Origin of the sequence: Agrobacterium salinitolerans, assembly GCF_002008225.1 — a bacterium.
Taxonomy (GTDB): Bacteria; Pseudomonadota; Alphaproteobacteria; order Rhizobiales; family Rhizobiaceae; genus Agrobacterium; species Agrobacterium salinitolerans.
This window is the reverse complement of sequence record NZ_MRDH01000025.1, coordinates 1-55,903: the sequence shown is the minus strand read 5'-3', so window position 1 is coordinate 55,903 and position 55,903 is coordinate 1. Positions and strand designations below refer to the sequence as shown.

Below are 55,903 nucleotides of genomic sequence, written 5' to 3'. Positions count from 1 at the left end.
TTTTCGGTGTAAGGCTGGTCCCATTGGACCTTTATGTCAATCTCATTACGGGACCGGGACAGCCAAAAAAAAGAAATTTGACCGTTGCCGACACAATAAGGCCAGGAGGTTATTTCATCCGTCAAAGACTTGCTTTAGAGCGGTGGCAGGCTTTCAACGGCCGCAACCACAGACCGAGGTTTTTAGATGACGTCTTCCGAAAGCGAAACTCAGGCGCGGCTGCTCGCACAGGCTCTGCCTTTCATGCAGAAATACGAGAACAAGACCATCGTGGTGAAATATGGCGGTCACGCCATGGGGGATTCCACGCTCGGCAAGGCTTTCGCGGAAGACATCGCCCTTTTGAAGCAATCGGGCATTAACCCCATCGTTGTGCATGGCGGCGGCCCGCAGATCGGCGCGATGCTGACCAAGATGGGCATCGAATCGAAATTCGAGGGCGGTCTGCGCGTCACCGACGCTAAGACGGTCGAGATCGTCGAAATGGTCCTGGCCGGCTCGATCAACAAGGAAATCGTCGCCCTCATCAACCAGACGGGCGAATGGGCGATCGGCCTGTGCGGCAAGGACGGCAACATGGTCTTTGCCGAAAAGGCGAAAAAGACCGTCATCGATCCTGACAGCAATATCGAACGTGTGCTCGATCTCGGGTTCGTCGGCGAAGTCACCGAAGTCGACCGCACCCTGCTCGACCTGCTCGCCAAGTCGGAAATGATCCCGGTGATCGCCCCGGTCGCGCCCGGCCGCGATGGCGCCACCTACAATATCAATGCCGATACCTTTGCCGGCGCGATTGCGGGTGCGCTTCACGCCTCGCGTCTGCTGTTTCTCACCGACGTTCCCGGCGTTCTCGACAAGAACAAGGAACTCATCAAGGAACTCACCGTCTCGCAGGCGCGTGCGCTCATCAAGGACGGCACGATTTCCGGCGGTATGATCCCGAAGGTCGAGACCTGCATCGACGCCATCAAAGCCGGTGTTCAAGGCGTTGTGATCCTCAACGGCAAGACGCCCCACTCCGTCCTTCTGGAAATCTTCACGGAAGGCGCCGGCACGCTCATCGTGCCCTGATGTGCTTCAGGTGGCGGACGGCAAGCCTGTCCGCCACGACTGACATTCAGCCGAATGCCAAAAGCGACAGCACGCCCACGACAATCAGCAGGCAGCCGGACAGTTCGAGCCGGTTGATCTTCTCCTTGAAGAAAAGCACGGTCGAGGCGAAGGCGAAGAGCATCTCTACCTGCGCCAATGCCTTCACCACGGCGGCCTGCTGCAGGGTCATCGCCGTGAACCAGCCGAACGAGGCCGTTGCGCCCACGAAACCGACCGCAAGCGACGGTTTCCACACCTTGGCGATGCGCCGCAACTCTTCCCGCTCGCGCCAGACGATCCACAGGAACATCGACACCGTCTGCATTACGATGACGACAACCAGAGTAAAGCCCGCCTGCATCATCGCATCCGGAGTGGGAAGGCTCGGCGCAAGCGCGAGCGACGCCGACCGGTAAGCGACTGATGACAGGCCGAAGAAAGCGCCCGAGGCAAGACCGATACCCGCTGTCCGGCTGAAGATCGAGGTGAAGAAGGAAGCGGGCGTGACTTCCGTGCGCGCCACCGAAATCAGCATGACGCCGGCGACCGAGATGGCGATGGCCGCCAATGTGCCGCCATTGACGCTTTCCCCGATGAAAATAACCGCGAACAGTGCCGCCTGCGCCGGTTCTGTGCGGGAATAGGCCGTTCCAACCGCGAAATTACGGAAGGAGAACAGGTGCACGAGCAGGAAGGTGGCGGCAATCTGCGCCATGGCGCCGACCGTCGCCCACACGGCAAAGGACATGTTCGGCACCGGCAGAGGGCGACCGAGCCCGAAATGCAGGAAAGCAAGATAAGCGAGAGCGAAAGGCATGCCGAACACGAAGCGCACGAAGGTCGCGCCCGTGGTGCCCATCATGCCTTTGAGGTGCTTTTGCAGGGTCGAGCGCAGGTTCTGCAGGAACGCGCTTGCGAAAGTGATACCAATCCAGAGTTCCATGGCTTTGGCGGTATCATGCGCGGGAGCCCGCAGCCAAGCCCGATTTTCTGATCAATCGTCGTCTTTTCGATTTTCTTCGGCCTTCGAAACAGGCATAAAGCAGCCCATGGACACAAAGCCGAAAAACCTGCCCGAAGCCGCCGATTTCGCCCATGTGAGCGAATGGGTCTTCGATCTCGACAACACGCTCTATCCGCATCACATCAATCTGTTTTCGCAGATCGACCGTAACATGACGGCCTATGTGGCGGAGCTTCTGAAGCTCGATCCCGACGAGGCGCGGGCGCTGCAGAAGCGCTATTATCACGACCACGGCACGACGCTTCAGGGCCTGATGATCCATTACGGCATCAGCCCGGACGAGTTTCTGGAACGTGCCCATGCCATCGACTATTCGGCGCTGAAACCGCATCCGGAACTTGGCGAGGCGATCAAAGCTCTGCCGGGCCGCAAATTCATCCTTACCAACGGCAGCGTCAAACATGCGCAGGCCGCCGCCGGTGCGCTTGGCATTCTCGATCATTTCGAGGATATTTTCGATATCGTCGCCGCCGGCTATCTGCCGAAACCGGCCAGCGCGACCTATGAGAAGTTCGCGGCGCTTGCGAAGCTCGACACGCAAAAAGCCGCCATGTTCGAGGATTTACCCCGCAATCTCGCGGCGCCCAAGGCGCTTGGCATGAAGACCGTGCTGCTCGTCCCCGCCAATCTCGAGGGTGTCGTCATGGAACGCTGGGAAATCCCGGCCGTCACGGATGCGCATATCGACTACATCACCGACGATCTGACCGGCTTCCTGACGAAAACCATCGCAGGCTGAGCAGCAAACATTACCGAAGCTTCATACACCTTACCGATGTTTAAGTGGTGGGGCTTGCTGGACGTCACTATCTTCTCTTCAGGGACACCAAAGAAAGGTAATGACGATGACCACACGAAAAATCGCCCTGTCTGCTCTTGGCGCAGCCCTTGTGCTCAGCACGGCCGCAACGGCAAGTTTCGCCGCACCCGGCAAAGGCCATAAGGATCGCATGCCAATCCGCCAGGAAGCCGCCTTCGTTCACCTCTTAAAGGTTGCGGATGCCAACAAGGACGGCAAGATTTCCAAGGAAGAATTCGCCTCCCGTCAGGACGCGCTCTTCACCGAGATCGACAAGGACAAGGACGGCTCGATCACGCCGAAGGAAATGCGTGAGTATCGCCAGGCGAAAATGGAAGCTTTCCGCGCCGCCAATCCCCGTCCCGAGCGTGAGGAGGCCAAAGCCGAAGACGGCAAGGGCCCCGAGGGCAAGCGCGCCGAAAGACATGCCGAGCGCGAACATGGCGGCCGTTTTGGCCATCAGGGATGGGGCAAGCATGGCGGCAAGGGCGCAGGTTTCGCGCTGATCCGCTGGGCCGATACCGACGAGAACGGTCAGGTCAGCAAGGCCGAATTCACCGCCGCCGGCGAAAAGATGTTTGAACGGCTGGACAAGAACAAGGACGGCGTCATCTCCATCGACGACATGCCGGACCGCCCGTTCCTTTAACCCGCGAAAGAAAAGCCCGCTCAAAAGCGGGCTTTTTTCTTCAATGCAGGCTGACGGTCTGGAGATCGTCTTCGGCAGCCTTGAAAAACGTACTGGACCGGTTGTCCGTCAGGAGGATCGGCGTACCATCTGCACCGAACAGCGCCCAAAGGTCCAACTGCGGATCGAGATCGGGCGCTTCCGGGAAACAGCGGCTGACGTCTTCCGCGCGAATCTTGCGGATATATCCCACTTCTCCTTCGCCGATATGGGCGAGCTGGGATTGGGTGAGACGCGCATGCGCTTCTTTCAACAGCATATTTCAGCCTCCTTCTTCACGCCGAGCGATTCGTGTCGGATTCCGGCGTTCATGGTCTACTCTGAGACAGAAATATTAATTTTCTTCACCACGTTTGAAATTTCCGGCCGGACCAGATCGATGGAAAGAAGGCCGTTGCGCAGGCGCGCCTCCCTGACCTGCATGCCGTCGGCGAGCACGAAGACCCGCTGGAACTGGCGCACCGCGATTCCGCGATAGAGAAAATCGCGCTTCTCCTGTTCCTGCTGGCGGCCGCGGATGACAAGCTGGTTATCGGCCGTCGTGACATCCAGATCGTCCTGCGAAAAACCGGCAACCGCGATGGTAATCCTCAGGCGCTCGGGCACGTCATCGTTGCCGGGCAGACGCTCTATGTTATAGGGAGGATAGCCGTCATTGGCCTTCGCCATGCGCTCCAGCGTTTTTTCCATGGCATCAAAACCCAGCAAAAGCGGGTGGGTGAATGGCGTCATGCGGCTCATGTCTCTTTTGTCCTTGCAACCAAGCGACGTTTCGCGGCCCCGCTTCCGGCAGCCTTGCCGGTCAATCGCACCGGCCCCTGCAATATGGGAAGCACAACCGCAATACGCAAGACGCGGCGACGAGCAAAGGGGATACCGGGGAATGAGGCTTGACAAGTGAGCACCCGCCGCTCGAAAAAAGCGCTCATCTCAACGGCGGGCAAGACATGGCAGAACGCAGAAAAATCATCATCGACACCGATCCGGGCCAGGACGACGCGGCGGCAATCATGCTCGCTTTTGGGAGCCCTGACGAAATCGACATTCTCGGGCTGTGCGCCGTTGCCGGCAACGTTCCGCTGAAACTGACCAGCCGCAACATCCGCATCATCTGCGAATTGTGCGGCCGCACCGATATTCCCGTCTATGAGGGCGCGGAGAAGCCGCTGGTGCGCAAGCCCATCACCGCCGAGCATGTTCACGGCAGCACCGGCCTCAACGGCCCGGTTCTCGATGAGCCGACCATGGAAGCGCAAAAGCAGCATGCGGTCGATTTCATCATTGAAACGCTGATGCGGGAACCCGCCGGCACCGTAACGCTCTGCACGCTCGGCGCGCTGACCAACGTGGCGCTGGCGCTCCTGAAGGCCCCGGAAATCGCCGATCGCGTCAAGGAGCTGGTGATGATGGGCGGTGGCTTCTTCGAGGGCGGCAACATCACACCGGCGGCGGAATTCAACATCTATGTCGACCCGCAGGCCGCCGATATCGTCTTCCGCTCCGGCATGCCGATCGTCATGATGCCGCTCGACGTCACCCATCAGTTGCTGACGACCAAGGCTCGGGTCAGCCGCATTCGCGACATTGGCACGCGGCCGGCCATCGCCATGGCTGAAATGCTGGAATTCTTCGAACGTTTCGATATTGAGAAGTACGGTTCGGATGGCGGTCCGCTGCATGACCCGAGCGTCATTGCCTATCTCATCAAGCCCGAGTTGTTCGAAGGTCGCGAATGCAATGTCGAAATCGAGGTCCATTCCGAGCTGACCATGGGCATGACAGTGGTGGACTGGTGGAATGTTACCGAACGGCCCGCCAATGCCCGTGTGATGCGCAAGGTGGACGCCGACGGCTTCTTCGAATTACTGACGGAACGTTTCGCCCGTCTGTGACGGAATACGAACACCAAAAAGGGCCGCTGGTATCCCCAGCGGCCCTTTTTATTTGAAGTCAGGAAGGCCTGTCAGAACTCCGTCCAGTCATCCTGCGCCAGCGCGTTTGCACCGCTGGTTCTCGGACGGGCGCGAGGAGCCGCAGCCTGCGCCCTTGCCGGAGCGGCGGGGGCGCGCATTGCCGCCGCCGTGGCGCGCAGTTGCTGGCTGGAGTGGCCGCCGGAAACGGAGAAACCGGCCACGAGCGACTTCAGCGTTTCGGCTTCGCTGTTCAGCGTCACGCTGGCCGCCGTGGTTTCTTCCACCATCGCCGCATTCTGCTGGGTAACCTGATCCATCTGCGTGACAGCGGAATTGATCTCTTTAAGGCCTACCGCCTGCTCGCTGGCGGAGGCGGAAATCTGCCGTATCAACTGGTTGATCTGCAGAACCTGATCGGCGATCTTTTTCATCGTCGCACCGGCCTTGCCGACCAGTTGGACGCCCTCGTCCACCTGGGTGGCCGAGGTGTTGATGAGGCCCTTGATCTCCTTGGCCGCGGTGGCAGACCGCTGCGCCAGTTCGCGCACCTCCTGTGCTACGACGGCAAAGCCCTTGCCGGCATCACCGGCGCGCGCGGCTTCCACACCCGCATTCAGCGCCAGAAGGTTGGTCTGGAAGGCGATCTCGTCGATAACGCCGATGATGCGGGAGATTTCGGCAGAGGATTGCGCGATGCCTTCCATGGAGTTCACGGCCTGCTGCACGACTTCACCCGATTTGCCCGCATCGTCGCAGGCATGGCTGACGGCTCCGGCCGCCTCTGCGGCGTTTTCCGCGCTGGAATTCACCTGCGCGGTCAGCTCATTGAGGGCGGCGGCGGTTTCTTCCAGGCTTGCGGCCTGCTGTTCCGTGCGGTGCGAAAGATCGCTGGCTGCGCGGGTGATCTCGCCGGTGCCGTTGCCGATGCTGACGACGGTTGCGTTGACCGTGGAAACGGTTTCCTCGAGGCTGGCGAGCGCCGAGTTGAAGTCCTCGCGCAGCTTCGCATATTCGCCGGGGAACTCGTCTTCGATACGGTAGGTGAGATTGCCCTGCGAAAGCGCATTGAGGCCAGCACCCAGCACGCCGACAATGTGCTGCTGCATGCGGCTGTTTTCAGTACGCTCGGATTCCGAGCGCTGGCGCGCCGTTTCCGCGTGACCACGCTGGGCCTCGGCTTCGGCCTCCATCTCGCGGATACCGGCAAGCTTCGCGCGGAAACCTTCAAGTGCAGTAGCTACCGCACCCGTCTCATCCCGGCGCTCCTGTCCGGAAACCGGTACATCGTAGCGACCGTCGCTCAGCGTCCTGACGTCGGAAACCAGCGAGGCAAGCGGATTGCGGACGAAATGGCGCACGGCGAAATAAAGCGCAGTGATGACGGCAGCGAGAATGACGATCGCACCGATGATCATCATGTAGGTCTGTTCCTGAACCGGTGCGTTCAGGGCCTGATGGGGAATATCCACCAGCACCACCCAGGTCGCGTTGAGGCCCGGAACGGCGAAGGGATAGACGAGACGGTTATAGGGCGCGTCCGTATCGAGGCCGAGATTTTCAATGAGGCCCTGTTTGCCGGAGGTAATCGCCGCCTGCACGGTGCTCGCACCGTCTCCGTCGTAAGCCTTCATGTTCTGCTCGGGCGTCGGCGGCACCAGCCACTGGCCGCCCTGCGAAACGAGCGTTACGCGGCCGGTTTCGAAAGGATGCAGCGCCTGCAGCTTCTGCGACAGCGAGGCCAGCGAGATATCGACACCCGCCACACCAATCATCTTGCCGTCCGACATGACCGGATAGGCAAGCGAGGTCATGGTTGTGGGTACTTCCGTGCCTTCGGCGAGATAAGGCTGGGTAATGGCGCCCTTGCCGGATTTGGCGGCGAGCGCATACCATTCCGCCGCATAATCGTTCTTGAAGGTCGAAAACTGGATGTCGCCCTTCTGGGTCTTCGACCAATAGGGGGCAAACGCGCCGTTTTCATTGGTGCCAAGATCGAGCCTGCCCGCAATCTCCGTGCTCTGTCCATCAAAAAGGCCGAGCTGCTCGCAAAACCAGCTTCCGAAAGCAAAAGTATTCTGCTCGACATTGGCCTTGAGGATGTTGACGATGCCGGGCCGGTCCATCGATTTCGCCTGATGCGCGCGGCCGATGACGCCGGCCATGGAGCGTGCGGCGCTGCCGAGTTCGCCCACATCGGCGGCGATCACATTGGCGATGGCGCGCGCTTCGGTATTGGCCTGATCCATGGTCAGCGCGTGCACGCGCTCACTCGTCTGGGAAATGAGAAAGGAATTCGATGCAACGAGAACCGTGGTGATGGCGCAGCCGGTTACGAGGATCAGCTTCGTCGCAAGCGACTTCACTTGGAAATTGAACATTTTGGCCTCGATCAAATCGCCCGCCCGAAGAAGGCTGACGTCAACGGATGATAAATCTCCGTCATGGAGGCCCGTCCGCAGGGGACAGTGCGCTGCAGCGCGACGAGGTGAAATTAGAAGAAGATTGCTAATTAAACCCTAAAATTACTTCGCCGCGCCAAGCATAATCAGTGTTCGTAGTGGGCCGAGATGACTTTCCATGCATCTTCAGCCGTTTCGGCGAAATGCAGCAAATTCATATCATCCGGTGCAATGGTGCCGAAATCCGCCAGGAACTTGAAATTGATTACCGATCGCCAGAACTTCTCACCGAACAGGACGAGCGGAATGGGCTCCATGCGCTTCGTCTGGATAAGCGTCAACGTTTCGAAGAGCTCATCAAGCGTGCCGAAACCGCCGGGAAAGATCACCACCGCTTTCGCCCGCATCAGGAAATGCATCTTGCGAATGGCGAAATAGTGGAAGTTGAAGCTCAGCTCCGGTGTTACATAGGGGTTCGGCGCCTGCTCGTGTGGCAGGACGATGTTGAGGCCGATAGACGGGCCGCCGGCATCGGCAGCGCCGCGATTGCCCGCTTCCATGACACCGGGACCGCCGCCGGTGACCACGACATATTCGAGGTGATCTGATTTCGCGGCATAATCGGTGCAGAGACGGGCAAATTTGCGCGCCTCGTCGTAATAAACTGAGGATTGCTCCAGATTGCGCTTCTGCGTCTCGTTGCGCGCCGCCCAGGCCTCGCCGCCGGGTTCAGGAATACGGGCGCCGCCGAACATGACGACGGTGGATTTGATGCCCCGCTCGGCCAGCACCATTTCTGTCTTCAGAAGTTCCAGCTGAAGCCTGACGGGACGCAGTTCCTCGCGGCAGAGAAAATCCATGTCCGCATAGGCAAGCCGGTAGGACGGGGAATCCGACTGTGGCGTCCTGGGAATGACCTCGGCCTGCTGCTTGTCCGCAGAGCTGCGCTTCAACGGGTCCCATACCCCGTCCTTGCGCCGCAATTTGCCGTTTTTCAGTCGTGTCATTTCCATGCCTTTCGTCTGACGCGCCAAATCATCCAAATCACATTGACGCCTTTCCAACACTCCCTTAGATCAAATGACCAAAGCCTTCCAGCGGCGCGGGACCATCCGTGACCATGAACACCACGCGACATTCAAGGAATTTTCCATGAGCCTTACGGATCTAACCTCCCTCGAAACCATCATCGAAACCGCATTCGACAACCGCGATGGTGTGAACGTATCGACGAAGGGCGAGGTTCGCGACGCCGTGGACACATCTCTTCAACTTCTCGACAGCGGCAAGGCGCGTGTGGCCGAAAAGCAGGCTGACGGAAACTGGAAGGTGAACCAGTGGCTGAAAAAGGCCGTGCTTCTGTCCTTCCGCCTGAACGACATGGAAATCGTGACCGGCGGACCGGGCGAATCCACCTGGTGGGACAAGGTGCCGTCGAAGTTCGAAAACTGGGGTGAAAACCAGTTCCGCGCCGCCGGTTTCCGCGCCGTGCCGAACGCCGTCGTGCGCCGCTCTGCCTATGTCGCCAAAAACGTCGTTCTGATGCCGTCCTTCGTCAATCTCGGCGCCTATGTCGATGAAGGTACGATGGTCGATACCTGGGCGACGGTCGGCTCCTGCGCGCAGATTGGCAAGAATGTGCATCTTTCGGGCGGCGTCGGCATCGGCGGCGTTCTGGAACCCTTGCAGGCGGGCCCGACGATCATCGAGGACAATTGCTTCATCGGCGCCCGTTCGGAAGTCGTCGAAGGCTGCATCGTGCGTGAAGGCGCGGTTCTCGGTATGGGCGTCTTCATCGGCAAATCCACCAAGATCGTGGACCGCGCTACCGGCGAGATCACCTATGGCGAAGTGCCACCCTATTCCGTCGTCGTTGCCGGCACCATGCCGGGCAAGCCTTTCCCGAACGGCGAACCGGGCCCAAGCCTCTATTGCGCCGTGATCGTCAAGCGCGTCGATGAAAAGACCCGTTCCAAGACCGGCATCAACGAGCTTCTGCGCGACTGATAAAAGCTGATACCATGACCACGACCGATCCCGTTGCCAATCTCGCCGCCCTCATCCGTTGCCCTTCGGTAACGCCTGCGGAAGGCGGCGCGCTTTCCCTGCTCGACACCCTGCTTTCGCCGCTCGGCTTTGCGGTGGAGCGTGTGATGGCGACGGAGGCCGGCACTCCTGACGTGGAAAACCTCTATGCACGGCTCGGCACCGAAGGTCCGCATCTGATGTTTGCGGGCCATACGGATGTCGTTCCCGTGGGTGATGAGTGCGCATGGAGCCATCCGCCCTTTTCGGCAGACATCGCCGGTGGGGAAATGTACGGTCGCGGTGCGGTGGACATGAAAGGCGGCATCGCCTGTTTCGTGGCGGCCATTGCCCGCCATATCGAAAAACACGGCAAGCCGCAGGGGTCCGTTTCTTTCCTGATTACAGGCGATGAGGAAGGCCCGTCGATCAACGGCACTTCCAAGCTGCTGGAATGGGCAGCCGCCAGAGGCGAGACATGGGACGCCTGTGTCGTGGGCGAGCCGACCAACCCCGACCAGCTGGGCGACATGATCAAGATCGGCCGCCGGGGTTCGCTCTCGGGCCGGATCACGGTCCATGGCGTTCAGGGCCACGCCGCCTATCCGCATCTCGCCGACAACCCCATTCGCGGTCTTTTGCAGCTTACCCATGCGTTGATGCATCCGGCCTTCGATCATGGCACGGATGATTTCCAACCTTCCAATCTGGAAGTGACGACCGTCGACACCGGTAATGCCGCCACCAATGTCATCCCGGCGCGGGCGACGGCGGCCTTCAACATTCGTTTCAACGATAGCTGGACAGCAGAGAGCCTGCGGGCGGAAATCATCCGCCGCCTCGATGCCGCCGCAGCCAAAGGCGAGCTTCGCCCCGACCGCGCACCGGTGAACTATGAGATCGTCTGGGCGGACCGTCCGAGCCACGTCTTCCTGACGCGCAACAATGCGCTCATCTCATCGCTGTCAGGTGCGGTGGAAGCCGTGACAGGCAAAGAACCGAAGCTTTCGACCACGGGCGGCACCTCGGATGCGCGCTTCATCAAGGATTATTGCCCTGTCGTGGAATTTGGCCTTGTCGGGCAGACCATGCATATGGTCGACGAGCGCGTGGCCGTTGCCGATCTCGAGATGCTGACACGCATTTACGAGACCTTTATCGAACGCTGGTTCGCCCATGCCGACGGCAAGTGAAGTAAGGCTCTATCTGACAGGCCTGTGGCTTCTGCTGCTCGGCGATCATAATGGCGCGCGGTATCTCGATCTCTCCGAGCGCGGCATGTGGCGATCCTTCTATTCGGCGCTGTGGTGCCTGCCGGCCATGCTGGTTTCCTGGCTGTGGCTGCGCGCCGCCTATCTCGCCAGCTATCCGCCCGGAACGGGAACGGGCTTCATCTTCTTTTTCCGTCTGGCGATGGTCGAGGCCATCTGCTGGATCGTGCCGCTGTTGCTGATCGGCATGTTGCTCTATGCCTTTGGCGCCCGGGAAAAATTCGCGCCGCTCGTCACCACCGTGAACTGGCTGTCGCTGCCGTTTTCTTATGCCTATGCGGTTCTCATCCTGATCGCATTCTTCCTGCCGCCGCTGCAGGGGTTGATCGCCATTCTCTGGCTGGCACTGCTTCTGTCGCTGGTCTTCGCTTTTTCGCGGATCGTCAGATTTTTCATCCGCGACCAGTCGCTGCTCGTCTCGGCCGTCGTCATGACGCTGCTGGTGCCCGCCATGTTGCTGTCGGAAGCATTGCAGCGTTTTCTCGGCGTCTATCCGGCCTGAGAGGCAGTGAGGCTTCAGGTCAGTCCGCGTCTTCCGTCACTTCGACTTCGGGGCGGCGGCGCGGCGGAATGACATCGGGATAATCGACCTGCATGAAATAAAGACCGTCCGGCGGCGCAACGGGACCGCAGGCCTTGCGATCTCGTGCCTCCAGCGCTGCACGCACATCATCAGGCGTCATAGTGCCTTCACCTGCCATCTTCAGCGTGCCGGCGAAGGAGCGTATCTGATTATGCAGGAAGCTTTGCGCGGTCGCGCGGATTTCGATGAGGTCGCCGTTGCGGGTCACGTCCAGCCGGTCGAGCGTGCGCACGGGGCTGTTCGCCTGACAATGCACGGAGCGGAAGGTCGTGAAATCATGCCGGCCGACCAGCATCTGTGCGGCTTCATGCATGCGCTCGTGGTCCATATCCTTCGATACCCACCATGCCCGCTTGTGCTCCAGCGCCAGCCGGGATTTGCGACAGATGATGCGATAGAGATAATGGCGGCGTAGCGCTGAAAAACGGGCGTCGAAATCCTCCGTCACGGCTGCAGCATCGAGCACGGCCACGGCCTCACCGGCCATGGCGAGATGCGCGTTCAAGGCATTGCGGAGCTTGTAGGGTTCCCAATCGCGGGAAAGATCGATGTGGGCGACCTGTCCAACGGCATGCACGCCGGAATCGGTGCGGCCGGCACCGCGAATGGAGACGCTCTCTCCCGTCAACGAGCGAACCGCAGCCTCCAGCGCGCCCTGAACCGAGGGGCCGTTATCCTGTCTCTGCCAGCCGTAATAAGGCGTGCCGTCATATTCGACGGTCATGCGGAAACGTGGCATCAGCCGAGCCTCGTTGCGGTCGGAACCGGTGTGCCACGCACGAAATCGGCCGCCGACATCGGCTTGCCACCCGCCTTCTGCAAACGGGTGAGCCGCACGGCGCCGCTACCGCAGGCAATGGTCAGAGCATCGTCGAGCGCTGCGCCCGCTTCTCCCATTCCGCTTGCCAGTTCGGAGGCCAGAACCTTCACGCGTTCGGGTTTGCCGCCGATATTCATCTCCAGCCATGCGCCGGGGAACGGCGACAGGCCGCGAATGTGGTTATGGACATCCTGTGCGGGCCTTGAAAAATCGATACGGGTCTCGCCCTTGTCGATCTTCGCGGCGTATAGAACACCCTCTTCCGCCTGCGTGACGAGGGGCAGGTCGCCTGCCTCCAGCTTGTCCATCGCCTGCCGCATCAGCCGCGCACCCGCCAGCATCAGGCTGTCATGCAGTTCGCCCGCCGTCATATTCTCGTCGATCGCGACCTTTGCGGTGAGCGCGACGGGGCCGGTATCAAGCCCCTTTTCCATTTTCATCACCATCATACCGGTTTCGGCATCGCCGGCCATGATCGCCCTCTGGATGGGGGCAGCCCCGCGCCAGCGCGGCAGCAGGGAGGCGTGACCATTATAACAGCCGAGACGCGTGCCGGAGAGGATCGCTTCAGGCAAAAGCAGACCGTAAGCGACGACGACGGCTACATCGGCGTTGAAATCCCGGAACTGCTTGCGGTCTTCCTCGGCCTTGAAATTTACGGGCGTCAGCACCGGCAGCCCCAGCAATTCGGCTGCCTGATGGACCGGCGACTTCTGCAAATCGAGACCACGGCGGCCGCCGGGACGCGGCGGCTGGGTGTAGACGGCAACGATCTCGTGGCCCGCATCCACCAGTGCACGCAACGTGGGAACGGAAAAATCCGGCGTGCCCATAAAAATGATGCGAAGAGCCATCGTCGCCCCCTTCCCTGTCATCCACTCCAGCCCAAAGAGGCCGGATCAGATCTTTGCGCGGGCCGCTTTCGTGAATTTCTTGATGACCATGTCGCGTTTGAGCCGCGAAATATGGTCGATGAAGAGAACGCCGTTCAGGTGGTCGATCTCATGCTGCAGGCAGGTCGCGAGCAGACCGTCCGCCTCGACCGTCTGCTGCTTGCCGTCACGGCCGACATATTGCACCGTGAGCGACGCTGGGCGCTCCACCTCGGCATAATAGTCGGGAATGGAGAGGCAGCCTTCCTCATAGGTCGAGACATCGTCCGACACTTTGAGGATTTCCGGATTGATGAAAACGACCGGAGCCTTTTCTTCACCTTCGCGTGCCACGTCGATCACCAGCATGCGGCGCGGCACGCCGATCTGAATGGCGGCGAGGCCGATACCCGGCGCATCATACATAGTTTCGAGCATATCGTCGGCAAGGCGCAGCACCTCAGCATCCACCTGTTCGATGGGCTTGGATTGCTGACGCAGCACGGGATCGGGCAAAATGATAAGCGGTTTGATGGTCATGGCTTCCCATAACGTATCTCTTGCGCGGAGGAAATAAAAAACACGAGGTTCAAACCGCCTCCGGCATGTGCCCCGCCTGACTCATTTCTGCCGCAGGAATGTTCTTGTTTTGATCTTACGAATCATTGGAAATCTGTTAGATTTGGCCATGAGCATAGACTTTTCAGTTCTCCTTCAACCCGCGCTGCGGGCCGGCTCCGTCGATATCAGCTTCGGCGCGCTTCTCGCTGCCGCGGTTTTCGGCCTCGCCGTGGCGTGGCTTGTGACGGCAAACCGGTCGAAAAAGGCTGGAGCTGACGGTGAAATCTCCGATCTCCTGAAAACACAGTCCGAATTGCACGGGCGGATCGCGGCCATGGCGGAAACGCTTGGCACGCGCCAGACCGAGATGAGCCAGACGCTGAACCAGCGCCTCGACGGCATGTCGCAACGCCTTGGCGAAACGCTCACCGAGCAGACCCGCTCGACCCATGAAAATCTGAGCCGCCTTCAGGAGCGCCTGGCTGTCATCGATGCCGCGCAGGGCAATATTCAGGATCTGGCAAAAGACGTTGTCGGGCTTCAAGCCATTCTTTCCAACAAGCAGACACGCGGGGCTTTCGGGCAGGCGCGCATGGAAACGCTGATCGCCGATGCGCTTCCCGCCGGGGCGTTCCAGCTCCAGCCGACGCTTTCCAACGGTTATCGGCCCGACTGCATCATCAAGATGCCGAACAATGCGCCAGCACTGGTCATCGACGCCAAGTTTCCGCTGGAGGCATGGAATGCAATCAAGGCGGACGAGACGCCCGAAACCAAACGCGCCGCCGTCCAACAGTTCCGCCGCGATATGGAAGTGCATATTCGCGATGTGGCCGAGAAATACCTCATCCGCGGCGAGACACAGGATACGGCCTTCATCTTCGTGCCCTCCGAATCGATCTTCGCCGATATTCACCAGCATTTCGAATATCTGGTGCAGCGCGCCCATCGCGCCCGGGTCGTCATCGTTTCGCCGTCGCTGCTGATGCTCTCGGTACAGGTCATTCAGTCCGTTCTGAAAGACCAGCGCATGCGCGAGCAGGCGCATCTCATTCAGGGTGAAGTCGCCCTTCTGATGGACGATGTGCGGCGGCTGGACGACAGGACGCGCAAGCTGCAAGCCCATTTCGGGCTGGCCCAGAAAGACGTCGACATGATGCTGATCTCCTCCGACAAGGTGCTGGCGCGGGGCCAGAAGATCGAAGGCCTCGATTTTTCGCCGACGGAAAAAGAGGCTTCGCATGGAGAAATCGAGCAGGCCCGGCGCTTTGCGGAAAACCGGGCCGGTGCGGCGAAATTGCGGGTAGTTGACGACGAGTGATCGTCTCGGGCAAAGTCGCCGCCTTGCTCAAATTTCATACGGACCCAGCGCCCCATGATTACTGTTTTCGGTTCCATCAACATGGACCTCGTCGCCACCGCCAAACGCCTGCCCAAGCCCGGTGAAACCGTGACGGGCGAGGCCTTTTCCACTGCCGCCGGTGGCAAGGGCGCCAATCAGGCGCTGGCCGCGCGACGTGCGGGCGCCACGGTGAAGATGGCGGGGGCTGCGGGCGATGACACCTTTGCCGCACCGGCGCTGACCTTGCTGCGCGACGCCGGCACTGATCTCTCACTGGTGAAGACCACGCCCGGCCCTACGGGGACGGCAGTGATCCTTATCGGCGAAGGCGGGGAAAACATGATCTCGGTCATTCCCGCCGCCAATGGTGAAGTCTCCGCATCCGACGCCGCGAAAGCCCTGGCTGAAATGTCGGCGGGTGATATCTTGATGTTGCAGTTTGAGATACCCGCGTCCGCTATCGAAGCGGCGCTGACGGCTGCGAAGGCAAAGCGCGTCACCACCGTCATCAATACTGCGCCACTGACCGCGGATGGACCGCGCCTTGCGGGCCTTGCCGATATTGTCATCGCCAACGAAACCGAGTTCGAATTGCTGGTCGGAAAGAACGGCCTTTCCGCTTCTGAGCGGGAAAATGAACTGAAAACCCTGCACGACAGGACCGGCCAGACATTGATCGTAACGCTTGGCGCAGACGGCGTGATCGCCATGCGCAACGGCAAGGTTTTCCGGGCTTCCGGCCTCAAGATCGAGCCGGTCGATACGGTCGGTGCGGGCGATACTTTCTGCGGTTATCTTGCCGCCAGCCTCGATCAGGGGATGGATTTCGAAAAGGCGCTGAAGCGCGCCGCTGTCGCAGGCTCGCTCGCCTGCACGCGCGCCGGCGCGCAGCCTTCCATTCCGCTTGCAGCGGAAGTGGATGCGGCTCTCTGAGGGATATTTTCGTTAGCGCATTTTCCGGACGTAAAACCGCTGCGCAATTTTACTGGAAATGCTTTAGCGACGGATGAAAGTGAGATAGGCCGAGCTGCGGCCTTCTCTTTTCGCCTTGTTCTCGTAGCGCGTGCCCGGCCAGTTGGCATAGGGCGTGCGCCAGTCGTCAGCACTTGTTGCCGTCCATTCGAAGCCGCCGTGGCGGGCGCAATGCTGCAGCGTCCAGTTGACGTAGGTATCGATATCGGAAGCAAAGCAGAACTTGCCGCCGGGCTTCAACACACGATGGAAACGGGCAAGATTGACGTCGGAGACAAAACGGCGCTTCCAGTGCTTCTTCTTCGGCCACGGATCGGGATAAAGCAGGTCGATGTGATCGATCGATCCCTCGGGCAACCAGTCGAGCAACTGCGTCGCATCATCGTCGTAAAGGCGGATATTCATCAGCTCGCGTTCGCGGACCGTGGCGAGCAGCTTGGCCATGGAATTAACGAAGGGCTCGACGCCGATGAAACCCGTCTCGGGGTTTTCAACCGCGCGGTGAGCAAGATGCTCGCCGCCGCCGAAACCAATCTCCAGACGGATCGACCGCACATCCGCGGGAAAAAGAGCGGCAAGATTTTGCGGCGGGGCGCTTTCCAGATCGATTTTCAGCAAAGGCAACAGGTTCTCGATTGTATCGACCTGCTGATTGCGCAGAGGCTTACCCTTGCGTCTGCCAAAAAACGCTTCCGTCGCGCGCGAACGCCGTTCTTCCGTCATCTCATACTCTCAACAACAAATAGATTTAACCCGCACAGCACCGCGTTGGGCACTGTGCGGGTTACAAAAGGTGCAGTCGGTATCTCTCAATCGCCGCCGAATGACAAGCTTAGAAAGAGCCGCGCCTTCTCCGGACGTAAAACCGCGACGCAGTTTTACCGGAAATGCTTCAAGCGCTCAGAGCTTCCTTAAGCGGCTTCACCAGATCCAGCTTCTCCCAGGAGAAGGAGCCGTCGCGGCCGGCTTTCCGGCCGAAATGGCCATAGGAGGAGGTCTTGGCGTAGATCGGCTTGTTAAGATCGAGATGACGGCGAATGCCCGACGGCGACAGGTCCATGACCTTGCGGATCGCGGCTTCGACCTGATCTTCGCTGACCTTGCCGGTGCCATGCAGATCGACATAGATCGACAGCGGCTGGGCGACGCCGATCGCATAGGAAATCTGGATCGTGCAGCGCTCCGCCAGACCAGCAGCCACGACGTTTTTGGCGAGATAGCGGGCGGCATAAGCGGCGGAACGGTCGACCTTGGTCGTGTCCTTGCCGGAGAATGCGCCGCCGCCATGGGGAGCAGCACCGCCATAGGTATCGACGATGATCTTGCGGCCAGTCAGGCCGGCATCGCCATCGGGACCGCCGATGACGAACTTACCCGTCGGGTTGATATACCACTGGCAATCGTCAGCGATCTTCAGGTCACCCAGAGCTTCGCGAATATAGGGTTCGACGACCTCACGCACCTTCTTCGAGTCCCAGCTGGCATCGAGGTGTTGGGTGGACAGAACGATGGACACGGCTTCCGAAGCCTTGCCGTCGACGTAACGAACGGTCACCTGGCTCTTGGCGTCGGGGCCGAGCTTTGCCGCTTCGCCCTCACCGCTCTTACGGGCGGTGGCCAGCAGCTGCAAAATGCGGTGGGAATAATAGATCGGCGCCGGCATCAGGTCCGGCGTTTCCTTGCAGGCGTAACCGAACATGATGCCCTGGTCACCGGCGCCCTCGTCGCCCTGCTTGTCGGAAGCGTTATCCACGCCCTGCGCGATATCGGCAGACTGCGGGTGCAGGAGAACGTCGATCTTGGCGGTCTTCCAGTGGAAACCATCCTGCTCGTAACCGATGTCGCGGATCGCCTTGCGGGCGGCGGACTTGAACTTCGAAGGGTTGATGACCGGGTGGCCAGCGGCGTCCTTGAGAACCTTGCCGTCCTTGTCCTTCTTCAGAAGCGTATCGGGAACCCGAACCTCACCGGCGATAACGACGCGGTTGGTGGTCGCAAGCGTTTCGCATGCGATGCGCACGGTCCACGGGTCAACGCCCGTCTTGGACGCTTCACGATAGATGAGATCCACGATTTCATCGGAGATACGATCACAAACCTTGTCCGGATGACCCTCAGCCACGGACTCGCTGGTGAACAGATAATTGGCACGCATGCGGGATTCCCCTCAAAGAACGGTCTTGGAGTTTGTTAGTCATTTCGGTCGTGAAAAACAAGGACACAACCACATAAATATATCTTTATGTGAGAATTCCTTTCTAATCGCGCACAAAAAAACGGTCCTTGCGGACCGTTGAGTGCCCGGCATCCCGTGCCGGAAATTTTCTGCGTCGCGCGGGCTGCGCTTACTCGGCGTCACCCTCAGCGGCGAGCGCCTTGACGAGATCGACGAGACGGCGGCGAACCTTCGGATCGGCGATCTTCACGAAGGCGCGGTTCAGCTGCAGACCTTCAGCCGAGGACAGAAAGTCGACCACGTAATTGGAGCTAGAGGCTTCTGCCATACCGGTCGTGCCACCAGCCTGATCGCCGGGTGCATCCTCGAAGAAAAAGGAAACGGGCACATTGAGAATACCGGAAATATTCTGGAGGCGGCTGGCGCCGACGCGGTTCGTGCCTTTTTCATATTTCTGGATTTGCTGAAAGGTAATTCCGAGGCTTTCGCCAAGCTTTTCCTGACTCATGCCCAGCATGGTTCTGCGAAGGCGAATTCGGCTTCCGACATGAATGTCGATCGGGTTAGGCTTTTTCTTATTCTCGGTCATCATGCGGTCCTGACACTCGGAAAGGGTTGATATCTCGCTTCATTACATTTCGAAGAAATGAGTCGGCAATTCGACAGCGTCTAAACTTGTTTTACGACTGACGTATTCACTATGCAATTACAGGGGTTCCCGGTCAATTCTAGCGCCGAGCGAAACTCAAGGCGGGAAATACCGCAACGATCATCAAGATAGAAAAAATCAACCAGAAATACGTCCGATGTGTGTCGTAAGTAAATGCGTCGTTTGACCCACCACTCAAAGTGGCGTCAACAATTCCCACCCGACCGTAATCGAGCCCCGCAATAATGCGGCCATAGGGGTCTATGACGGCTGAAATCCCGGTATTCGCGCCGCGAATCACCGGCACGCCCGTCTCAACGGCCCGGACTCTCGCCTGCAGAAAATGCTGATAGGGGCCAGGCGTATCACCGAACCAGCCATCATTGGTCACATTCAGGATGGCGGCCGAGCCAGCCAGCCCCGGCGTCATCTCACCCGGGAAAATGATCTCGTAACAGATGAGAGGATAGAAGGTCTTACCCGAAGGAAGAGTGAGCGGCGTGCGCGAGGAAGCGGCGGAAAAGCCACCCGGCAAAGCGATGACATTGTCGATGCCGAATTCCCGCAGGATACCTTCAAAGGGAACGTATTCGCCAAAGGGGGTCAGATGCACCTTGTCGGTCGCGCCGATGATCTCGCCCTGGCTGTCGATCGCATAGACCGAATTGTAATAACGCGGCGGACGGCCTGCACCCTGATCTTCCATTCTGACGGCGCCGGTGAACAGCACCTGCCCATCCTCCAGCGTTTTGGCGATTTCCGCCAAAGCATCCGGATTTTGCGTCAGAATGAACGGCACGGAGGTTTCCGGCCAGACGATGATATCAGGGCGCTTTTTCCCTTCGCCCGGCGGCAGAGCCGAGAGCCGCAGATGCTCGCCGAAAATCTCCGCCCTGTCCGCGTTCAGCATCTTGCGTGACTGATCGATGGAAGGCTGCACAATCCGAACGGTCAGTGCGTCTGCGGGCACCTCCGCCGGCGTCTGGAGACGGTAAAAGCCATACCCGAAATGGCCGGCCAGCAGCAGGCCCGCCACAGCGAGACCCGGCCACATGCCTTTTTTCGTGCCTATCAGTGCGGGCGAGGCGAAGATGAAAACCGCAAGCGTCGTTATGCTGAAAAGGCCAAGCAGATGCACCGATTGCATCATGATCGGGACGGGCATGATGCCGTAGCCAATCGCGTTCCAGGGAAAGCCGGTGGCCAGGAAGCTGCGCAGCCATTCTGAAAAACCGAACGCGGCAGCAAGTGCAGCGATACGGCCGAGGCCCTCCGACCAGAGGAGGTTGGCTGCCGCAACCGCAAAACCGTAAAACAATGCCAGAAAAGCGGGGAGGCCAAGAATGGCGAGCGGCAGCGCCCAGGCGAATTCATCGGCCTCCAGCAGAAGAGCATTGCCGAGCCACCATAGGCCCGCCACGAAGTAACCGAGCCCGAAACACCAGCCGATGCCGAAGGCCGGCATGACGCGGCTGAAGAGGCCGCCCCCAGGTTTGCCTGTGCAGCCGTCCACGAGCCAGACAAGTAGGGTGAAAGAGAAAAACAGCGCCGCGAAAAAGCCGAATGGAGGCAGAGCGAGCGCCCCGACCGCACCTGCAGCAATCGCCATAACTGCGCGGCTCATGCCGCCGGCCAGCATTACCCTGCCTGCAAGACGCTCCATGCCATCTCCGTTTATGCGCGTCGGGAAAAGCCCGCAGCCGACAAGGCCGCGCCGCGGAATTTTCCCTCAGACCCGACGTAAAGGAAAAAAGATTCGCAGTCCACAGGAGGCATGGCGACCGAAGCGCCATATGTTCTTTTCGACGCCGAACACGGGCATTCATAGCTGCCGGATTGAGAGATGTCGAAAAAGGGCGCGACGGGGAAAACCCCGTCGACCTTTCTTAATCGGCATTCTGCTGATGCGTGATGAGGCGAACATCGGGCGCAGGCAGCGCAATCACCTCATTGGCGTCCGCTTCGCCCGGAGCGCGATCATCCTCACCTTCGGAGCCGTGATCCCGGACGATACGAACGCCCTTGATGCGCCTGCTATCGGCATCGAGTATCTGGAACTCGAAACCTGGCACGGCCCGAACCACCTCGCCCTTGGCCGGAATACGGCCGAGCGCGAAGAAGATGAGACCGCCGAGCGTATCTATTTCCTCCAGGTGTTCACGAACATCGAATGCCGGACCGATCGCCTCGGCAAGTTCGGTGAGTTCCGCACGTGCATCCGCGACAAGCACATCGGCGGAAAGACGCGAAAACATCGCCTCGTCCTTGTCGTGCTCGTCATCGATGTCGCCTATGACCATTTCGACGATATCCTCGTGGCTGACGAGACCGTCGGTGCCGCCATATTCATCGATCACCAGCGCAAGCTGGGTTCTCTGGGCCTGCATCGTCTTCAAAAGGTCGGAGGCCAGCATGGAGGGCGGCGCAAAAAGAATTTTGCGAACCAGTCCGGCATCGGCGACCGTCTGCTCCAGATCGACACGTCCCAGGTCGAAATTCGGCCGCGGTGAACGCGGCGCCTTCACCTCACCGAAAGCAACGCTTCGCGAACCGGCCCGGCGTTTGTTGCGGGCCTGCTTGGCGACATAGGCCAGCAGATCGCGAATGTGGATCATGCCCTTCGGGTTATCCAGCGTCTCGTCATAGACAGGCATACGGGAACGCCCCGTTTCCTCGAAGAGGATCAGCGCCTCGCCGATCGTCATATTCTCATCGAGGCCATCAATATCCACGCGAGGGATCATGATGTCTTCGACCCGAACCTCGCGGAAACGCAGGATATTGTTGAGCATAGCCCGTTCTTCGGGCGAAAAGGCCGCACCGATTTCGGTGTCGTCCATCAGCGCGTCGGTCAAATCCTCGCGCAGGCGCTCGCCCTGAGATGGTTTCAGCAACCGTGCGATGCGTGACCAGATGGTCGATTTCGGTTTGGCATTGTAGTCCTGACGTAAGTGACTACTGCCCTCCTCCGAAGAGGACTGCTCGCCGTTTTCTCTGCCCTCATTGGCAGGTCGTGCAGAATGTTCGTTCATGGCTCCAGACAATATTTAAAGCGGTTCCTGACCCGCGTAAGGATCAGATAGGCCAAGCACCGCCAAAATGCGAGTCTCAAGCGACTCCATTTCTTCCGCTTCTTCCTCGTCCATATGGTCATAACCGAACAAATGCAGGAACCCATGAACGAGCAGATGGGTCAGATGATCCTCGAAACTCTTCTCAAGTTCAAGGGCTTCGCGCTCAACCGTCTCGCGCGCGATGACGATATCGCCCAGCATGGGGCCCGGCATTGCGCCCGGCTCCAGCGGAAAAGCCGGGAAAGACAGGACATTGGTCGCCTTGTCCTTGTCACGCCATTCGGCGTTGATTTCCCGGATATTTTCGTCGTCGGTGAAGACCAGCGACAGCTCCACTGGCATTTTCGGGAAGGGTTGGTCCTCTTCCCGCTTCAGGAAATCGACCGCCGCATCCAGCACCCTGGTGGCAAAGGCAGCCAAGTCCTCTTCCGAGGACCAGCCTTCGGCCTCGACGCTGATTTGAATATCCAGAACTGTCATCGTCTTTATGTCAGTCGCCCTTCAGGAGGCTCTCATCCGGCACCGCCGTATGGGACTCATAGGCCCGGACGATACGCGCCACCATCGGATGGCGAACAACATCGACGTCCTTGAAGCGCACGACGGACACGCCTTCCACATCGCCAAGGATTTGCAGGGCCTCGACAAGACCGGATTTCACGCCGCGCGGCAAATCCACCTGGCTCGGGTCGCCGGTCACGATCATGCGGCCGTTCTCGCCAAGGCGGGTAAGGAACATCTTCATCTGCATGGTCGTGGTATTCTGGGCTTCGTCCAGAATGACGGCGGCGTTGGCCAGCGTGCGGCCGCGCATGAAGGCGAGCGGCGCGATTTCGATGACGCCCGCCTGAATGGCGCGCTCCACCTTGTCGCCCGGCATCATGTCATAAAGCGCGTCGTAAAGCGGGCGCAGATACGGATCGACCTTTTCCTTCATGTCGCCCGGCAGGAAGCCAAGACGCTCACCCGCTTCGACGGCGGGGCGTGAGAGGATGATGCGGTCAACCGCACCGCGCTCCAGAAGCTGCGCCGCATGAGCGACGGCAAGATAGGTCTTGCCGGTGCCGGCGGGACCGACACCGAAAACCAGTTCGGATTGTTCCAGCGCCCGCATATAGACGTCCTGCGTCGGCGTGCGGGCAGCGATGGTCTTCTTGCGTGTGGAAATCTGCGCCATGGAAATCTTCGCCTTGCGTTCCATCGTCGGCAAGGTCAACTGGTCGTCCGCGGCCACAGCCATGCGGATCGCGCCTTCGACATCGGAAACCTCGGCGGTTCCGCCCTTGAGCAGCCGTTCATAAAGGAAATCCAACGCCCGACGAGCCTGATTGGTGGCAACGACATCGCCGGTGATGGCGACGGAATTGCCGCGCGGTCGAGCGTCGATATTGAGGCGCTGCTCCAGGAGCTTCAGGTTCTGATCGAACTGACCGAATAGCTCTCCCGCTATCCTGTTATTCTCGAACGTGAGGACGAAGTGATTGGCGTCGGTCGCGGCTTGGCGTGGCTGGCGCGATGAATTTGATACCAATTCGTGTGCGTTCAAGCGGTCAGGCTCCTGTCCCAATCAGTGTCGGCTCCTCACTCTAACTCCCTGCCACCTCGGCAAACAAGCTGTTTGGACCCGTTGCGGTGATTCGTACATTAACAATGTCACCGATTTTCAACGTCTTTGCATCAAGATTCACGGATTGCAGCCACGGAGAGCGACCTATCAACTGCTCAGGCATGCGACCGGGCTTTTCCAGCAACACATCCATGGTTTTTCCGACCAGCGATTCAGCAAATTCCTTCTGCTGCCGCAGCAACAGGGCCTGCAATCTTTCCAGTCGTTCGGCCTTCACCTCTTCCGCAACCTGATCGGTGAGATCGGCTCCCGGCGTGCCGGGGCGGGTGGAGTATTTGAACGAGAAGGCCTGCGCATATTTCACGGTCTCGACCATCGCCATCGTATCTTCGAAATCGCGATCCGTCTCGCCGGGGAAGCCGACAATAAAATCCCCCGACATGGCGATATCAGGGCGCGCGCTCCGGATTTTTTCAATGAGCTGGATATATTCCTCACCCGTATGGCGACGGTTCATCGCTTTGAGAATGCGATCCGAGCCGGACTGAACAGGCAGGTGCAGATAGGGCATCAGGATGCGCAGATCGCGATGCGCGCCGATCAGGCGCTCGTCCATGTCGCGCGGATGGCTTGTGGTGTAGCGAAGCCGTGCAAGGCCGGGAATTTCCGCCAGCCGGTAAAGCAGTTCGGCAAGGCCCCATTTCTCGCCCTTCGGGCCTTCGCCCTGCCAGGCATTGACGTTTTGGCCCAGCAGCGTGATCTCGCGCACGCCGGCATCGACGAGCTTCATCGCTTCATCGACGATCTGGCGCACGGGGCGGGAGACTTCCGAACCGCGCGTATAGGGCACGACACAGAAGGTACAGAACTTGTCGCAACCTTCCTGCACGGTCAGGAACGCCGTGACGCCGCGTGTCCGCAATGTCGCTTTCTCCGCGACCGGCAGGTGCTCGAACTTGTCCTCAACCGCATACTCGGTCTCGATGACGCGCTCACCGCCGCGCACCCGCTTTAAGGCGTCAGGCAGGCGGTGATAGGTCTGCGGGCCGATCACGACATCGACGGCGGGCGCGCGGCGCAGGATTTCCTCGCCTTCCGCCTGCGCGACACAGCCGGCAACGCCGATCATGAATTCGCGGCCCTGCTCTTCGCGCGATTTTTTCATGTCGCGCAGGCGGCCAAGCGCCGAATAGACCTTTTCAGCCGCCTTTTCACGGATATGACAGGTGTTCAGCAGAACCAGATCCGCCTCGCCCATATCCTCGGTCTGAACGTAACCGTCCTTCGCCAACGCATCGCTCATACGGACGGAATCGTAGACATTCATCTGACAGCCATAGGTCTTGATGAAGACCTTTCGGCTGTTCGAACCGTTGCGGGCGATCATGGGTGTGGCGTCAAGGCCAAGCGTTTCCTGGGTCATGGCGGCTATCTAGTGTTTTTCCCGGCCAGATTAAACAGAAAAATGCCGGAAAAGCTACGATCTCGCTAATTCCGCCAGCCGCCGCGCAGGCTGAAGGCCAGCATGGAGCGGATGGCGGCGGCAACATCGGTCGCCAAGCGCTTACGGTTATCCGTGCTGTGGAACGGAACGCTGTCACCGAATGTCACGTCGACATCGATGGCGCCGGCCCTGATGATGCCGAGCAGATGCGGCACGAGCGTGATGCTGCCCGGCCAGGCGGCGATGACGCGATGGTAACGCCCCATGGCCATGCCCTGCACCCTTGTATAGGCAATGGCGACCGGCTGGACATAAACCAGCTTTCCCGGCACCTGTTCAGCGGCGGTGGAGGCCGCGCCGAAGAGCGAGGATTTGACGGCGAGCATGCGGTTACCGTCCGAGGTGGTGCCTTCGGGGAACAGGACGACAATTTCGCCATCCGCCATGCGACTGGCGATCTCGCTCACCTGCGCGCCGGTGCTGCGCTTCTGCTCACGCTGAACGAAGATGCTTTTCTGCAAGCGGGCGAGCCAGCCGAACACCGGCCAGTCCCGCACCTCGGTCTTGGCAATGAATACCACATCGGCAATGCTGCCCAAAACGAGGATATCCTTCCACGAGGCATGATTGACCGCCAGCATCAGCGGTTTCGCCCGCTCCACATCGCCGTGCACATGAACGCGGATGCCGAGGACATGGCAGGCGATGCGATGCCAGAGGCGCGGAATGCGACGGCGAAGCCGCCAGTCGAAGGCAAGGCCCAGCAGTTGAAGCGGCAGCAAGACAAGCGTGACGATCAGGAGAATGACCGCAATATAGGCTGTCCGGAGCCACATCATGGGAAAAACGCCCGCTCGTTCACCGGGGTCTCAACGTTCGCCTGGCTTCAACGGCACGCCGTAAAGTTCTAGTCGGTGATCCACGAGCTTGAAGCCGTGTTCACGGGCGATCTTTTCCTGAAGGGCCTCGATCTCGGCTGAATGAAATTCGATGACCACGCCGTTCTTCAAATCGATCAGGTGATCATGATGTTCTTCGGGCACGGTCTCGTAGCGCGAGCGGCCGTCGCGAAAATCGTGACGCTCGATGATGCCGGCATCCTCGAACAGCTTCACCGTTCTGTAGACGGTGGAAATCGAGATGCGCGGGTCCACGGCGGAGGAACGGCGGTAAAGCTCTTCGACATCGGGATGGTCGGCTGACTCCTGAAGGACGCGGGCGATAACACGGCGTTGATCCGTCATCCGCATGCCGCGTTCGGCACAAAGCTCCTCCAGCGTTTTCGAAAGGTCTGTCACGTCTTCTGGCCTTTTGAGACTCGCGGTTTGCGGCTTTCGCCGAAAAAATGCCTGTCGCAGGGAACTAGCGAAGATCGCGGCGCATGACAAGCGCCGTCGACTTCGTTCCATCCTTGGCGGTGTAATAGGCCTTGCGTTCCGCGACAGTTTTGAAGCCGAGCTTCTTATAGAGCCCGACGGCGGAGGCGTTATTATTATCCACCTCGAGAAACATGGTTTCCGCGCCGCGCATCATCGCCTCGCGGATAGCCGATTGCATCAGACGCCAGCCGAGCCCCGCGCGTGCGAACTTGTCGGCCACGGCAACGGTCAGGATTTCCGCCTCGCCCGCCACTTCCCGCGCCAGCACGAAACCACCGAGCGGCTTGCTGAAAAAGGCGTTGGTCTGGCGTGCGACAGCACCGAAAACAGCCCCTTGCGTGAGCAGGCCGGAAAACTCCCCGTCGTTCCACGGGCGCGGAAAGCGCAGCGCATGCAACTCCGCCACCGCGGCGCAATCCTCATGCTGCATCGGCACAATCTCGAAATAGGGTTTCCAGGTCAGATAGTCGTCAAACATAACAGGAATCGGGCATCACGGGAATCATTCGCACAGGCTGACGAATGCCCTATCAGGCAACGCCCTGACGTGCCAGCGCAAAACCGGTCTGCGGCCGGGCGTCCGGCCCGCGCAGGTAAAGCGGCGAAGGTTTCGGCTGGCCAGCCGGCTTACGCGCAGCAGCAAACGCGACCGAAGCGACCGGGAAGTGATCCGGCCCCGAACCCGCCTCCGACCCTGCCAAAAGCGGCGCGGCTGAACCGATGACGACGCCGTCGAAACAACTAGTGGCCGTTCGGGCGTCGTCCAGAGACAGAAGCGCGGCATCGCGCAGCGGCGCCCCATCCGCGCCGAATGTTTGGAGATAAGCTTCGCCGCGTTTGGCATCCAGCCCGACTGCCACGGGCCGGCCGGGATTTTCGAGCAGATGATGAAGCGCCAGCGTTTCAAGCGTGGTGACGCCCACGGCCTCGACGCCGAGCGACAGGGCAAAGCCGCGTGCGGCAGCGACCCCGACGCGGATACCGGTGAAAGACCCCGGCCCGATCGTCACGGCAATGCGTTCGACATTCTGGAGCGACAGTTGCGCCTGCTCCAGAGCGCCGTCGATCACCGCCATCAACCTTTCGGCATGGCCCTTGCCGATCGTTTCGCAGACCTCGCCGAGCACCCTGTCAAACGTGCTGTCATAGACGCAGGCGGAACAATCCACGCCTGAAGTGTCGAGTGCGAGAACAATCATGATGGCCTGGCTTGCGCTTTTATACCGCTTCGACTTCGCGCACTTCCGGCACGAAATGGCGAAGCAGATTCTGAACGCCGTGTTTCAGCGTGGCGGTGGAGGACGGGCAACCCGAGCAGGCGCCCTTCATGTTCAGGAACACCGTACCGTCGCGGAAACCGCGGAAAGTGATATCGCCGCCATCCTGTGCCACAGCGGGGCGGACGCGGGTATCCAGCAGTTCCTTGATGGTGGCGACGATGGTTTCGTCACCCTCTTCGAAGAACTCGCCTTCCTCATCCGAGACTTCGGCCGCAATCGCCGTACCCATGATCGGCCGGCCGGACATGAAATGTTCCATGATCGAGCCGAGGATGGCAGGTTTCAGATGCTGCCATTCCGCATCGTCCTTGGTCACGGTGATGAAATCAAAACCGAAATAGACCCCGGTCACACCCGGAATGGTGAAAAGGCGTTCCGCCAGGGGCGAGGCCTGCGCCTGCGACGCATTGAGAAATTCCGCTGTGCCGCTTTCCAGCACCACCTTGCCCGGCAGGAACTTCAGCGTGGCGGGATTGGGCGTGGCTTCCGTCTGAATGAACATCGTCGTCTCCTTCGAGGCCGCGGTTCACGCCCCGTAATTTAGAATTCTTCCAAAAAATACGCCCGGCGAAGCTACACTTCAAGCCCTGACATGATAATTACATTCAAGAAATCGTCAGCCCCTAAATCTTGCCCCAACCCCGGCGTCAGCAGAGTGCGTCGATTTCCTCGTCCGACAGAGTATCCGGCAGTACGGTGACGGGGATCGGGAAGGCTGCCCCTCGCCCGGCGATGGAGGAAACGAGCGGTCCCGGCCCTTCTTTAGTCGAGCCTGCTGCCAGAACGAGAATCGCGATATCGCGGTCTTCCTCGATCAACCCGTGGATCTGCTCGGTTGCGCTGCCTTCACGGATCACCGCTTCCGGCTCGATGCCGATGGTCTCACGCACCTTCTGGGCAATCTTCGCAAGCGTGGCTTCCGCCTCCTCCCGCGCCTCGGCCCGCATGATCTGCTCGACACCCAGCCATTGCTGGAAATCGCCTTCCGGGATCATGTAGAGCAGTACCAGACCGCCATTGGAGTTCTTGGCGCGACGACCGGCATAGTGCACGGCCCTTTCGCATTCCGGTGTGTCATCGATAACAGCGAGAAACTTGCGACGATGCCCTTCCAGACGCGACAGCCGTTTTGAAACCATTCTGCACTCCCTAGGTCCGCCGTGATCCGCAAAACCGCCCGACGGTTCGGGCGGAGATTATATCAAATCACGGCAGGCGCAAACCGCCAGCCGCATTCGCGCAGCAGCGACCTGTCAGCGCAGGAAGCCGATGATGTCGCGCACTTCGTTCATCGTCTTTTCGGCAATGGTGCGCGCCCGCTCGCCGCCTTGGCTGAGGATGGCGTCGATATGGGTCGGGTCATCGAGAAGGCGGCGCATCTCGTTATTGACGGGGGCCAGAACATGGACGGCAAGCTCGACCAGGGCCGGCTTGAAGGCCGAGAACTGCTGTCCGCCGAATTCGGAAAGAACATCCGCCTTGGTCCTGTCGGAAAGCGCGGCATAGATGCCGACGAGGTTTTCGGCCTCGGGGCGACCCTTCAGGCCTTCCACTTCGCTCGGCAGCGCATCCGGATCGGTCTTTGCCTTCTTGATCTTCTTCGAGATCGCATCGACATCGTCCATCAGATTGATGCGCGACAGATCGGAGGGATCGGACTTCGACATCTTCTTGGTGCCGTCCTTCAGCGACATCACGCGCGGCGCCGGGCCACCGATCAGCGGCTCCACCATAGGGAAATAGGCGTGCACCGGCTCATCGCCCACGGTGATATCCAGCCCGAGGCCCGCCTTGCGGATATGGTCGCCGAAATCGATGTTGAATTTCTGGGCTATATCGCGAGCAAGTTCAAGATGCTGCTTCTGGTCGTCGCCGACAGGAACGTGGGTGGCGCGATAAACAAGGATGTCCGCGGCCATCAGGCTCGGATAGGCGAGCAGTCCAAGCGACACCTGCTCGGTATTCTTGCCGGACTTGTCCTTGAACTGCGTCATGCGCTCCATCCAGCCGATGCGCGCCACGCAGTTGAACACCCAGGCCAGTTCGGCATGCTGCGGCACCGCCGATTGGTTGAAGACGATGTGCTTCACGGGGTCGATGCCGGCGGCGATAAAGGCGGCCGCAATCGAGCGGGTCTGCGCCTTCAGGTCGGAGTGAACGAGTTGGGCGGTGATGGCATGCATATCGACGACGCAATAGATGCAGTCGTTATCTTCCTGCAGTGCCACAAATTTGCGGATGGCGCCGAGATAATTGCCGAGATGCAGATTGCCGGTCGGCTGGACGCCCGAGAAAACCAGCGGCTTGAATGCGTTCATTGTCGTCCTCGAAAAGGCTTGTGGAGGGCCCCGCCCCATGGTTGGAATTGCACGCGCGCTTATGCACCCGCAGCCCCCAGCAATCAAGCGGTTTCAGGGCATGTCAGCCGCGCGGTTCCAGAAGATCCCAGCGATTTCCATAAGGATCGGCAAAGACCGCAACGGAGCCGTAAATCTCATGGCGCGGCTCTTCCAGAAAGCGCACACCGCGCGCAATCATGGTTTCATAGTCACGTGCAAAATCGTCGGTATGCAGGAAAAATCCGACGCGCCCGCCGGTCTGGTTGCCGATAGCAAGCGTCTGCGGCTCACCATCCGCCTCGGCAAGCAGGAGGCCGCCGCCCTCGGTTCCTTGTGGCTTCACCACCAGCCATCTTTTGCCGTCGCCAAGCGGCTGATCGGAAAGGCACTCAAATCCGAGAACGTCGCAATAAAACGCCTTCGCCCGATCGTAATCGTCCACGACAAGCGTGACGAGCGCGATGCGGCGGTTCGCGGCAAAGCACATCAGCCCGCCTCCGTCTCGATGTTCTTCTTGCCGCGCTTGCGGATGGCTCGTTTGACCATGCCGATATCGGCGCCGCCGGAAACGAAAGCGAGCACGAAATAAACCAGCATGGCCGCGAAGACGAGAGCCATGATGGTACCTGCCCGCACGAAAATGGACGAAGCGGAAGACAATTCGAAAGTCAAATAGGTCAGCGCATAGTGCACGAAACCGGCCATCAAGGCCGCAGCCAGCAGCAGGCGTGGAATACGGGTGAGCAGTGGAATATCCACCTGCCAGTGACCGCGCCACAAAAGCATGCCGAACAGCAGGGTGGCATTGACCCAGCCGGCGGTGATTTCGGCAATGGCTATGCCCGGGCCTCCAAGCCGCGGAAACAGTGTCAGCGCCAGGGAAACGTTCACGACGACGGAAATCGCCGCGAAGATCATCGGTGTGCGCGTATCCTCGCGGGCGAAGAAGCCCGGAATGAAGGCCTTGATCAGTACGAAAGCCGGCAGGCCCAGACCGTAAATGCCAAGGATTTGCGCGACGGTGACGGTGGCCGAAGGCGAGAAGTTGCCGCGCTCGTAAAGAAAACGAACGATAGGTTCCGCCATTACCAAAAGGGCGGCAGCAGCGGGCAATGTCAGAAACAGTACGAATTCGACCGAGCGGTTCTGCAGGCTTCCCGCCTCCACCATGTGCCTGCCGCGCAACGCCCGCGCCAGTTCCGGCAGAAGCACGGTGGCCACCGCGATGCCGACGACACCGAGCGGCAGCTGGTAAATCCGGTCGGCATAGGCAAGCGAGGAGATCACGCCTTCGCCGGCCGATGCGATATTGGTGTTGATCAAAAGATTGATCTGGGTGATGCCGCCGGTGATGGCTGCCGGCAGGGCCAGAACCAGAAGGCGCTGCACGTTCTTCGTCAGCCGCGGCCTGCGGAAACCGATGCGCATGCCGGCATTGCGCACGGCGATCCAGACGATGGCGAGTTGCACCAGACCCGCCGCCATCACGCCCCACGAGAGCGCATAACCCACCTGCAAAGGATCGTAATTCTTCCACCATGCCAAGGCGAGCACGCCGATGAGGATGATGTTGAGAAAGACAGGGGCGATCGCGGCCGCGAAATAACGGTGCAGCGAGTTCAACATGCCGCCCATCATCGCCGCCAAAGACATGCAGGCGAGATAAGGAAACATGATGGTGGCGAGATGAACGGTGTTTTCGAATTTCACCGGGTCTTCCAGAAAGCCCGGCGCAATAACGGTGCGCACGATGAACGGCATCGACAATTCCATCAGAATTGTCAGGGCCAGAAGCACGGTGAACAGAACGCCGAAGACCTCTTCGGAAAAACGTCTTGCGCCCTCCATGCCGTTCGCCTCGATCTCCTTGGCGAAAAGCGGCACGAAAGCCGAGTTGAACGCACCTTCGGCAAAAAGCCGCCGAAAGGTGTTGGGAAACCGGAACGCGGCGTTGAAGGCGTCGGCCACAGGCCCCGTGCCGACGGCGGCGGCCATCAGGGTTTCGCGCAGGAAGCCGAAAATGCGGCTGCCGAGCGTGGCGGTGCCAACGGTGGCGAACTTGCCGATCAGGCTCATGATATCAAGCCTTCGCCGTGCGCGCGGCCGGCAGAGCCGCCACGTCTGGATGGGCGATGATGCCGTTCGGCATGCGGTCGCGCAATTCGTCTTCCTGCTCGCTCATCACAGCCTTCAAGCGCTGCGCAATGCTGGCCTGCCGATTATCATTCGTCACCTTCTGGCCGAAGAGGTCAGTCACATAAAAGGTGTCGATGACCTTTTCGCCGAAGGTAGTGATGCGGGCAGAGTGAATATCGAGCGACAGATCGGCGATAACGGCCGTCATATCCGCCAGAAGCCCCGGTCGGTCGAGGCACTCGACCTCGATGACAGTGAATTTATTCGAAAGCCCGTTGGAAATGATGACCGACGGCGGAATGGTGAAAGCGCTCTTCTTCTTGCGGCTTTTGGTGCGCGTGGCGATCATTTCCGGGAGGCGCTGCTTGCCGGACAGGACCTCCTCGATGAGCTTACCGATATTATTGCCGCGCCGTGTCTCGTCCTCATCGATCGGAAATTCGCGATTGATGAGGATCGTATCCAGCGCCCGCCCGTCGGAAGTCGTGAAGATTTGCGCATCGGCGATGTTTGCGCCCGCCGCCGCGCAGGCGCCGGTGATGATGGATAGCAGGCGCGGATGGTCCGGCGCCAGCACGGTAATCTCCGTAATGGCATGGAAGGAGTGGGTGCGCACCATGGTCGACAGCGCTTTTTCCTGCTTGTCAGCCTCGCGGATGAAGCGAGTGTGGCGCACCTGGTCTTCCAGCGCCACTGTCAGCAGATAGGGCTCATAGTGCAGCTTGGTGTATTTGCGCCGCGCCTTCTGCCCCCAATCCTCAAGGGCGTCGTATAGCGCCTGCCGGGCGATCTGCGCGCGCTCCTTGCGGGAAACTTCCGAGAACCCGCCTGACAGCAGCAGTTCGGTTTCGTAATAGAGCGAACGCAGCAGCTGCCCCTTCCAGCCGTTCCAGACGCCCGGGCCGACGGCGCGAATATCGCAGACCGTCAGAATGAGCAACATCTTCAGCCGCTCCATGGATTGCACCTTGTCGGCGAAATCGGTGATGGTCTTGCGGTCGTGCAGGTCGCGCGTCTGGGCGACCATGGACATCAAAAGATGCTGCTCGATCAGCCAGACAACCGTTTCGGTCTGTTTGCCGGTGAGGCGGAAACGCTGGCAGAGCTTGCGGGCGACGCGGGCACCGGCAATCGAATGATCCTCCTGCCGGCCCTTCGCCACATCGTGCAGCAGCACGGCCACATAAAGCGCCTCGCGTTCCTCGACGCTTGGCATCAACTGGTTGGCGAGCGGATGGGCGTCAATGGCCGTTCCCTTGTCCACTTCCGACAGAACGCCGACAGAGCGGATCAGATGCTCATCCACCGTGTAATGATGATACATGTTGAACTGCATCATCGCGACGATCTTGCCGAATTCGGGGATGAACTTGCCGAGAACGCCGGCCTCGTTCATGCGGCGCAGGGTCAGCGCCGGATCGCGCCGGGACGTCAGGATCGACAGGAAAAGCCGGTTTGCCTCTTCGTTTTCCCTCAACTCGTCATTGATGAGCGACAGTGAGCGCGTGACGACACGAAGCGCGTCGGGATGCAGTTCGAGATTGTTGATATCGGCAATGTGGAACAGCCGGATCAGATTGACCCGGTCGTTCTTGAAGACATCCGGTTTGGCCAGCGCGATGCGGCCGCGATCCTCAACAAACTCCACCGACCCGGGAATCTTGCGCACACGGTGGGCAAAACGGCTGAGGACGCCGGAAAGACCGGGCACGTCCTTCGCCTGCCGGTCTTCAAGTGCGGCGCAGACGATACGAGTCAGGTCTCCGACGTCCTTCGCCACGAGGAAATAGTGCTTCATGAAGCGTTCGACAGCGGAAAGGCCGGGGCGCGACTGATAACCCAGCGCATCGGCAATCTCGCGTTGAATGTCGAACGACAATCGCTCCTCGGCCTTGTTGGTGATGAAATGCATCTGGCAGCGAACCGCCCAGAGAAAATCATCGGCCTTTTCGAACAGCTTCAGTTCTGATCTCGACAGGACGCCGAGCTTCACCAGATCGGCCGTATCGCGAACGTGGTAATAATATTTGGCGATCCAGAACAGCGTGTGCAGGTCGCGCAACCCGCCCTTGCCTTCCTTGACGTTCGGCTCCACCAGATAACGCGTATCGCCCGCCTTGCGGTGGCGCTGGTCGCGCTCGGCGAGCTTTGCGGCGATGAATTCCGGACCGGTGCCGGTAACGACTTCCGACTCGAAGCGTTTTTCCAGATCGTCGGTCAGGGATTTTTTGCCGCAGATCGCCCGCACTTCCAGAATGGCGGTGCGGATCGTCATATCTGATTTGGAGAGGCGGATGCATTCATCCACCGTGCGGGTGGCGTGTCCGACCTTGAAACCGAGATCCCACAGCAGATAGAGCACGAACTCCACGGCTTTGTGCATATCCGGCGTATTCTTGGCCGGCAGCAGGAACAGAAGGTCGATGTCCGATCCCGGCGCCAGCGTGCCGCGACCGTAACCGCCGACCGCAGCGACGGCAATGTGCGGCGCATCTTTCGGATAGACATATTGGCACGCGAGATCATAGAGGATTTCGATCAGCCGATCCTGAAGCCAGGAGAGGCGTCTGGCGCAATCGATGCCGCTGCCATCGGCTTTCAGCAGATTTCTGGCCTTTTCCCGACCTTCCGTACTGGCCCTGCGAAAGATCGGCAGCAGATCGGAGCGAATATCGGCAATACGTTTGCCATCTTCCCTGAAGATGATGTCGCATTCGCGCTTGAGCGCCGATACATCGAGAATGTCGGAAAAATCCAGGTCCTTGATGGCCATCTATGCCGGTATCCATGTCCTGTGGGAAATCCCACCACTTGCGATGGGAGTGTCCTATAGCGAGTTTTAAAGGCGATGGACAGGCAATCTATCCCTTCAAGCCTTGCCAAGTTCTTTCTTCAACGCATAGAGCGCGTCCAATGCCTCACGCGGCGTCATTTCGTCAGGGTTGAACCCCTTCAGAGCGTCCTCCACCTTTGATGCGCCAGTCTTGCGGCTTTCCTCGCGGCGAACCGCGATCTGGAACAGCGGCAGATCGTCGATCAGCTGGCTAGCCGGGTTCTTGCGGTCGGCATCTTCGAGCTTCGTCAGCACCTCGCGGGCGCGCTCCACAACCGATGCAGGCAGGCCCGCAAGCCGCGCCACCTGAATGCCATAGGAACGATCCGCAGCCCCCGGTCCAACCTCGTGCAGGAAGATGACGTCGCCTTCCCACTCCTTCACCCGCATCGTGGCATTGGAAAGGCGGCCAAGTTTTTCCGACAGCACCGTCAATTCGTGGAAATGGGTGGCGAAGAGACCACGGCAGCGATTGACCTCGTGCAGATGCTCCACCGCAGCCCAGGCGATGGAAAGACCGTCAAAGGTCGCCGTGCCGCGGCCGATCTCGTCCAGAATGACCAGCGAACGATCCGTCGCCTGATTGAGAATGGCGGCGGTTTCCACCATTTCCACCATGAAGGTCGATCGGCCGCGCGCCAGATCGTCCGATGCGCCGACACGCGAGAAAAGGCGATCCACGACGCCGATATGAGCAGCTTCCGCCGGCACGAAAGACCCGATCTGCGCGAGGATGGCTATCAGGGCATTCTGGCGCAGGAAGGTCGATTTACCGCCCATGTTGGGACCGGTGAGCAGCCAGATGGCACCGTTTTTGCCGTTATTGACGGCCGACAGATCGCAATTATTGGCAATAAACGGTCCGGCGGATTGGCGCCGCAAGGCCTGCTCCACCACGGGATGGCGCCCGCCCTTGATGGAAAAGGTCATGGAGGCATCGACGATCGGGCGGCAATAGGCCTGTTCGGTGGCGAGATAGGCAAGGCTCGAGGCGACATCGATCACCGCAAGCGCCAGCGCACCGGCCTTGATCGCTTCCGCCTGTTGCACAACAGCCTTGACCATGCGCTCGAAGGCTTCCAGTTCCATGGTCAAAGCCTGCGCAGCGGCGTTGGCAATGCGGCTTTCGAGATCCGCAAGCTCGGTGGTGGTGAAACGCATGGCGCCGGCCATGGTCTGGCGGTGGATAAAGCGCGCCTTGGCCTCATCCGTCGTCGTCATCACATCGGCATTGCCCGCCGTGACCTCAATGAAATAACCCAGCACATTGTTATGCTTGATTTTGAGCGACTTGATGCCGGTCTCATCGGCGTATCTCAGCTGCAGCCCGGCGATCACACGACGTGACTGGTCTCGCAGCGCCCGTACCTCATCGAGTTCGGAATTAGCGCCTTCGCGCAGAAATCCGCCATCACGCTTCAGAAGCGGAAGTTCATCGGCCAGCATCGAGCCGAGCATGGCTTCCAGACCACCCGGCAGGGCTTTCAAATCCGCGAGCGCCGCGGCAAGCTCATCCGGCAACAATCCCTGATCGAGAATGGCCGCGATCTTTTCTGCCGAAGCAAGGCCTTGCCTGATGGCGCCGAGGTCGCGCGGGCCGCCACGCTCCAGCGCAAGACGGGAAAGCGCACGCGGCATGTCCGCCACCTGTTTCAGCGCATCGCGCAGGCCGTCGCAAAGGGAGACGTCATCGATGAGATAGGCGACCGCATCGAGACGGGCATTGATCCTTTCCGGATCGGTCAAGGGAGACATCAGCCGTTCGGCCAGAAGCCGAGCACCGCCGCCCGTCACGGTGCGGTTGAGGGCATGCAGGAGCGATCCGTCCCTTTCGCCTGACAGCGTCTTCACAAGTTCCAGATTGGCGCGGGTGGCGGGATCGATGAAAAGCGTGGAGGCCGCGCTTTCGCGTTCCGGCGCGCCGAGTGGCGGGCGTTCGGCAATCTGGGTTTTTTCGACATAAGCGACGGCAGCGGCGGCGGCCGCCAGTTCCACGCGCGAAAAAGTGCCGAAACCATCAAGCGTCGAGACATTGAAATAGCGCGCAATGCGCCCTTCCGCCGTGGCGCTGTCAAAGAGGATCGCCGGCTGCGGCACCGCGACCCGGCCCAGCACATCGAAAACCGGCCGCAGCTCTTCATCATGGAACAGGCTATCGGCGACGATCAGCTCGCGCGGATCGATGCGCCAGATATCGGCCAGAAGCCGGGTCAGCGTGGTTTCCGCCAGACGGAAGACGCCGGTGGAAATGTCGATCCAGGCGAGCGCGAACTGCGCCTCCGCACTACCCCGAATACGGGCCAGCGCCATCAGATAGTTGGATTCCGTCGGCGATAACAGTTTTTCTTCGGTCAGCGTGCCGGGCGTGACAAGTCGCACCACATCACGTTTGACCACCGATTTCGAGCCGCGCTTCTTCGCTTCCGCCGGGTCTTCCACCTGTTCGCACACGGCGACACGATAACCGCGCAGGATGAGTTTCTGGAGATAGTCATCCGCCGCATGGACGGGGACACCGCACATCGGGATATCATGACCCATATGCTGGCCGCGTTTCGTCAGCGTGATGCCGAGAGCGCGGGAAGCCTCCACCGCATCGTCGAAGAACAATTCGTAAAAATCGCCCATGCGGTAGAACAGCAGCGAACCGGGATTGTTCGCCTTGATCTCGATATATTGCTCCATCATCGGAGTGGCCGTCGCGCGGCTCTCTTCCGAGATCAGGGAAGCGGTTGTCAGAACGTCCGTCAATGGCCTGCCGATGTCATATCGTGTTGCGGAAAAGAGCGCCGACACTAGCGGCTTTGCCCGCACCAACACAACACACACGGCACCGCTGCCCACAGGAACATCCTGAAGGTCTCGATCAAAACCCGGTCAGCCGTTGATGCGTTCGGCCTCACCGCCATAATAGCTGATGTAACGGCCGGCGATGGACGAAACCGGCAGGACCACGAGCACATCCGTGGTGTTGAAGGCATGATCCACGACCGCGCCGGAGCCGAACATGGCGCCGAGACGCATATAGCCCTTGATCAGCGGCGGCATGGCGTTCAGCGCCTTGCGGGCGTTTAGCGCCTCTGCCGGCACGAGGTCCATCTCACGATAAAGCTCGGGAAGGGCGAAAGCTTCCCACTCGCCTTTGGCCAGACAATTATGGTGCAGGAAAGACAAAGCAAGCGCGTGGGCTTCCGGCTGCACGCCGGGAAAGGAGGCGCAACCGATCATGGCATCCATGCGGTGTTTGACGGCATAGGCCCAGTTGCCCTGCCACAGAAGTTCCACGGTGCGCTTGGTGCGATATTCCGGCAGCACGCAGGAACGGCCAAGCTCCATGAAGCGCTTGCCGGGATGGCGCGCGACGAGACCGGCAATATCGAATTCGCTGGCGGAATAAAAACCGTTATTGGCAAGCGCGATTTCCTGCCGCAGCAGGCGATAGGTGCCGACGATCTGGTCCTCACTATCGCCTTCAATCGCCTTGTCGAGCACGAGAAGATGGTCGCAGACGCTGTCCCACGCATCGATGTCGCGCTCGCGGCGCATCGCTTCCGCGGGAAGCCGCGCCTTCATTTCCTCGACGAAAACCCGATAACGCACGGATTGCGCGGCATCGATTTCGCGTTCATTTCTGGCGAGCCGCGTTTCCAGCGTGCCTATGCGGCCGAAAAGACCCTCATTGTCCTGAGTTGTCTCGGGACGGGGGCTAATGACAACATTGTTTTCACAAATGTCGTGATTGAGGATTTCGGCAACCATGGGGAATCGCTCCGCCACCAAACAATTTTCCTGTCATAAATCACTAATTGACGACAGAATAGTGACAAAACGCCGCCAGTGCGAGTCTGTCAAGTTATGACAGCGACAGCCGTTTCACCCCCACCAGGCGGCGAATTTCCTCAATCAGCCGTCGCGGATCGGCAGGCTTGGCCAAAACCGCGCCGACACCAGCCTTCAGCAGGATTTCGGCGGTTGCGTCACTCGCATCTGCGCTGAGCACGATGACGGGAATATTTCTTTCGCCCTTCAGCGTATGGAGAAGTTCGGGAAGAACATTGAGCCCCTCGCCGCCCGGCATGTTGAGATCGGACACGATGAGATCGGGGAGGCGGGATGCCCCCGGCTCTACAGATTGCCGCAACGCTTCAAAGTCCTCGACAGCGCGGACGATGTAGCCGCCTTTTTCCAGAACGACGCGAATGATGCGCTGATTGACGGCATCATCTTCGGCAACGAGTATCTCGATACCGCTCCCCCCTTCCGTCACCCGCGAAGAAAAACCCACATCCGGGTGGTTGTCGTTTATGGCGTCGCGCCGCTCAATGCCGCGCAGACGACCGCACAGGACGTCGATCAGGGATTTTTCCCGCAACGGCCGAATCAACCAGGCATCGAAGGCCACATGCATGGTCGACGGCCGCTCTTCGGGGCTGACCAACAGCGTGCGGCGGACATTCTGCTGCGGCCAATCTTTCAGGGCATCCCTGAACAGCGGCGAACTGCGCTGGTCGACGATGATATCGGTAAGCTCGACCGGCCGCGTGGCAGAACCCTTCCTCAGTTCTTCCAAATCCTCAGGCTGATGAATGAGCGTGCATCGACCGCCGAAAGCCTCGATCGCCTCCATCGTCACCGCCGCCGCCACGCCTTTTGGTGCGATGAGCAGGACATTTGTATGCCGCAGACAATGACGCCGTCCTGGATCCGCCATTTCGGCAGGGGCGCCCGCCGGGCGAAACGCCAGTTTGAAAGTACTGCCCTTGCCCTTGCGGCTCGAGACCGTGAGACGGCCGCCGAATTCCCGCACGATACGGGCGGAGATCGCAAGTCCGAGGCCCGTACCGGCGCTTCGTTGCGACAAAGGGCCTGCCTGTTCGAATTCCCCGAAAATACGGGTCTGTTCCGCCCGGCTCATGCCTGGGCCGGTATCTTCGACGGTGATGTGCAACTCGTCGTCGGACATGCGCGCCCGGATGACGACGCCGCCTTCCTGCGTGAATTTGACGGCATTGCCGAGGAGATTGAAGAGGACCTGACGTAGCCTCGCCGGATCAAAATCGAGATGATCAGGCACATTCGGCGCGACGAAAGAGGTGATCTCTATGCCTTTTTCATGGGCGCGATGGGCCAGCATCTCGACGATGCTCTCGATCAGCCGGCGCAGGTTTTCCGCGCGCGGATTGAGCCTGAAGCGGCCGGCCTCCATGGTCGAATAATCCAGAAGATCCTCGACAAGCTGCACCAGCGACTGGCCGGATTGGCGCATGCCATCGAGATAATTTCGCTGCTCTTCGTTGAGCCTCGTCTTCGACAGAAGATGGTTCATGCCCAGCATACCGGAAAGCGGCAGGCGGATTTCATGGCTTACCGTTGCAAGCAGCCGCGCTTTTTCAGCATCGGCCTGTTCGGCGCGCAGCCTGGCGTCTTCCCTTTCGGCCAGCGCAAGCCGCTCCTCGGTCACATCCCGGGCAATGCTGCTGATGAGAAGACGGCTGCTTGCCAGATCGCGGGTCACGACATCATGCCAGGAAAAGATGCGCTGGCCGAACGGGGTCGCGATCTCCACATCATAGGCATGGATCTTGTCGCCCGGACGGAAAGCGATGCCGATTTCCTCGCAGCTGAGCCCTTCGGGCGCGGCGCAGCCGGTGATTTCCCGAAAGACCCCGTTCGCCTCGACAATGCGCCGGTTCATGTCGCGGACCACGACGATATCACCCATGAATTCCTGCATTTCGGCAATCAGCGAGCGGTTTTGCGCTTGTCTCAGCCGGAGATCGGATCCTTCATCCAGCGCAGGGGGATGCCGGGAAGGTTCGCCGAAGAGCGCGTAGAGCAGGACGCCGACGAGCACGGCGCCAAACAAGGTCGCCAGCGCGACGGTAACCGCGTAAGGCATGGCAAGCGCAATCAAGGCGGCGGAAAAAGCCCCGAGCGATAACGACACGGCGACATAGAATGCGATCGATCTGGCATCGGGCGCATGTTCTTCATCCGCATGGCGCGTTATTGCCTCGACACGATCCGCCGGCTGCGCCGCCGTCGCGGCCAGGCCCAGCTCATCTGAAACTTTTTGACGAAGTCTTGTCAGTTTGCTCATAGGCAACCGCTACCACGGCAGCGGTTTTGATATGTTTGGCTGAAACCCTAAAATTTTACTTTTTAGCCGTCCGGGCGTGCAAAAACTCGTCGAGAATGACGCAGGCTGCGCCGATGGTTATGAAACTGTCAGCCAGATTGAAGACTGCGAAAGACCATGTCTGCGTGTGGAACAGGATATAGTCGATGACATGGCCGTAAAAAAAACGGTCGAGCAGATTGCCGGCAGCACCTGCGATGATGAAGGCGAAACCGAGATGGGCAAAGGTACGGTCCTCCGCCGTCTTTCGCCACAGCCACAAGACGAAGACCACGATGACGAGCCGCATGCTGACGATGAACCAGCCGTGCATGTCCTCCAGCATCGAAAAGGCCACGCCGAGATTGTAGGTGCGATAAAGCGCCAGGAACGGGACAACGGGAACCATCTCCTGCAGCGGCAGATAGGCTTCGACCAGCTGCTTGACGATCTGGTCCAGCACCAGCGCGGCGGCGATCAACGCGAAAGCCGGGCCGATTTTCGAGAACAATGCCGCTTTGGCCATTACGTCACCGGTGCGAGTTGGAGGAGATGTCGCCGCGCCTCAAACAGCATGACGGCGGTTGCGATGGCGAGATTGAGGCTGTCGGCGCGGCCCTGCTGGGGAATGCGCGCCAACTGGTCGGCCTTGCCGGCGAGTTCCGGCGGCAGGCCGGATTGTTCGTTGCCCATCAAGAGCACGACCGGCTTTCCGGCGTAGTCGATCTTTCGATAGTCCACCGAACCGGCCAGATGGGTGGCTACGACGCTGACCTGCGCCGATTTTTTCCAGGACAGGAATTCCTCGGCCGAAGCGCGGGCGACGGGCGTGGCGAAGACCGACCCCATGGTGGCGCGCACCGTTTCCAGCGAAAACGGATCGGTGCAGTCGCCGACAAGAATGACGCCCGAAGCACCCGCCGCATCGGCAGTGCGGATGATGGTGCCCAGATTGCCGGGATCGCGAACCCGGTCGAGCGCGATGTAGGTCTCGCCCTTTTCCGGGCGGATCTCCTTCAGCGGTTTCCATTTCTGTTCAAAAATACCGACGACCATCTGCGGATTGTCGCGGCGGGTGATCGAGGCGATTACCTTTTCACTGACTTCGAGAACCAGTCCGCCCGACGCGACCGTTTTGACCGCCGCCTGCTCCACCAGCGGCTTGCCCTTGGCGGCCTTTGCGTAAACCAGCGTCTTGATCGTCCAGCCCAGTTCGAGCGCGTCAATGACCAGCTTCAGGCCTTCTGCCATGAAGGTGCCGGTCTCTTCCCTACCCTTTTTCTGTGTGAGCGCCTTGATGTCCTTGATGATGGGATTGGCAAGGCTGGTCACTTCCTTGACCTGGCCAACCCGGCGCGTGGTATTTTCGCGCATATCTTTCATCATTTCGGCTCCCAGCGGCTGAACAGCGATGTCGACAGCACACGGCCCGGCGTCTTGCCATCAAGCCCGGCCTCGCGAATGACGAGCTCGCCGGACGCGACGACACCGCCGGCGCCGCGCATGGTTTCACGCATCAGCTCATGCATCGAATAGAAGCTGGCCCTGATCGAATAGGCCGTCAGCACAAGGCCGAGCGCCTTGGGCGACAGGATTTCGCGGCAGATATCCAGCATCAGCGGCAGATGGTCGAATAATTGCCAGACCTCGCCATGGGTGCCGCGGCCGAATTTCGGCGGGTCGGTGAGGATGATGTCGTAGCTGCTGCCCCGGCGTTCCTCACGCTGGATGAACTTCATCGCGTCTTCACAAATCCAGCGGATCGGCGCCTGCTCGAGCCCGGCAAGCGCCTGATTTTCCTTGGCCCAGCCAATCGCCTTCTTGGAAGCATCGACATGGGTGACTTCAGCGCCTGCGGCCGCCGCGACCAGCGACGCGACGCCGGTATAACCGAAGAGGTTCAGCACTTTCAGCGGGCGATCGGCCGTTTCGACGGCATGTTTCAGCCATTCCCAATGCACGATCTGTTCCGGAAAGACGCCGACATGACGAAAGGCCGTGAAGCGGCCGAGAAATTCGATACCAAGCAGGGAAAGGGGCCAGGTTTCGCCGAGCGCCGCCTTCGGGAAGCGCCAGCGGCCCATGCCATCCTCATCCGTATCGCCGGTAAAGACAGCATCGGCATTCTGCCATACGCGGTCCGGGATCGAAGGCTTCCAGAGAGCCTGCGCCTCGGGGCGAACGATGCGGTAATCGCCATATTGTTCGAGCTTCAGGCCGTTACCGCTGTCGATCAGGTGAAAATCACCCGCGCCGCTCGATTCCAGAATGACAGGAACCTGTTCCGCTGGCAGTTCACCGGTGCGATGCTTGAGGGGCCGCGCGGGCACCTGTTCAACGGCCGCCACCGGAATGGCCTTTTCCCTTGGCGCAGGTTTCGGCACGCTACGGACTGCGTCCGGCTCGCGCTTCTTCGGCGCCGTATCCGTGCGCCGCGCCGGCTTTGCGGCATGGACCTGTTTTTTTTCGCTCCCGGCACGCGCACGATTGCCCGGCCGGCTATCTTTTTTCTTCAATGGAAATCTTTCCGCTTCTGCCCGCGTCTTATTGCGCCAGCAAATAGCATTCCGCACGCCGCTCGACTAGAGCCGCAGCGACTGTCGGCACCATCACTTTGCCGGGAGTTGTCCCGCATGCGGCAGTTGCCCTGTGGTGGCCGCCTTCTGGCGGTTCGCCTCATCGTGCCAGCGAACGGCCTCTTTTGCTTCGATACGGGCACGTTTGCGATGTTTGCCCTGCGCAAACCATGTGGCCGCCGAGCCCATGAGAACGCCAAAAATGACCGCCAGAAACAGGAAAACAAAAAACGGCGCGGTGAAGGACAGAACGCCGTCTTCCGGCCGGAACGGATTGAGCGCCAGGGTTACCGACTGACGATTGGCCACGCAAAGGATGACGAGGATGATCGCCAGTGGAAGCAGGATGATGAGGTTGATGATTTTTTTCGACATCCGACAATACTCCATCGCTGCGGGCGTTTCGCAGGCTCCTCTTCAGTCGCCCGGCGTCAAGAACGATCAATCGTCCTCTTCGTCGCCCATACCCGGGTTCAGGCGCTCGCGCAGTTCCTTGCCCGTTTTAAAGAAAGGCACCCATTTTTCCTCGACGAAAACCGACTCACCCGTACGCGGGTTCCGGCCCGAGCGGGACGGACGGTTCTTCACCGAAAATGCGCCGAAACCACGAAGTTCGACACGATTTCCTGCCGCCAGGGCATCGGTGATTTCATCCAGCACCGCATTGACGATGTTTTCCACGTCGCGGTGATAAAGGTGCGGGTTACGCGCAGCAACGATCTGCACCAGTTCAGACTTGATCACGGTTGCCCCCTGAAAGAATTGGATTTTTAACGCGGCTCAACCTGCCAAACGGAAACAAGACCGTCAAGAAACAACTTGTCCGCACCGAGCTGGCTGGGGCCTGCGAAGGGAATTAAATCATCATATCCCAGAAGTTTCGCTATTTGCGCAACACTAAAAAGCGCAAAAGGCGAACGGGACGATGGCGCGCGCCATTCGACGATCGGTAAATCCTTGGCAACACCGCGTGTCTCGAAATAGCTGCGAATTTCCTTTTCGCCGCCGAGCGTATCGACGAGCTTGTTGGCAAGCGCCTGCCGGCCGGTGTAAATTGAACCGTCCGCCAGTTTCAGCACGTCCTCGCGCGGCAATTTGCGACGGTCGGCAACGAGATCGACAAACCAGCCGTAGCTGTCCATCACCATGGCGCGGATCATGGTCTTTGCCTCTTCGGGCGCCTCATGGAAAGGCGAAGGCTCGGCCTTCATCGGTGACGACTTGATTTCCTGCAGCGAGACGCCGAGCTTGTCCATCAGCTGGCCGATCTGGGGGTATTGGAAAATCACCCCGATCGAGCCGGTGATCGAGGTTTCACCGGCAATGATGACATCGCCTGCCGATGCGATCATATAACCGGCGGAAGCGGCAAGCGTGCGGACATCGGACACAACCGGCTTCTTTTCGGCCACACCTCTGATAGCCTTGAAGATGCGCTCCCCGCCATAGGTGGTGCCGCCTGGCGAGGAAATCGACACGATCAGCCCTTTGACATTCTCGCTCCTTGCGATCTTGTCGAGCCGCTCGAGCAGTTCGCTATTGTCGGTGATCAGGCCGGAAACCTCGACGCGGGCAATATGAGGCTTCGCACTTTGCTGCGGTCCATCCCATGAAAACCGGTAAAGACCGAAAGCGCCGGCGACAAGCAGCAGAACGGCGGCAATCCGCCAGAAACTCAGCTTGCGGCGCAACCGCCTGCGATCCGCTATCGCCATGTTGTCCATAAAAACCCCTGTCATCCGCTTTTGCGCTTCAGGCCATATGGTTCTTCTAACGCGAAGCCGCAAGGAAACAATAAGGAAACCAGAATTAAGATAAAATTCGCATTTCCCTTGCACCTATCCAGACAAAAACCATATTGGCAGGACAAAGCACACATGCCAAAGACATTTAGATAGAGACACAAGCTTCGATGATGCGCCATTATGGCGCCCTAGAGGCATTCCGGACCCGCTCTTATGCTCGAAAGACTCCGCGAACCCGCGCCAGCATTTTCGCTGCGCAATGACCAGAACGGCGCCTATGACACCGCGCTGCGGCATTCCACGCGCGTGAAGCGGCTGAAGATCATTCTGCCGCTCGGCGCGGCAATCATTTCGCTCGCCTTCATCGCGGTTTCGGTTATCCGAACCTGGGCCCCCGACGAGGTCTCTCTTGAGAGCGCACGAATTGAAGACGGCAAGATCGTGATGGAAAAGCCTGCTGTCGCCGGTCGCAACGAGAAGGGGATCGATTATTCCATGAACGCCGACCGTGCGTTGCAGGACATCGCCAACCCCAATCTCATGACGCTTGAAAAGGTTCTGGCGGCAGTGCCGGTAAACGACAGTGTTGCGCAGGTGATCGCCCAGGAAGGCATTTTCGACCGGGCGACCAACACGCTGAAGATGACTGCGCCTTTTGACATCAATCTCAGCAATGGCATACAAGCGAAGTTCCAGTCTGCGGATGTCGATCTGAAGGCCGGAAAAATGAGCAGCAAAGAGCCGGTTTCGATCAAAACAAACGACGGCTCGATTGTTGCGCAATCGATTGACATCGCCGATAATGGCAAAACAATTACATTTTCGGGGCAGGTACGGGCACGTATCGCTGCATCCAATATCAAGAATGAAGGCAAGTGAGAGCCCGGTCCAGATGATGCAAATTTCCCGTCCCGTTTCCCTCGGCAAATCCGCCGGCCTTGCAGCCGCAGGTCTTGTTCTTTCGTGTCTTGCAACTGTGGCCTTCGCCCAGAACACCACCAGCAACATGCAGGGCGTCAAACTCTCCGGTGACCAGCCTATCGCGATTGAAAGCGATCAGCTCGAGATTCGCGATCAGGAGCGCAAGGCCTATTTCACCGGCAATGTGAAAGTGGTGCAGGGAACGACCACCCTTCAGGCTGGCAAGATGACGGTGAATTACAAGGGCGAGGGTTCTTCGCTCACCAGCGGCGACGCCAATATCGAAAAAATCTTCGTCGACAATAATGTCTATCTGACGTCCGAGACCCAGAAAGCCACGGCCGACCACGGTGAATTCGACATGGCGGCGCAGACCTTCATTCTGACGGGCAAGCAGGTCGTGCTGTCTGAAGGTACGAATGTCTTCACCGGCTGCAAGCTGACCGTGCTGATGAATACGGGGCAGGCCAAGCTGGAAAGCTGCGGCGGCCCTGTTCGGATCATGCTTGATCCGAAATCCCAGAAAAAACAGTAGTCTTTCCTCGTGAAGATACCCTCGATCTCAAAGATATTCGGCGGCGGGCGCGATCGATCCGCGGACGCAGCCTCGCCGGTGGACAAGACCCCCTATCAGGGCACGCTGATCGCGCATGGCCTGACGAAGACCTATAATACGCGCCGCGTCGTCAACGGGGTTTCGCTGGTCGTGCGCCGTGGCGAAGCCGTGGGTCTGCTCGGCCCGAACGGCGCCGGAAAAACCACCTGTTTTTATATGATAACGGGCCTGGTGCCCGTCGATACCGGCAAGATCGCCATCAACGGCAATGATGTCACCACCATGCCGATGTACAGGCGCGCCCGTCTCGGCGTCGGTTACCTGCCGCAGGAAGCTTCGATCTTCCGGGGATTGACGGTCGAGGAAAACATCCGCGCCGTACTGGAAGTGCATGAGCCGGACGCTGACAAGCGCAACCGCAAGCTCGATGAGCTGCTGGAAGAGTTTCATATCGCGCAACTGCGGAAATCGCCGGCCGTGGCGCTTTCGGGCGGCGAGCGGCGGCGTCTGGAGATTGCCCGCGCGCTCGCGACCGATCCGACCTTCATGCTGCTGGATGAACCCTTCGCGGGCGTCGATCCGATTTCGGTCAGCGATATCCAGAATCTGGTGCGGCACCTGACAGCGCGTGGCATCGGCGTTCTCGTGACTGACCACAATGTCCGTGAAACGCTCGGCCTCATCGACCGCGCATACATCATCCATGCCGGCGAAGTGCTGACGCATGGGCGTCCGGACGATATCGTCAACAATCCGGATGTGCGCCGGCTCTATCTCGGCAATAATTTCAGCCTTTGAGACCTGGAGCCGGACGGCGAAGCCTGTGTGCGGTTTTGCTTGAAATCCGGCTCTAATTATATGATCTATATCATGATTTAGGATTTCAGGTCGTTTCGGCTTTAAATCATCATGATCGGCACGCGAAAGATTCTTCATCGCGCCCGGCCCTGACGCTTGACCAAACAAAATAAAAAAGCAATTTTTGGGCCAAGTCCTGTCGTCTCAGTAAAATTTCTGGAAAATCAGACGATGGAGAAGCTGTAAGGGGAGTTTCGCGTCCGCCATGGCATTGTCTGCCAGCCTTTTGCTGCGTCAAAACCAGTCTCTCGTGATGACACCGCAACTGATGCAGTCCATCCAGCTGCTTCAGATGACGCATTTCGAGCTGACGCAGTTCATCGCGCAGGAGGTAGAGCGCAATCCGCTGCTGGAAATTGCGGCAAACGATGGCGATTTAAGCAGCGATACACCTGTAGACGCGGAAAGTTTTGGCGACGCCGATAGCGAAAGTTCGGAGAGATCCGCCACGGTGACGTCAGACAGTGACGACTGGTACGGCGACCGCGCCGCAAATCTCGGCGAGCAACTTGACACCAGCTTTGAAAACGTCTTTCCCGACGATGCCGAGCCCAGAAAGGCCGATGCGCCCGAACTGGCCGGCCAATGGAAATCCATGCCCGGCCAGGAGTCGGGAGAAAGTTACGATCTCGACGATTTCGTTGCGGCCAGACAGAGCCTCGGCGACCATCTCAATCAGCAACTGCCGCTCGCCATATCCGCCGCCGAGGACCGGATGATCGCCGATGCGCTGATCGGCCAGCTTGACGAGACCGGCTATATTGCGGCGGATGCCGTCGACGACGTCGCCGAACGGCTGGGGGCGGCTCCATCGGCGGTCGAATACGTTCTGAAGACGCTTCAGGGCTTCGACCCACCGGGTGTATTTTCCCGTTCCTTAAGCGAGTGTCTGTCGATCCAGCTTGCCCAGAAGGATCGGCTCGACCCGGCCATGCGGGCTTTCGTCGACAATCTGGAACTTCTGGCGAAACGCGACTTCGCCTCCTTGAAAAAAATCTGCGGCGTCGATGAGGAAGATCTCCTCGACATGCTGGCGGAAATCCGCACGCTCAATCCCCGCCCCGGCGCCGGTTACGATTCAATGGTTTCGGAGACCATCGTTCCCGATATTATCGTTCGCCCCTCCTCCACCGGCGGCTGGCTGGTGGAAATCAATCCAGAGACCCTGCCGCGCGTGCTCATCAACCAGAGTTACTTCGCCGAGGTGTCGAAACATAAGGCGCGCGCGGGCGAGGATCAGGATTTTCTGGCCGAATGCATGCAAACGGCCCATTGGCTGACCCGCAGCCTCGACCAGCGCGCCCGGACGATCATGAAGGTGGCGACGGAAATCGTTCGCCAGCAGGATGCCTTCCTCGTCAATGGTGTCGACCAGCTGCGCCCGCTGAACCTCAAGACGGTGGCCGACGCCATCAAGATGCATGAATCCACCGTCAGCCGGGTGACAACAAAAAAATACATGCTGACGCCGCGCGGGCTGTTCGAACTGAAATATTTCTTCAGCGTCTCGATCAGCGCCGTGGAAGGCGGAGACAGCCATTCGGCGGAAGCGGTGCGTCACCGCATCAAGGCCATGATCGCGCAGGAAGCCGCCGAGGCGGTTCTTTCAGACGATGATATCGTCGACAACCTGAAAAAGAGCGGCGTCGATATCGCCCGGCGCACCGTCGCCAAATATCGGGAGGCGATGAACATCCCCTCCTCCGTGCAGAGGCGTCGGGAAAAGAAGGCGTTGGCCAAGCTGGCTGTATTCTGAGCGGTAGCCACGAACAACGTTTATGGCGGTTTTTTGCCGCACCATTGACTCTTGCCACGGCAGCGGCTAGAAGCCCGCCGCACACGTCAGCAAGGTCATTTGTAACGGATTCATCTCCACCGTCCATGGGCGTAAAATTCGAATGAGGGCTTTTTAAGGTCTTCGAAACGCTTGGATGCGCGCGCGGCTTGACGTAAGCTGGTACTCGCAAATCACTACAAAAAGGAAAATTTCCATGAGTGTGCGTGTATCTGGTAAACATATGGAGATCGGTGAATCTTTCCGGCAGCGGATTGAGGACAATATAGGTCTGGCGGTTACCAAATACTTCGATGGGGGGTATTCAGGCCAGGTAACCGTGGAGAAATCCGGATCGCGTTTTGCCGCCGATTGCAAGCTGCATCTCGATACCGGCGTTGTATTGCACGCGGCGGGTCAGGCAAATGATCCGCAGGCGAGCTTCGATGCCGCCGCAGAGCGGATCGAGAAGCGCCTGCGCCGCTACAAGCGCAAGCTTAAGGATCACCATAATGGCGCCAATGGCATGTCGCAGGAGATCGCCTATACGGTGATGGATGCTGTTCCCGATGAGGACCATGAGGTTCCTGACGATTACGCACCCACCATCGTTGCGGAGAGTTCCAAACAGATTAAGACGATGTCCGTCGCCAGCGCCGTGATGGCGCTCGACATGACGGACGAACCGGTTCTGCTGTTCCGCAGCCCGGGCAAGGAATATCTCAACATCGTTTACCGGCGTCATGACGGCAATATTGGCTGGATCGACGCGGAAACGATCAAGAGCTGAACAGTCTGACAAGACGTGGGAGGCAGGGCGCGAAAGTGCAGTCTGCCTCCTGCATCGTCTCGATGGCATGAAGGAAAAAGAGAATGGCGTTGGCAGATTTGCTGCAACAAGATGCGATTATTCCCGCCCTCAAGGTGAATTCCAAAAAGCAGTTGCTTCAGGAGCTGGCCGCAAAGGCAGCCAGAATTACCGGAGTCTCGGAACGGGAAGTTTTCGACGTCATCCTCCAGCGTGAGAAACTCGGCTCCACCGGTGTGGGCCACGGTATCGCCATTCCGCATGGCAAGCTCAACAGCATCCATCAGATCACCGGCGTCTTCGCACGTCTTGAAACACCGGTCGATTTCGAAGCGCTGGACGACCAACCGGTCGACCTGGTTTTCCTGCTGCTCGCGCCCGAGGGCGCCGGCGCGGATCATCTGAAGGCCTTGTCCAGAATCGCACGCGCCCTGCGCGACCCTGAACTGGTCGCCAAACTGCGCGCTACCGATTCCGACACGGCAATCTACGCTTTCCTCAATCAGGAGCAAGCAACAGCGGCCTGATCGCGGGTTCCGCCTTAGTTTTAACGGCAATAAAAAACGCGCCCTGAAGGCGCGTTTTTTATGACGTAAGGACAGAAGCCTTACGCGTCCTTTTCATTGAGAGACGAAGTGCCCGGCTCAGAGGATGCTGCAACGTCCGCCTTCGGGCCGCCCTTGGCAACGCCGACCATCGCCGGACGCAGGACGCGATCGCCTATGGTGAAACCAGCCTGAACCACCTGCAACACGGTGTTGTTTGGAACCTTAGTGTTGGGAATCTCAAACATGGCCTGATGGAAATTCGGATCGAATTTCTGGCCCTCGGCATCGATCTTCTTCACACCGTGGCGTTCCAGCGTCGACAGCATCGAGCGTTCGGTCATCTCGACACCTTCGATCAGACCGTTGAGACCGGCTTCGCCGTTGGTCTTTAGCTCATCGGGAATGGCTTCGAGCGCGCGGCGAAGATTATCGGAAACGGCGAGCATGTCGCGTGCGAAACCGGCCAGGGAATAGGCCTTGGCATCCTTGACATCGCGCTCGGTGCGACGGCGAAGATTGTCCATCTCGGCCGCAAGGCGAAGGAATTTATCGCGCAGATCGGCGTTCTCAGCCTTGAGCAGCTCGACCGGATCGGGTTCTGCCGTTTCGGCCTGTTCTTCACCTACCAGGGCAGGATCGACAAACTCTTCCGCGACGTCCGCGTCAGGTCCGGGCTTTTTTGTATCGTCGGTCATGACGTTCTCCAGATTTGAATATTGTTGGTTGCGCCCGATATCGAGCTTTGACGGGCAAAAATCAAGGCTTGCGGCGAAAAGCTTGCCGCATTCTGTGACCTTTGCGGGCCTGTCCTATCTTTGCTTGCGGGAAAGGCGCGCCATGATCTGCGCGGTATAATCCACCATCGGCACGATACGGGCGTAATTCAGCCGGGTCGGGCCGATAACGCCGACCGCGCCCACGACACGATTGTCCTCGTCACGATAGGGCGCGACGATCAGCGACGAACCGGACAGCGAAAACAACTTGTTTTCCGAGCCGATGAAAATCCTGACGCCTGAGCCGCTTTCCGCAAGGTTGAGGATTTCGATGAGATTTTCCTTGCGCTCCAGATCGTCGAACAGCAGGCGCACCCGATCGATATCCTCTTCACCGGCGAGGCCTTCGAGCAGGTTGGAGCGACCGCGAACGATGAGACGGCCGAGCTTCCCCTCTTCATTGTCTCCCGCCCACACCGCAAGACCACGTTCCACGAGGTCCTGCGCCAATATGCCGAGTTCCGATTGCAGTTCCGCCTGCTGCGTCTGAAACTGACCGCGCAATTCATGCAGCGTCTGACCGGAGAGATGAGCATTGATGAAATTCGCAGCCTCGGTCAATTGCGACGAGGAAATACCGGCCGGCAATTCGATAATGCGGTTTTCGACCTGATTGTGGTCACCCACCAGCACTGCGAGCGCCTTGGTGGGCTCCAGCCTTATGAATTCCACATGTTTGAGGATGACATCGTTCTTGGCGGTCAGCACCAGGCCGGCGCCACGCGACATGCCGGAAAGCATGCGGCTTGCTTCCGTCAGCAACCCTTCCAGCGACTGTTCGTGACCGGCGACCGGCCCGATCTGGCGGTCGATACTAGCCCTCTCCTCGGCGGGCAGATCGCCCACCTGCATGAAGGCATCAACAAAGAAGCGCAATCCCGTCTGCGTGGGCAAACGCCCGGCGCTGATATGCGGCGAATAAATGAGGCCGAGCTCCTCGAGATCGCTCATGACATTGCGCACGGAGGCAGGCGAAAGCGACATCGGCAGAAGTCGCGACAGGCTGCGCGATCCGAGCGGTTCGCCCGTATCGAGGTAACCTTCGACGATGCGCCGGAAAATTTCCCGAGACCGCTCATCCAGCAGCGATGCGTGATCTTGTGATAGCGGTGCGGAAAAACCCATTTCGTCCGTTCTTTGTCGTTCAAACCAGCTTGCATCAATATAATGCGTTGCAACGCCGCGGCAAAATGGAAATTGGCTTTGCAAAAGCCCGGACCTCGCCTTAGAAGGCAGGGACCAACATGGAGAGTGGATCATATGCGGCCTTCAGGCAGAAAAACCGACCAGATGCGCAAGGTTTCCTTCGAACGCAATTTCTCGAAACATGCCGAAGGCTCCTGTCTCGTGAAATTCGGCGACACGCATGTGCTCGTCACCGCAAGCCTTGAAGAAAAGACGCCACCGTGGCTCCGCAACAGCGGCAAGGGCTGGGTCACCGCCGAATATGGCATGCTGCCGCGCTCCACCCATGAACGCATGAAGCGCGAGGCCGCTTCCGGCAAGCAGGGCGGACGCACACAGGAAATCCAACGCCTCATCGGCCGCTCGCTGCGCGCCGTCGTCGACCTGCAGGCGCTCGGCGAGCGCCAGATCAGCATCGACTGCGACGTCATCCAGGCCGATGGCGGCACCCGCACCGCCTCCATTACCGGCGCATGGATTGCCCTGCATGACTGCCTGAAATGGATGGAAACCCGCAACATGATCAAGGTCGAGAAAGTTCTGAAGGACCATATCGCCGCGATCTCCTGCGGCATCTTCGCCAACCAGCCGGTGATCGATCTCGACTATCTCGAAGATTCCTCGGCCGAAACCGATGCCAATTTCGTCATCACCGGCTCGGGCGGTATCGTCGAGGTTCAGGGAACGGCCGAAGGCGCGCCTTTCTCCGAGGAAGAATTCCTGACGCTGCTCGGTCTCGCCAAGGCCGGTTGCAGCGAACTGGTCGCCCTTCAGAAACAGGCGATCGCCTGAGCCGACGGGAAAGAACCATGCGCAAGCTCGATACCAGAACGATCATTGTCGCCAGCCATAACAAGGGCAAGATCGCCGAAATCGCCGATCTGATCGGCCCTTTCGGTTTCTCCGCCAAATCTGCGGCGGAGCTGAACTTCTCAGAACCGGACGAGACGGGCACCACCTTCGAGGAAAATGCCGCCATCAAGGCGCTTGCCTCCGCGAAGGCATCAGGCCTGCCCGCCTTGTCCGACGATTCCGGTCTTGTTATCGACGCGCTTGACGGTGCGCCGGGTGTCTATACCGCCAATTGGGCGGAGACGGCCGATGGGACGCGCGATTTCGCCATGGCGATGCAGAAGGTCGAGGATGCGCTGGCCGAGCGAGGAGCTTCGGAGCCGGAGGATCGCACCGGCCGCTTCGTCAGCGTGCTGTGTCTCGCCTGGCCGGACGGGCATGTCGAATATTTCCGTGGCGAGGTGGAAGGCACTGTTGTGTGGCCGCCGCGCGGAACGAGCGGTTTCGGTTATGATCCCATCTTTAAACCCGAGGGATATGAGACCACATTCGGCGAAATGAGCGCGGATGAGAAACATGGCTGGAAACATGGCGACGCCTTTGCATTGTCGCACCGCGCCCGCGCCTTCAAGAAATTCGTAGAAACCTGCCTGGAGGCATGAACCCGATGGTCGGGGAGCACCAACTTTCTGCCCCCGGCGCATCGCTTCTGCCGGATACGGGCGATCCCGGCTTCGGGATTTATCTGCATTGGCCCTTCTGCGCGGCCAAGTGCCCTTATTGCGACTTTAACAGCCATGTCCGCCACCGGCCGGTGGATCAGGAACGGTTTACGGCGGCTTTCCTGCGTGAAATGGAACATATGCGGACGCTGAGCGGCCCGCGCGTCGTCACCAGCATTTTCATGGGCGGTGGTACGCCCTCGCTGATGGACCCGCAGACTGTCGGCGCGCTGCTGGATGGCGTGGCGCGGTTCTGGCATGTGCCTGATGGTATCGAGATCACCATGGAAGCCAATCCTTCCAGCGTCGAGGCGGAGCGTTTTCGCGGTTACCGCGCGGCGGGCGTCAATCGCGTCTCGCTCGGCGTGCAGGCGCTGAACGACCGCGACCTGAAGTTCCTTGGCCGCCTGCATGATGTTGCCGATGCCTTGAAAGCCATCCGGCTGGCGCGGGAGATTTTTCCGCGCATGTCCTTCGATCTCATCTATGCCCGCCCGAACCAGACGGTGGCCGAATGGGATGCCGAGCTGAAGGAGGCCGTCTCCTACGCCGTCGATCATCTGTCGCTCTATCAGCTGACCATCGAAGAAGGCACTCCCTTTTATGGCCTGCACAAGGCCGGCAAGCTCATCGTGCCCGACGGCGAGCATTCCGCCGTGCTTTATGAGGCGACGCAGGAAATCACCGAGCGTTACGGCATGCCCGCCTATGAGGTTTCCAATCATGCCCGGCCCGGCGCCGAAAGCCGCCATAACCTGACCTACTGGCGCTATGGCGATTACGCCGGCATCGGCCCCGGTGCGCATGGACGCCTGACGCGTGGCGCTTCCAAGCTCGCCACCGCGACTGAACGCCACCCCGAAACCTGGCTCGAAACCGTCGAACGGGAAGGCCATGGCATGGTCGATCAGGAACTGCTTGGCGTCGACGAACAGGCCGACGAATTGCTACTGATGGGGCTTCGCCTGCGCGAGGGCATCGACCTCGCACGCTGGAGCGATCTTTCCGGCCGCGACCTTGACCCGGAAAAGGAAGAGTTTCTTCTCCAGCACGGTTTCGTGGAGAGGATCGGCAATTCCCGCCTGCGCTGCACACCATCAGGCATGCTCATTCTCGATGCCGTGGTGGCCGATCTCGCCTGCTGACGCTCGCAATGCCCTGCATAAACCATAGACAGGACGACAATAAAAAAGCGGCCCGAAGGCCGCTTCAGACCGCTGACAAACCCGTCGATATTTTCGGCGGGTTTTTTCTTTTTCGGGATGATGACGTTTTGTTGTGGTCTT

At 59.5% G+C, this 55,903-nt stretch carries 56 protein-coding genes; 18 read left to right on the top strand and 38 right to left on the bottom strand.

The annotated features are described in order from the left end of the window. Positions 1-186 precede the first annotated feature (186 nt). On the top strand, positions 187-1,071 hold the full coding sequence (argB, locus tag BS627_RS17450) for an acetylglutamate kinase (protein WP_003503698.1): 885 nt from the start codon (positions 187-189) through the stop codon (positions 1,069-1,071). A gap of 46 nt (positions 1,072-1,117) precedes the next feature. Here argB and BS627_RS17445 read toward each other — a convergent pair whose 3' ends face one another. Next, entirely contained in the window at positions 1,118-2,035 is a 918-nt protein-coding gene (locus BS627_RS17445; protein ID WP_077984442.1) for a DMT family transporter, read from the bottom strand. A gap of 106 nt (positions 2,036-2,141) precedes the next feature. Between BS627_RS17445 and BS627_RS17440 the strand changes: the two genes are divergently transcribed. Together BS627_RS17440 and BS627_RS17435 are read left to right on the top strand one after the other, a co-directional pair. After that, positions 2,142-2,855, top strand: a complete 714-nt coding sequence (locus BS627_RS17440; RefSeq protein ID WP_077984441.1) for a pyrimidine 5'-nucleotidase — start codon at positions 2,142-2,144, stop codon at positions 2,853-2,855. Positions 2,856-2,955: 100 nt separating this feature from the next. After that, entirely contained in the window at positions 2,956-3,564 is a 609-nt protein-coding gene (locus BS627_RS17435) for an EF-hand domain-containing protein (RefSeq protein ID WP_077984440.1), read from the top strand. 40 nt (positions 3,565-3,604) lie between these two features. On the opposite strand, the gene BS627_RS17430 is transcribed toward BS627_RS17435, so the two are convergent. Together BS627_RS17430 and BS627_RS17425 are read right to left on the bottom strand one after the other, a co-directional pair. Then, entirely contained in the window at positions 3,605-3,862 is a 258-nt protein-coding gene (locus tag BS627_RS17430; RefSeq protein ID WP_003520040.1) for a BQ00720 family protein, read from the bottom strand. A 56-nt stretch (positions 3,863-3,918) separates the two neighbouring features. Then, on the bottom strand, positions 3,919-4,344 hold the full coding sequence (locus tag BS627_RS17425; RefSeq protein ID WP_077984439.1) for an Hsp20 family protein: 426 nt from the start codon (positions 4,342-4,344) through the stop codon (positions 3,919-3,921). A 206-nt stretch (positions 4,345-4,550) separates the two neighbouring features. Here BS627_RS17425 and BS627_RS17420 point away from each other — a divergent pair, with 206 nt between their 5' ends. After that, entirely contained in the window at positions 4,551-5,495 is a 945-nt protein-coding gene (locus tag BS627_RS17420; protein WP_077984438.1) for a nucleoside hydrolase, read from the top strand. Positions 5,496-5,566: 71 nt separating this feature from the next. Here the strand turns inward: BS627_RS17420 and BS627_RS17415 are convergent, their stop codons facing one another. Together BS627_RS17415 and BS627_RS17410 are read right to left on the bottom strand one after the other, a co-directional pair. Beyond that, positions 5,567-7,894 carry a methyl-accepting chemotaxis protein gene (locus BS627_RS17415; RefSeq protein ID WP_077984476.1) on the bottom strand — a complete coding sequence of 776 codons (2,328 nt, stop codon included), beginning with the start codon at positions 7,892-7,894 and terminating at the stop codon, positions 5,567-5,569. Positions 7,895-8,061: 167 nt separating this feature from the next. Beyond that, the gene (locus tag BS627_RS17410; protein WP_089153265.1) at positions 8,062-8,922 is read right to left on the bottom strand and encodes an LOG family protein; all 861 of its coding nucleotides are present in this window, start codon (positions 8,920-8,922) and stop codon (positions 8,062-8,064) included. Positions 8,923-9,067: 145 nt separating this feature from the next. Between BS627_RS17410 and dapD the strand changes: the two genes are divergently transcribed. Genes dapD through BS627_RS17395 form a run of 3 tightly spaced genes read left to right on the top strand, consistent with a single transcriptional unit; the run spans position 9,068 to position 11,713 of the window. Next, positions 9,068-9,922 carry a 2,3,4,5-tetrahydropyridine-2,6-dicarboxylate N-succinyltransferase gene (gene dapD, locus BS627_RS17405; protein WP_059759385.1) on the top strand — a complete coding sequence of 285 codons (855 nt, stop codon included), beginning with the start codon at positions 9,068-9,070 and terminating at the stop codon, positions 9,920-9,922. A gap of 14 nt (positions 9,923-9,936) precedes the next feature. Further along, positions 9,937-11,133, top strand: a complete 1,197-nt coding sequence (dapE, locus tag BS627_RS17400; RefSeq protein WP_077984436.1) for a succinyl-diaminopimelate desuccinylase — start codon at positions 9,937-9,939, stop codon at positions 11,131-11,133. Further along, complete coding sequence (locus BS627_RS17395) at positions 11,117-11,713, top strand: hypothetical protein (protein ID WP_077984435.1); 597 nt, start codon at positions 11,117-11,119, stop codon at positions 11,711-11,713. Before dapE ends, BS627_RS17395 begins: the two co-directional genes overlap by 17 nt. Before the next feature lie 19 nt (positions 11,714-11,732). Here BS627_RS17395 and truA read toward each other — a convergent pair whose 3' ends face one another. Genes truA through def form a run of 3 tightly spaced genes read right to left on the bottom strand, consistent with a single transcriptional unit; the run spans position 11,733 to position 14,026 of the window. Then, complete coding sequence (gene truA / locus BS627_RS17390) at positions 11,733-12,533, bottom strand: tRNA pseudouridine(38-40) synthase TruA (protein WP_077984434.1); 801 nt, start codon at positions 12,531-12,533, stop codon at positions 11,733-11,735. After that, entirely contained in the window at positions 12,533-13,468 is a 936-nt protein-coding gene (gene fmt, locus BS627_RS17385) for a methionyl-tRNA formyltransferase (RefSeq protein WP_077984433.1), read from the bottom strand. The genes truA and fmt overlap by 1 nt, the downstream gene beginning before the upstream one ends. Before the next feature lie 45 nt (positions 13,469-13,513). Then, a complete protein-coding gene (def, locus tag BS627_RS17380) occupies positions 13,514-14,026 on the bottom strand; it encodes a peptide deformylase (RefSeq protein WP_077984432.1) in 513 nt (170 codons plus the stop codon). 148 nt (positions 14,027-14,174) lie between these two features. Here def and BS627_RS17375 point away from each other — a divergent pair, with 148 nt between their 5' ends. Both BS627_RS17375 and BS627_RS17370 read left to right on the top strand, forming a co-directional pair. After that, the gene (locus tag BS627_RS17375) at positions 14,175-15,368 is read left to right on the top strand and encodes a DNA recombination protein RmuC (protein ID WP_162520626.1); all 1,194 of its coding nucleotides are present in this window, start codon (positions 14,175-14,177) and stop codon (positions 15,366-15,368) included. A gap of 54 nt (positions 15,369-15,422) precedes the next feature. Next, the gene (locus BS627_RS17370; protein ID WP_077984430.1) at positions 15,423-16,322 is read left to right on the top strand and encodes a ribokinase; all 900 of its coding nucleotides are present in this window, start codon (positions 15,423-15,425) and stop codon (positions 16,320-16,322) included. Between the two features lie 63 nt (positions 16,323-16,385). On the opposite strand, the gene trmB is transcribed toward BS627_RS17370, so the two are convergent. The 27 genes from trmB to sppA form a co-directional block, all read right to left on the bottom strand. Then, positions 16,386-17,084, bottom strand: a complete 699-nt coding sequence (gene trmB / locus BS627_RS17365; RefSeq protein WP_003503731.1) for a tRNA (guanosine(46)-N7)-methyltransferase TrmB — start codon at positions 17,082-17,084, stop codon at positions 16,386-16,388. 169 nt (positions 17,085-17,253) lie between these two features. Next, positions 17,254-18,516 carry a methionine adenosyltransferase gene (gene metK / locus BS627_RS17360; protein ID WP_077984429.1) on the bottom strand — a complete coding sequence of 421 codons (1,263 nt, stop codon included), beginning with the start codon at positions 18,514-18,516 and terminating at the stop codon, positions 17,254-17,256. A 190-nt stretch (positions 18,517-18,706) separates the two neighbouring features. Further along, positions 18,707-19,126 carry a helix-turn-helix domain-containing protein gene (locus tag BS627_RS17355; protein WP_077984475.1) on the bottom strand — a complete coding sequence of 140 codons (420 nt, stop codon included), beginning with the start codon at positions 19,124-19,126 and terminating at the stop codon, positions 18,707-18,709. 139 nt (positions 19,127-19,265) lie between these two features. Beyond that, the gene (gene lnt / locus BS627_RS17350; RefSeq protein WP_077984428.1) at positions 19,266-20,849 is read right to left on the bottom strand and encodes an apolipoprotein N-acyltransferase; all 1,584 of its coding nucleotides are present in this window, start codon (positions 20,847-20,849) and stop codon (positions 19,266-19,268) included. 223 nt (positions 20,850-21,072) lie between these two features. Then, the gene (locus BS627_RS17345; RefSeq protein WP_077984427.1) at positions 21,073-22,218 is read right to left on the bottom strand and encodes a hemolysin family protein; all 1,146 of its coding nucleotides are present in this window, start codon (positions 22,216-22,218) and stop codon (positions 21,073-21,075) included. A 15-nt stretch (positions 22,219-22,233) separates the two neighbouring features. Then, positions 22,234-22,740, bottom strand: coding sequence for an rRNA maturation RNase YbeY (gene ybeY / locus BS627_RS17340; RefSeq protein ID WP_077984426.1), 507 nt, complete (start codon positions 22,738-22,740; stop codon positions 22,234-22,236). A gap of 10 nt (positions 22,741-22,750) precedes the next feature. Further along, a complete protein-coding gene (locus BS627_RS17335) occupies positions 22,751-23,806 on the bottom strand; it encodes a PhoH family protein (protein ID WP_077984425.1) in 1,056 nt (351 codons plus the stop codon). 40 nt (positions 23,807-23,846) lie between these two features. After that, positions 23,847-25,250 (bottom strand): tRNA (N6-isopentenyl adenosine(37)-C2)-methylthiotransferase MiaB, encoded by a 1,404-nt coding sequence (miaB, locus tag BS627_RS17330; protein WP_162520625.1) that lies wholly within the window; start codon positions 25,248-25,250, stop codon positions 23,847-23,849. A 65-nt stretch (positions 25,251-25,315) separates the two neighbouring features. Then, entirely contained in the window at positions 25,316-26,110 is a 795-nt protein-coding gene (gene olsA, locus BS627_RS17325; RefSeq protein WP_077984424.1) for a lyso-ornithine lipid O-acyltransferase, read from the bottom strand. Positions 26,111-26,140: 30 nt separating this feature from the next. Then, the gene (locus BS627_RS17320; RefSeq protein WP_077984423.1) at positions 26,141-26,569 is read right to left on the bottom strand and encodes a Fur family transcriptional regulator; all 429 of its coding nucleotides are present in this window, start codon (positions 26,567-26,569) and stop codon (positions 26,141-26,143) included. Positions 26,570-26,633: 64 nt separating this feature from the next. Continuing rightward, positions 26,634-27,128 (bottom strand): GNAT family N-acetyltransferase, encoded by a 495-nt coding sequence (locus BS627_RS17315; RefSeq protein WP_077984422.1) that lies wholly within the window; start codon positions 27,126-27,128, stop codon positions 26,634-26,636. Between the two features lie 52 nt (positions 27,129-27,180). Next, complete coding sequence (gene tsaB, locus BS627_RS17310; protein ID WP_077984421.1) at positions 27,181-27,849, bottom strand: tRNA (adenosine(37)-N6)-threonylcarbamoyltransferase complex dimerization subunit type 1 TsaB; 669 nt, start codon at positions 27,847-27,849, stop codon at positions 27,181-27,183. A 19-nt stretch (positions 27,850-27,868) separates the two neighbouring features. Next, positions 27,869-28,432 (bottom strand): NifU family protein, encoded by a 564-nt coding sequence (locus BS627_RS17305; protein WP_077984420.1) that lies wholly within the window; start codon positions 28,430-28,432, stop codon positions 27,869-27,871. Positions 28,433-28,577: 145 nt separating this feature from the next. After that, complete coding sequence (locus tag BS627_RS17300) at positions 28,578-29,069, bottom strand: universal stress protein (protein WP_003503758.1); 492 nt, start codon at positions 29,067-29,069, stop codon at positions 28,578-28,580. A gap of 114 nt (positions 29,070-29,183) precedes the next feature. Further along, the gene (trpS, locus tag BS627_RS17295) at positions 29,184-30,248 is read right to left on the bottom strand and encodes a tryptophan--tRNA ligase (RefSeq protein WP_077984419.1); all 1,065 of its coding nucleotides are present in this window, start codon (positions 30,246-30,248) and stop codon (positions 29,184-29,186) included. A gap of 103 nt (positions 30,249-30,351) precedes the next feature. Further along, on the bottom strand, positions 30,352-30,756 hold the full coding sequence (locus BS627_RS17290) for a VOC family protein (RefSeq protein WP_077984418.1): 405 nt from the start codon (positions 30,754-30,756) through the stop codon (positions 30,352-30,354). Further along, positions 30,756-32,345, bottom strand: a complete 1,590-nt coding sequence (gene murJ / locus BS627_RS17285; protein WP_077984417.1) for a murein biosynthesis integral membrane protein MurJ — start codon at positions 32,343-32,345, stop codon at positions 30,756-30,758. Before murJ ends, BS627_RS17290 begins: the two co-directional genes overlap by 1 nt. Before the next feature lie 4 nt (positions 32,346-32,349). After that, positions 32,350-35,178: a [protein-PII] uridylyltransferase gene (locus BS627_RS17280; protein WP_077984416.1), complete on the bottom strand. Its 2,829-nt coding sequence runs from the start codon at positions 35,176-35,178 to the stop codon at positions 32,350-32,352. A gap of 96 nt (positions 35,179-35,274) precedes the next feature. Further along, on the bottom strand, positions 35,275-37,926 hold the full coding sequence (gene mutS / locus BS627_RS17275; protein ID WP_077984473.1) for a DNA mismatch repair protein MutS: 2,652 nt from the start codon (positions 37,924-37,926) through the stop codon (positions 35,275-35,277). Between the two features lie 189 nt (positions 37,927-38,115). After that, positions 38,116-38,997: a l-ornithine N(alpha)-acyltransferase gene (gene olsB, locus BS627_RS17270; RefSeq protein ID WP_077984415.1), complete on the bottom strand. Its 882-nt coding sequence runs from the start codon at positions 38,995-38,997 to the stop codon at positions 38,116-38,118. A 94-nt stretch (positions 38,998-39,091) separates the two neighbouring features. Then, positions 39,092-41,338 carry a hybrid sensor histidine kinase/response regulator gene (locus BS627_RS17265; RefSeq protein WP_077984414.1) on the bottom strand — a complete coding sequence of 749 codons (2,247 nt, stop codon included), beginning with the start codon at positions 41,336-41,338 and terminating at the stop codon, positions 39,092-39,094. A gap of 55 nt (positions 41,339-41,393) precedes the next feature. Next, positions 41,394-41,882, bottom strand: coding sequence for a signal peptidase II (lspA, locus tag BS627_RS17260; RefSeq protein ID WP_077984413.1), 489 nt, complete (start codon positions 41,880-41,882; stop codon positions 41,394-41,396). Continuing rightward, positions 41,882-42,742: a TrmH family RNA methyltransferase gene (locus BS627_RS17255; RefSeq protein WP_077984412.1), complete on the bottom strand. Its 861-nt coding sequence runs from the start codon at positions 42,740-42,742 to the stop codon at positions 41,882-41,884. Before BS627_RS17255 ends, lspA begins: the two co-directional genes overlap by 1 nt. After that, a complete protein-coding gene (locus tag BS627_RS17250; RefSeq protein ID WP_089153264.1) occupies positions 42,739-43,872 on the bottom strand; it encodes a class I SAM-dependent methyltransferase in 1,134 nt (377 codons plus the stop codon). Before BS627_RS17250 ends, BS627_RS17255 begins: the two co-directional genes overlap by 4 nt. A 93-nt stretch (positions 43,873-43,965) precedes the next feature. Continuing rightward, entirely contained in the window at positions 43,966-44,307 is a 342-nt protein-coding gene (locus BS627_RS17245; protein ID WP_162520623.1) for a LapA family protein, read from the bottom strand. Between the two features lie 66 nt (positions 44,308-44,373). Then, complete coding sequence (locus tag BS627_RS17240) at positions 44,374-44,700, bottom strand: integration host factor subunit beta (protein ID WP_219256707.1); 327 nt, start codon at positions 44,698-44,700, stop codon at positions 44,374-44,376. Between the two features lie 2 nt (positions 44,701-44,702). Continuing rightward, positions 44,703-45,656: a signal peptide peptidase SppA gene (gene sppA, locus BS627_RS17235; protein WP_077984410.1), complete on the bottom strand. Its 954-nt coding sequence runs from the start codon at positions 45,654-45,656 to the stop codon at positions 44,703-44,705. A 234-nt stretch (positions 45,657-45,890) separates the two neighbouring features. Here sppA and lptC point away from each other — a divergent pair, with 234 nt between their 5' ends. The 6 genes from lptC to ptsN all read left to right on the top strand — a co-directional run bounded on the left by lptC (position 45,891) and on the right by ptsN (position 51,121). Further along, on the top strand, positions 45,891-46,556 hold the full coding sequence (gene lptC, locus BS627_RS17230) for an LPS export ABC transporter periplasmic protein LptC (protein WP_077984409.1): 666 nt from the start codon (positions 45,891-45,893) through the stop codon (positions 46,554-46,556). 13 nt (positions 46,557-46,569) lie between these two features. Next, positions 46,570-47,133, top strand: coding sequence for an LptA/OstA family protein (locus BS627_RS17225; protein ID WP_077984408.1), 564 nt, complete (start codon positions 46,570-46,572; stop codon positions 47,131-47,133). A gap of 33 nt (positions 47,134-47,166) precedes the next feature. Beyond that, complete coding sequence (lptB, locus tag BS627_RS17220; RefSeq protein ID WP_420836199.1) at positions 47,167-47,952, top strand: LPS export ABC transporter ATP-binding protein; 786 nt, start codon at positions 47,167-47,169, stop codon at positions 47,950-47,952. Between the two features lie 265 nt (positions 47,953-48,217). Beyond that, positions 48,218-49,768, top strand: coding sequence for an RNA polymerase factor sigma-54 (gene rpoN / locus BS627_RS17215; RefSeq protein ID WP_077984406.1), 1,551 nt, complete (start codon positions 48,218-48,220; stop codon positions 49,766-49,768). 235 nt (positions 49,769-50,003) lie between these two features. After that, the gene (gene hpf, locus BS627_RS17210; RefSeq protein ID WP_077984405.1) at positions 50,004-50,576 is read left to right on the top strand and encodes a ribosome hibernation-promoting factor, HPF/YfiA family; all 573 of its coding nucleotides are present in this window, start codon (positions 50,004-50,006) and stop codon (positions 50,574-50,576) included. A gap of 83 nt (positions 50,577-50,659) precedes the next feature. After that, positions 50,660-51,121, top strand: coding sequence for a PTS IIA-like nitrogen regulatory protein PtsN (ptsN, locus tag BS627_RS17205; RefSeq protein ID WP_003503792.1), 462 nt, complete (start codon positions 50,660-50,662; stop codon positions 51,119-51,121). Between the two features lie 80 nt (positions 51,122-51,201). Here the strand turns inward: ptsN and grpE are convergent, their stop codons facing one another. Together grpE and hrcA are read right to left on the bottom strand one after the other, a co-directional pair. Further along, a complete protein-coding gene (gene grpE / locus BS627_RS17200; RefSeq protein WP_077984404.1) occupies positions 51,202-51,837 on the bottom strand; it encodes a nucleotide exchange factor GrpE in 636 nt (211 codons plus the stop codon). 114 nt (positions 51,838-51,951) lie between these two features. Further along, a complete protein-coding gene (gene hrcA / locus BS627_RS17195; RefSeq protein WP_077984403.1) occupies positions 51,952-53,043 on the bottom strand; it encodes a heat-inducible transcriptional repressor HrcA in 1,092 nt (363 codons plus the stop codon). Positions 53,044-53,178: 135 nt separating this feature from the next. On the opposite strand from hrcA, the gene rph reads away from it, so the two are divergent. The 3 genes from rph to hemW are packed head-to-tail and all read left to right on the top strand — an operon-like array spanning position 53,179 to position 55,762. Next, the gene (gene rph, locus BS627_RS17190; protein WP_003503798.1) at positions 53,179-53,895 is read left to right on the top strand and encodes a ribonuclease PH; all 717 of its coding nucleotides are present in this window, start codon (positions 53,179-53,181) and stop codon (positions 53,893-53,895) included. A 17-nt stretch (positions 53,896-53,912) separates the two neighbouring features. Beyond that, on the top strand, positions 53,913-54,557 hold the full coding sequence (rdgB, locus tag BS627_RS17185; protein ID WP_077984402.1) for an RdgB/HAM1 family non-canonical purine NTP pyrophosphatase: 645 nt from the start codon (positions 53,913-53,915) through the stop codon (positions 54,555-54,557). Positions 54,558-54,562: 5 nt separating this feature from the next. After that, entirely contained in the window at positions 54,563-55,762 is a 1,200-nt protein-coding gene (hemW, locus tag BS627_RS17180; RefSeq protein WP_077984471.1) for a radical SAM family heme chaperone HemW, read from the top strand. On the opposite strand, the gene BS627_RS24725 is transcribed toward hemW, so the two are convergent. Next, positions 55,715-55,903 (bottom strand): hypothetical protein (locus BS627_RS24725; protein WP_205635504.1); only part of this gene is annotated, 189 nt, incomplete at its 5' end. The genes hemW and BS627_RS24725 overlap by 48 nt on opposite strands.

What these genes read in the sequence shown, in the direction of transcription:
- argB (WP_003503698.1), top strand. Translation starts at nt 187, where the DNA reads ATGACGTCTTCCGAAAGCGAAACTCAGGCGCGGCTGCTCGCACAGGCT.
- BS627_RS17445 (WP_077984442.1), bottom strand. Translation starts at nt 2,035, where the DNA reads ATGGAACTCTGGATTGGTATCACTTTCGCAAGCGCGTTCCTGCAGAAC.
- BS627_RS17440 (WP_077984441.1), top strand. Translation starts at nt 2,142, where the DNA reads ATGGACACAAAGCCGAAAAACCTGCCCGAAGCCGCCGATTTCGCCCAT.
- BS627_RS17435 (WP_077984440.1), top strand. Translation starts at nt 2,956, where the DNA reads ATGACGATGACCACACGAAAAATCGCCCTGTCTGCTCTTGGCGCAGCC.
- BS627_RS17430 (WP_003520040.1), bottom strand. Translation starts at nt 3,862, where the DNA reads ATGCTGTTGAAAGAAGCGCATGCGCGTCTCACCCAATCCCAGCTCGCC.
- BS627_RS17425 (WP_077984439.1), bottom strand. Translation starts at nt 4,344, where the DNA reads ATGAGCCGCATGACGCCATTCACCCACCCGCTTTTGCTGGGTTTTGAT.
- BS627_RS17420 (WP_077984438.1), top strand. Translation starts at nt 4,551, where the DNA reads ATGGCAGAACGCAGAAAAATCATCATCGACACCGATCCGGGCCAGGAC.
- BS627_RS17415 (WP_077984476.1), bottom strand. Translation starts at nt 7,894, where the DNA reads ATGTTCAATTTCCAAGTGAAGTCGCTTGCGACGAAGCTGATCCTCGTA.
- BS627_RS17410 (WP_089153265.1), bottom strand. Translation starts at nt 8,922, where the DNA reads ATGACACGACTGAAAAACGGCAAATTGCGGCGCAAGGACGGGGTATGG.
- dapD (WP_059759385.1), top strand. Translation starts at nt 9,068, where the DNA reads ATGAGCCTTACGGATCTAACCTCCCTCGAAACCATCATCGAAACCGCA.
- dapE (WP_077984436.1), top strand. Translation starts at nt 9,937, where the DNA reads ATGACCACGACCGATCCCGTTGCCAATCTCGCCGCCCTCATCCGTTGC.
- BS627_RS17395 (WP_077984435.1), top strand. Translation starts at nt 11,117, where the DNA reads ATGCCGACGGCAAGTGAAGTAAGGCTCTATCTGACAGGCCTGTGGCTT.
- truA (WP_077984434.1), bottom strand. Translation starts at nt 12,533, where the DNA reads ATGCCACGTTTCCGCATGACCGTCGAATATGACGGCACGCCTTATTAC.
- fmt (WP_077984433.1), bottom strand. Translation starts at nt 13,468, where the DNA reads ATGGCTCTTCGCATCATTTTTATGGGCACGCCGGATTTTTCCGTTCCC.
- def (WP_077984432.1), bottom strand. Translation starts at nt 14,026, where the DNA reads ATGACCATCAAACCGCTTATCATTTTGCCCGATCCCGTGCTGCGTCAG.
- BS627_RS17375 (WP_162520626.1), top strand. Translation starts at nt 14,175, where the DNA reads ATGAGCATAGACTTTTCAGTTCTCCTTCAACCCGCGCTGCGGGCCGGC.
- BS627_RS17370 (WP_077984430.1), top strand. Translation starts at nt 15,423, where the DNA reads ATGATTACTGTTTTCGGTTCCATCAACATGGACCTCGTCGCCACCGCC.
- trmB (WP_003503731.1), bottom strand. Translation starts at nt 17,084, where the DNA reads ATGACGGAAGAACGGCGTTCGCGCGCGACGGAAGCGTTTTTTGGCAGA.
- metK (WP_077984429.1), bottom strand. Translation starts at nt 18,516, where the DNA reads ATGCGTGCCAATTATCTGTTCACCAGCGAGTCCGTGGCTGAGGGTCAT.
- BS627_RS17355 (WP_077984475.1), bottom strand. Translation starts at nt 19,126, where the DNA reads ATGACCGAGAATAAGAAAAAGCCTAACCCGATCGACATTCATGTCGGA.
- lnt (WP_077984428.1), bottom strand. Translation starts at nt 20,849, where the DNA reads ATGGAGCGTCTTGCAGGCAGGGTAATGCTGGCCGGCGGCATGAGCCGC.
- BS627_RS17345 (WP_077984427.1), bottom strand. Translation starts at nt 22,218, where the DNA reads ATGAACGAACATTCTGCACGACCTGCCAATGAGGGCAGAGAAAACGGC.
- ybeY (WP_077984426.1), bottom strand. Translation starts at nt 22,740, where the DNA reads ATGACAGTTCTGGATATTCAAATCAGCGTCGAGGCCGAAGGCTGGTCC.
- miaB (WP_162520625.1), bottom strand. Translation starts at nt 25,250, where the DNA reads ATGACCCAGGAAACGCTTGGCCTTGACGCCACACCCATGATCGCCCGC.
- olsA (WP_077984424.1), bottom strand. Translation starts at nt 26,110, where the DNA reads ATGATGTGGCTCCGGACAGCCTATATTGCGGTCATTCTCCTGATCGTC.
- BS627_RS17315 (WP_077984422.1), bottom strand. Translation starts at nt 27,128, where the DNA reads ATGTTTGACGACTATCTGACCTGGAAACCCTATTTCGAGATTGTGCCG.
- tsaB (WP_077984421.1), bottom strand. Translation starts at nt 27,849, where the DNA reads ATGATTGTTCTCGCACTCGACACTTCAGGCGTGGATTGTTCCGCCTGC.
- BS627_RS17305 (WP_077984420.1), bottom strand. Translation starts at nt 28,432, where the DNA reads ATGTTCATTCAGACGGAAGCCACGCCCAATCCCGCCACGCTGAAGTTC.
- BS627_RS17300 (WP_003503758.1), bottom strand. Translation starts at nt 29,069, where the DNA reads ATGGTTTCAAAACGGCTGTCGCGTCTGGAAGGGCATCGTCGCAAGTTT.
- trpS (WP_077984419.1), bottom strand. Translation starts at nt 30,248, where the DNA reads ATGAACGCATTCAAGCCGCTGGTTTTCTCGGGCGTCCAGCCGACCGGC.
- BS627_RS17290 (WP_077984418.1), bottom strand. Translation starts at nt 30,756, where the DNA reads ATGTGCTTTGCCGCGAACCGCCGCATCGCGCTCGTCACGCTTGTCGTG.
- murJ (WP_077984417.1), bottom strand. Translation starts at nt 32,345, where the DNA reads ATGAGCCTGATCGGCAAGTTCGCCACCGTTGGCACCGCCACGCTCGGC.
- BS627_RS17280 (WP_077984416.1), bottom strand. Translation starts at nt 35,178, where the DNA reads ATGGCCATCAAGGACCTGGATTTTTCCGACATTCTCGATGTATCGGCG.
- mutS (WP_077984473.1), bottom strand. Translation starts at nt 37,926, where the DNA reads ATGATGGAGCAATATATCGAGATCAAGGCGAACAATCCCGGTTCGCTG.
- olsB (WP_077984415.1), bottom strand. Translation starts at nt 38,997, where the DNA reads ATGGTTGCCGAAATCCTCAATCACGACATTTGTGAAAACAATGTTGTC.
- BS627_RS17265 (WP_077984414.1), bottom strand. Translation starts at nt 41,338, where the DNA reads ATGAGCAAACTGACAAGACTTCGTCAAAAAGTTTCAGATGAGCTGGGC.
- lspA (WP_077984413.1), bottom strand. Translation starts at nt 41,882, where the DNA reads ATGGCCAAAGCGGCATTGTTCTCGAAAATCGGCCCGGCTTTCGCGTTG.
- BS627_RS17255 (WP_077984412.1), bottom strand. Translation starts at nt 42,742, where the DNA reads ATGATGAAAGATATGCGCGAAAATACCACGCGCCGGGTTGGCCAGGTC.
- BS627_RS17245 (WP_162520623.1), bottom strand. Translation starts at nt 44,307, where the DNA reads ATGTCGAAAAAAATCATCAACCTCATCATCCTGCTTCCACTGGCGATC.
- sppA (WP_077984410.1), bottom strand. Translation starts at nt 45,656, where the DNA reads ATGGACAACATGGCGATAGCGGATCGCAGGCGGTTGCGCCGCAAGCTG.
- lptC (WP_077984409.1), top strand. Translation starts at nt 45,891, where the DNA reads ATGCTCGAAAGACTCCGCGAACCCGCGCCAGCATTTTCGCTGCGCAAT.
- BS627_RS17225 (WP_077984408.1), top strand. Translation starts at nt 46,570, where the DNA reads ATGATGCAAATTTCCCGTCCCGTTTCCCTCGGCAAATCCGCCGGCCTT.
- rpoN (WP_077984406.1), top strand. Translation starts at nt 48,218, where the DNA reads ATGGCATTGTCTGCCAGCCTTTTGCTGCGTCAAAACCAGTCTCTCGTG.
- hpf (WP_077984405.1), top strand. Translation starts at nt 50,004, where the DNA reads ATGAGTGTGCGTGTATCTGGTAAACATATGGAGATCGGTGAATCTTTC.
- ptsN (WP_003503792.1), top strand. Translation starts at nt 50,660, where the DNA reads ATGGCGTTGGCAGATTTGCTGCAACAAGATGCGATTATTCCCGCCCTC.
- grpE (WP_077984404.1), bottom strand. Translation starts at nt 51,837, where the DNA reads ATGACCGACGATACAAAAAAGCCCGGACCTGACGCGGACGTCGCGGAA.
- hrcA (WP_077984403.1), bottom strand. Translation starts at nt 53,043, where the DNA reads ATGGGTTTTTCCGCACCGCTATCACAAGATCACGCATCGCTGCTGGAT.
- rph (WP_003503798.1), top strand. Translation starts at nt 53,179, where the DNA reads ATGCGGCCTTCAGGCAGAAAAACCGACCAGATGCGCAAGGTTTCCTTC.
- rdgB (WP_077984402.1), top strand. Translation starts at nt 53,913, where the DNA reads ATGCGCAAGCTCGATACCAGAACGATCATTGTCGCCAGCCATAACAAG.
- hemW (WP_077984471.1), top strand. Translation starts at nt 54,563, where the DNA reads ATGGTCGGGGAGCACCAACTTTCTGCCCCCGGCGCATCGCTTCTGCCG.